Origin of the sequence: Streptomyces armeniacus (assembly GCF_003355155.1) — a bacterium.
Classification (GTDB): Bacteria; Actinomycetota; Actinomycetes; order Streptomycetales; family Streptomycetaceae; genus Streptomyces; species Streptomyces armeniacus.
The window spans coordinates 6,234,854-6,292,524 of the sequence record NZ_CP031320.1 but is presented as its reverse complement, the minus strand read 5'-3'; the positions used below and the strand labels follow the sequence as shown (position 1 = coordinate 6,292,524).

Here is a 57,671-nt window from a genome sequence, read left to right as displayed (position 1 = left end):
CTGCCGTGGCTGGCCGCGCAGGACGGCGCGGAGATCCTGTTCGTGCCGACCAACAGTGCGGCCGGGATGGCGCCGGGCGCCATCGACACCGCCGTGTACTGGCAGGACCTGCTGCTCAACATCGCGCGGCTGCAGCAGTGCTGGGTGGTGTTCGTGAACCGGGTCGGGGAGGAGGGCAAGGCGTCGTTCTGGGGCGGTTCACGCGTACTCGACCCCTGGGGCACGGTCGTCGCGGAGGCGCCGCGCGACGCGGAGGCGCTGACCGTCGTGGACGTCGACGTGAGCGCGGTGCGGCGCCGGCGCCGGGAGATGCCGCTGCTGGAGGAGCCGCGCTTCGGGCTGGTGAGCCGGGAGGTGGGGCGGTTGATGCAGGAGGGCGTGGACTGAGAGCAGGCCGTACGGTGGTTGCTCCCCCGGCAACTACCGTTGCCCTCCGCGTCTCCCCCGGCGCAGCCTGGGCCCGTGTTCGACCTCCATGTGCACGCCGCACCCGATGTCACCCCGCGCCGGGCCGACGACCACGACGTGGTCGCGGCCTACGCGCGCGCGGGCTTCACCGGGTGCGTGCTCAAGGCCCACTACGAGTCCACTGTCGGACGCGCGGCCGCCGCCTCCCGCGCGCACCACCCGCTGCGCGTCCACGGCGGCATCGCCCTCAACCAGCACACCGGCGGCGTGAATCCGGCCGCCGTCGCCGCCTGCCTCGGCGCGGGCGGGCGCGTCGTCTGGATGCCCACCGCCGACGCGCACACCCAGCGTGACGCGGGGCTGCCCAGCCTGTGCGGGGCGCGTACGGACCTGTCCCGGCACGCGTACGCCGTGCCGCCGGTCGCCACCGGAACGGAGACGGGACCGTACGACGGGCGGGACGCGGGACCGTACGACGGGCCGGACGCGGGACCGTACGACCGGCCGGGCATCGCCGAGGACGTACGTGCCGTCTGCCGCATGGTCGCCGAGGCGGATGCCGTGCTCGCCACCGGGCACCTCAGCACGCCCGAGGTGCGCTGGCTGCTGGAGACCGCGCGCGGACTCGGCGTACGCAGGCTGCTGCTGACCCACCCCGGCTACACCGTCCCCGCCATGCCCGCCGCCGAGGCGGCCGAACTGGCCGGGCGCGGCGCGCTGGCCGAGATCACCACCTTCCAACTGCTGCACCAGCCCGGCATGACGGCGGCGCGGCTCGCGGCGTACGCCGCCCGGGTCGGCCTGGACCGGGTCGTCCTCTCCTCGGACGCCGGGCAGCCCGACTCCCCCAGCCCGCCCGAGGCGCTGGAACTCCTCGTCGACACGCTCGCCCGCGAGGGCCTGGACCGCGGCGCGTTGCGGGCGTGCGCGTCCGAACTGCCGGAGGCGCTGGTCACCCCGCGGTGAGCCGCGCGCCCCCGCGCCGTACGCGGCCCGCGCGCCTCGCCGCACCCGCCGTACGCCTCCCTGCCCCGGCACGCCCGCGCGTCCCCGGTCCCGCGCGCCCGCACCCCATTCCGTACGCACCGAAAGGCGGCCCCGCCGTGAGCAGCGCCCGCACCACCCCAGAGCCGTCCGAGCCGTACGAGACGGCCGCGGCGTACAAACCGGCCGCGTCGGCCGCGTACGAACCGGCCGCGTCGGCCGCCGTCGAGGCGGAGCTGCGCCGGACCGTACGCGGCCGGGTCTCGTTCGACGCCGGCACCCGCGCCCTCTACACCACCGACGCCTCCAACTACCGCCGCGCGCCCGGCGGTGTCGTCCTGCCGCGCGACACCGACGACGTCCTCGCGACCGTGGCCGCCTGCCACGCGCACGGCGTGCCGCTGGTGACGCGGGGCGGCGGCACCAGCGTGGCGGGGAACGCGTTCGGCGGCGGCATCCTGCTCGACACCTCCCGGCATCTGACGGACGTCGGGCCGGTGGACGCGGAACAGCGCACCGTACGGGTGTCGCCGGGGGCGGTATTGGACACCGTACGGAGCGCGGCCGCGCCGTACGGGCTCACATTCGGGCCCGACCCCTCGACCCACGCCCGCTGCACCGTGGGCGGCATGATCGGGAACAACGCGTGCGGCTCGCACTCCGTCGCCTGGGGCACCACCGCCGACAACGTCGAGTCGCTGGACGTGCTCCTCCCCGACGGCACCCGCATGACGGTCGGCGCGACGCCGCGCGACGAGCTGGCGCGGCTGGCGGCGCGCCCCGACCGTACGGGCCAGGTGTACGCCGGGCTGCGCGCGCTCACCGAACGGCATCTGGCGGAACTGCGTACCGGCATGCCCGAGTTGGCCCGCCGCGTCTCCGGCTACGCGCTGGACCGGCTGCTCCCGGAGAACGGCTGCCACGTGGCCCGCGCGCTGACCGGTTCCGAGGGCAGCTGCGTGGTGGTGCTCGGTGCGACGCTGCGGCTGGTCGAGGCACCGCCCGCCCGCGCGCTCACCGTGCTCGGCTACCCGGACCCGGCGACGGCCGCCGACGCCGTACCGGCGCTGCTCGCGCACGCCCCTCTGACGCTCGAAGGGCTGGACGCGACACTCGTACGGATGTGGCAGGCGCGGCAGCCGTCGGGCGCCGCCGTCGGGCTCCCGGAGGGAGCGGCCTGGCTGCTGGCGGAGACGGGCGGCGCGGACGACGCCGAAGCGGCGGCGCGCGGGCGGGCGTTGGCGGCGGCCGCCACGGGCGGGGACGGGCCGCGGCCCGCCGGTACGCGCGTGGTCACCGACCCGGCGGCGCGGCGGCGGCTGTGGCGCATCCGCGAGGAGGGCGCCGGGCTCGCGACCCGCCTGCCGGACGGCGCGGAGGCGTGGCCCGGGCTGGAGGACGCCGCGGTGCCGCCGGAACGGCTCGGCGCGTACCTGCGGGACTTCGAGCGGCTGATGGCCGCGCACGGCCGCCGGGGCGTGGTGTACGGGCATTTCGGCGAGGGCTGTCTGCACGTACGGATCGACTTCGGGCTGGCGGAAGGAGGCGCGGGCGGGGAGGGCGTCGCGGCGTTCCGCGCGTTCATGGAGGAGGCCGCCGGGATCGTCGCCGCGCACGGCGGTTCGCTGTCCGGGGAGCACGGCGACGGGCAGTCCCGCTCGGAGCTGCTGCCGCGCATGTTCCCGCCCGGACTGCTGGACGCCTTCGGCGAGTTCAAGTCGCTGTGGGACCCGGGCGGGCTGCTGAACCCCGGCGTCATCGTGCGCCCCTCGCCCCTGGATGCGGACCTGCGGCCCGCAACGGTCACGGGCTCCCGTACGGGCGCGGGCCCCCGTACGGACACGGGTCTCCGTACGGACACGGGTCTCCGTACGGGTGGGGTGCTGCCGGTGTTCGCCTATGCGGAGGACGACGGGAGCTTCCCGCGCGCCGTACGGCGCTGCGTGGGCGTCGGCAAGTGCCGCCAGACGGAGAGCACGGGCGTGATGTGCCCCAGCTACATGGTCACCAAGGAGGAACAGCACTCCACCCGCGGCCGCGCCCACCTGCTGTCCGAGATGCTCACCGGCGAACTCGTCACGGACGGCTGGCGCTCCACGGAGGTACGCGACGCGCTCGACCTGTGCCTGTCCTGCAAAGGCTGCAAGAGCGACTGCCCGGTGGGCGTGGACATGGCCACGTACAAGGCGGAGTTCCTGCACCACCACTACGCCCGCCGGCTGCGCCCCGCCTCGCACTACTCCATGGGCTGGCTCCCCCTCTGGTCCCGCGCCGCCGCCCTCGCGCCTCGCCTCGTGAACGCGGCCACGCGCGGCGGGCCGCTGGCCGCGCTCCTGAAGCGGGCGGGCGGGATCGCACCGGAACGGGCGCTGCCGGAGTTCGCGGAGGAACCGTTCACGCGGTGGTTCCGGCGCCGCGGGGGCGTGCGTTCGGGCCCTGCGGGCCCGGCGCGCCAGGCGGGCCCTGCGCGCCAGGCCGAGCGGCCGCCAGTGCTCCTGTGGCCGGACACCTTCGGCAACTTCCTCAGCCCGCGGGTGCCGCGTGCGGCGGTGGAGGTGCTGGAGGACGCGGGCTTCCGCGTCGTCCTGCCGCGCGGGCCCGTGTGCTGCGGCCTGACCTGGGTGTCCACCGGCCAACTGGGCGTCGCCCGCCGGGTGATGACCCGTACGCTCGCCGCGCTCGCCCCGGCCGTCGCGTCCGGTACGCCCGTGGTCGGCCTGGAACCCAGCTGCACGGCGGCGCTGCGCGGCGACCTGCCGCAGCTGCTGCCGGGCGCGCAGGCGGAACGTACGGCGGGCGCGGTGCACACGCTCGCCGAGTTCCTCGGCACGCACGCCCCGCCCGACTGGGAGCCGCCCCGCGTCAACCGCCGCGCGATCACCCAGGTCCACTGCCACCAGCACGCGGAACTGGGCTTCACCCCGGACGCGGACCTGCTGCGCCGCGCGGGCGTCGACCAGGAGCGACTGGAGTCCGGCTGCTGCGGGCTGGCAGGCAACTTCGGCTTCGAACGCGGCCACTACGAGGTGTCCCGGGCGGCCGGGGAACGCGTACTGCTGCCCGCCGTACGGGACGCGGCCCCGGACACGGTGGTCCTGGCGGACGGCTTCTCGTGCCGCACGCAGATAGAACAGTCCACGGCCCGCCACGCCCTCCACTTGGCGGAACTCCTCCGCCCTGCGCCACGCCCAAGCCCGTCCGACACGTGAAGCGGCCCTCAGCCACGCAATCAAGCCCGTCCGGCGATTGAGGACGGCCATCAGCCACAACGTGGCTGCGGCGTGCGGACAAATCCCCGCCCTTTCCAGCCCGTCCGGCGATTGAGGACGGACCCAAGCGGCCACCGGCCCGCCGGTGAACCAACGGCCCGCGGCCAAACGCACGCACATCGTGGCCAAGGCCGTCCTCAAACGCCGGACGGGCTGGGTTGGCCGTGGCTGAGGCCGCAGGCATCGGCCAGGGCCGAGGCCGGTTGCTCTGGTGGCAACGGGGGTTGTCCCCCGGCACAAACCCACGGCATGCTCCCCGCATGGCAACGGACAGTTCGTCGAGCCTTCACCGCACGCTCGCCATCCTGACGGCCCTAGGGTCCGACGAGGCGGCCGAGCGCGGTGGGCTCGGGGTGGTCGAGATCGCGCGGCGCGTGGGCCGGGAGAAGACCCAGGTCTCCCGCGCGCTGAAGGCGCTCGATCAGGTCGGCCTCGTCGAGCGGGACCGCGACTCGCTCGTGTACCGGCTGGGCTGGCGCGTGTTCACGATGGCAGTGAACGCCGGACGGCCGCGGCTGCTCGCCGAGGCACCCCCCGTACTGCGGAGCCTCGTCAACGTGCTCAAGGAGCGGGTGCATCTCACCGTGCTCACCGAGGACGGCGCGCTGACCGTGCTGTCGGAGAGCCCGATGCGCGCCGTTCAGGCGACGGGCTGGGTGGGCAGGGTGACCCCGCTGCACACCACGTCCTCCGGCAGGGCGCTGCTGTTCGACCACAGCGACGACGAGGTGAGGGCCCTCCTCGCGGACACCCCTTTCGGCGCCGGTGAGCCCGCCGCGCCGCGCGACGCGGAGGACTTCCTGGCCCGCCTCCAGCGGGCGCGGGAGCGGGGGTACGTCCTGGTGCAGGAGGAGTTCGAGGCGGGGCTGGTCGCCGCGGCGGCTCCCGTACGGGACTTCCGCGGGCGTGTCGTCGCCGCGCTCAACGTGTCGGGGCCCACGTACCGGATGGGCTCCGAGCTGGACCGGGCGGGCCGCGTGGTCTGTTCGGCGGCCCGGCAGGTCTCCCGCGCTATGGCGGGCCAGCAGCAGGCCACCGCGTAGCACCGCACGTAACCCCGCAACACGCGAAACCGCAACGCAACGCAACGCAACGCAACGCAACGCACCGCACCGCAAGGCACCGCACCGCACCACACACCCGTACAACCCAACGCGTAACCCATACCGCACACGACGCACCCCCGGAGGAACCACACCGTGCACACCCATGCCTTTCCCTTCTTCAGCAGCGGGCTGCGCCTCGACGCCGACCTGCACCTCCCGGACGACAACGGGGCGGGCGCGCCGTATCCGGTGGTGATTCCCGCCTCCGGCTACCAGGGCCTCAAGGTGATCCACCCCGAGCGTTTCGCCCGCGCGCTGACGGCCCGCGGCTATGCCGTCGTCGCCTTCGACTACCGCGGTTTCGGTACGAGCGAGGGCGAGCGCGGCCGGCTGGTGCCGCAGGAGTGGGCGGAGGATCTGCGGGCCGCCGTGGACCGGGCCGCCGCGGCGGAGCTGCTCGACGCGGGCCGTATCGCGCTGCTCGGCTGGGGCATGGGCGGCGGCGTGGTCGTCGCGGAGGCGGCGGATGATCTGCGCGTACGGGCGGTGGCGTCCGTCAACTGCATCAGTGACGGCACCCGTTCGACCCGGAACATGCACGACGAGGCCACCTGGAACAGCCTGCTGGAGCGGATCGCGGGAGACCGCGGGCGGCGGGCGGAGCGGGGCCGTTCGGAGATCACGTCGCCGTGGGACATCGTGCGGCTGGACCGCGACGGCCGGACGGACGGCTACGTGGGCGAGGAGCTGTACAAGGCGCCGGGCTTCGGTTCGGGCGTCTCGCTGGAGTCCGCGGAGATGCTTCTCCGTTTCTCGCCACAGAGCGTCGTGCACCGGATCGCACCGCGCCCGCTGCTCGTCGTGCACGGTGCCGAGAACGGGCTGCACCTCCCTGAGGAGGCGCGGGCGCTGTACGAGCACGCGCGGGAGCCGAAGCGGCTGCACCTCATCGAGGGGGCCGGGCACACGGAGTGGATGTTCGACGAACACCCCACGTTCCGCGCGCTGGTGGAGGAGCTGGACGCGTTCTACGCGGAGGCGTTCGCGCACGGCCCGGCTGCCCAGCCCGTACCCGCGCCCGCCGCGGCGCCGCACGCAAGCGCACCCGCATCCGCGCCCGCGCCCGCGCCCGCGCCCGCGACGGCCAACGCCTAGCCGCCGGACCGGCCGCCATGAACTTCTTCGAATTCCTCCAGGGGAACTGGACGGACGTCCTGGACGCCACGGTCGCGCACGCGCTCCTGGTGCTCCAGGGGCTCGGGCTGGCCGTGCTGATCGGGGTGCCGGTGTCGGTGCTGACGTACCGTACAGGCGCGCCCCGCGCCGCCGTGCTGGCCGTGGCCGGGCTGCTGCTGACGATCCCGTCGTACGCGCTGTTCGGGCTGCTCATCACGCCGCTCGGGCTGGGCAGCGGCCCGTCCGTGGTCGCGCTCACGCTGTACGCGCTGCTGCCCGTCGTACGGAACACGATCGTGGGACTGCGGGAGCTGGATCCGGCCGTCGTCGAGTCGGCCCGCGCGATGGGCATGGGCCGGGCGCGGGTGCTGGCGACGGTCGAACTGCCCCTGGCCTGGCCGGTGCTGCTCACCGGGTTGCGCGTGGCCACCCAGCTGCTGCTGGGCATCGCCGCCATCGCGGCGGCGGTGAACGGGCCCGGGCTCGGCAATCTCATTCTGGACGGCCTGGCCACCGCGGGCACGCCGTTCGCGATCTATCTGACCATCGAGGGCGCGGCGGGCATCGTGCTGCTGGCCGTGCTGTTCGATCTGGCTTACGCCGTCGTGAACCGACTCACCACACCCAAGGGACTCGGTGCCTGATCATGACCGAAAAGACTCCTGACGCGAACGCGAACGCCCACGTGGACCCCATGATCCGCCTCGACCGGCTGACGAAGCGCTACCCCGGCCAGTCCGAGGCGGCGGTGGACGAGCTGACGCTCGACATCCCCGAGGGGCGGATCGTGACGTTCGTCGGCCCGTCCGGTTGCGGCAAGACGACCACGATGAAACTCATCAACCGGCTGATCGAGCCCACTTCGGGCCGCATCCACCTGGACGGCAAGGACGTCACCGAGGTGCCCGCGCACCTGCTGCGCCGCCGTATCGGCTACACGATCCAGCAGGGCGGCCTGTTCCCGCACCGTACGGTGGCGGACAACATCGCCACCGTCCCGCGGCTGCTCGGCTGGGACAAGCAGCGCGTCACCGCACGCGTCGACGAGCTGCTGCGGCTCGTCGGCCTCGACCCGGACACGTACCGCCGCCGCTACCCCAAGCAGCTCTCCGGCGGCCAGCAGCAGCGGGTGGGCGTCGCGCGGGCGCTGGGCGGCGATCCGCAGGTGATGCTGATGGACGAGCCGTTCGGTGCGATCGACCCGTTGAACAGGGAGTCGCTGCAGAACGAGTTCCTGCGCATCCAGGCGGAGGTGCGGAAGACGATCGTCTTCGTCACGCACGACATCGACGAGGCCGTCCGTATGGGCGATCTGATCGCGATCTTCGCCGACAACGGCAAGGTGCTGCAGTACGACACCCCCGAACGCATCCTGGCCGACCCCGCCGACGGTTTCGTCTCCGACTTCATCGGTGCGGGCGCCTCCGTACGGAGGCTGTCGCTGACCCGGATGGACAGCCTGGAGCTGCCGGCGTGGCCGACCGTCGCGGAGTCCGCGGACGGCGAGCAGCGCCGTACGGCAGCCGCCCGTACGGAGCGCGATCACCTGCTCGTCCTGGACGACGACGACCGGCCGACGAGCTGGCTGCCGGTCACCGGCGCCGGGCGGGAGGTCGGCGGGGCGCTGCCGCTGCTGCGGGCGCTCGGTCCGGGCGACAGCCTCTTCGACGCGCTGGACCACATGCTGGCGGCCAACTCGTCGGTGCTGGCGGTGGTGGACGGCGACGGCCGGTACCGGGGCGTGGTGGAGATGGACTCCCTGCGCGCGCTGATCAACACGGTGCACGGGCGCGGCCGTACGGACGGCTCCGACCAGTTGCAGGAGGCGTAGCCGCGATGCCCGCATCCACGTCCACCGCACCGGCGCCGGCGCCCACACCCGCGCCCGTATCGGCGCCGACACGCGCGCCCGCGCGCCCGAGGCGCGCCGCGCTGCTGCGCTACGCCCTCACCCCGCTCGGGCTCGGTGTCGTACTGCTCGTGCTCGCCCTGCACGTCTCCTCGCAGCAGCGGGACCTGATCGAGGAGCGCAGCCTCAACTCCGAGTACCTGGTGAGCCGTACGGTCAAGCACCTGGAGCTCACCGCCGTCGTCACCGTCCTGATCCTGGTGATCGCCATTCCGCTCGGTGTGCTGCTGACGCGGCGCTGGGCGCGCCGTATCGCCGGGCCGGTGCTCGCCGTCGCGAGCATCGGGCAGGCGCTGCCGTCGCTGGGGCTCATCGTGCTGCTGGCGGTCGCCTTCGTCAGCCTCGGCGTGAACCAGATCGCGGTCATCGCGTTCGTCGCGTACGGCATCCTGCCTGTCCTCCGCAACACCATCGCAGGGCTCCAGCAGGTGGACCGCTCGGTGATCGAGGCGGCCGAGGGCATGGGGATGACGCGCGGGGCGGTGCTGTGGCGGATCGAACTGCCGCTGGCCGTACCGGTGATGCTCGCGGGCGTCCGTACGGCGCTGGTGATCACCGTGGGAACGGTCGCGCTCGCCACGTTCATCGGGGCGGGCGGGCTCGGCGACGTCATCTCGAACGGGATCAGCTCCAGCCGCAACCTCGTCCTCGTCACCGGCAGCGTGCTCGTCGCCGTACTCGCCCTGTTCATCGACTGGCTGGCGGGCATGGCCGAGGACTTCCTGCGGCCGCGCGGCCTGTGACGCATCCGGACACGGAAAGGAAGGTGGTGCACGCCGTGCGCACCCCAAGGACAACCCCACGGCGGCTCGCGGTGCTGCTCGCCCTGGCCGCCGCACTGGCCGTGCCCGCGCTGAGCGGCTGCTCCGGCGCGGCGGGCGACACCGGTTCGGTCGGCGCGCGCGAGCTGCGCGGCGGGTCGCTGGCGAAGGACTTCGACCTGGACGGCGCGGAGTTCACGGTGGGCTCGAAGGAGTTCACGGAGCAGAAGATCCTCGGCAAGATCATGATCTACGCACTCCGCGCGGCGGGCGCCCGTACGGCCGACCAGACCGGCCTGAACGGCTCCGCCATCGTGCGCGGCGCGCTCAAGAGCGGCGACGTGGACATGTACTGGGAGTACAGCGGCACCGGCTGGACCCAGTTCCTCGGCCACGACCGGCCGGTGCAGGGGTCGAAGCGGCAGTACGAGGCGACGGCACGCGAGGACGCCGAGAAGCACGGCATCGAGTGGCTCGGGCCCGCCCGGTTCGGCAACCAGTACGCCATCGCGCGTGCGGGCGACGCGGACGGGCCCGTGGGCGAGGTGGAGAAGCTCAGCGACCTGAAGCGGCTCGGCGAGGAGCACCCGGACGAGCTGACGCTGTGCGGTGCCTCGGAGTTCCTGGACCGCGAGATCCGGGCGCTCCAGAAGACGTACGGCGTCTCGTTCCCGTCGCCGCAGGTCTACCAGAACGCGCTCGCCCTCAACTACGTCAACGTGGCGAAGGGCAGCCCCTGCCGGCTCGCCGAGGTGTTCACGACGGACGCCCGCCTGGAGTCCCTGGACCTGAAGGTACTGACGGACGACAAGGGCCACTTCACGACGGAGCTCGCGGCCCTCACTCTCCGCGAGGACACCCTGCGGAAGCACCCTGAGCTGCGGGAGCTGGCGGAGCGCCTGGGCCGCGAGCTCACCAAGGAGACGGTCATCGACCTCAACGCGATGGTCGACCTGGACGGCAGGACACCGGACGAGGCGGCGCTGCGCTTCCTCCGCGAGAACGGGTTCATCGCGAAGGGGTAGTCGGCGGGCGGGGCTGTTCAGCCGGGCGGGGCGAAGGCGACGTCGGCGGCGTGTGCGGCGATCTCGGCCCCGTCGCCGAGCGCCCACTCGGCCACCCGCGACACCATGGCGGCCGGGACGGGCCCACTGATGCCGGGCGCCGCCGGGATGTTCTGCGTGGCGTGCGCGTCGTGCGGTACGACGACGCGGTGGCCGCGCGCCAGCGCCGTACGGGCCGTCGCGCTGACGCACATCTCGGACATCACACCGCACACGGCCAGGTCCCGTACGCCTGCCGCGTCGAGGAGTCCGCCGAGCGGCGTGCCCGCGAAGCCGTCGTCCTCCGTCTTGCGCAGCGCCGTCTCGCGCGGGCTTTCGGCCACCGGCAGGTACAACTCCCAGCCGGGCGTGTCCGGTTCGTCGTCCGCGCCCGGCGGGCCGTCGTTCTGGAGGTGGACGACCAGCGAGCCTGCCGTACGCGCCCGCGCCACCAGGTCCTCGACCCGCGGCAGCAGCCGGGCCGCGCCGGGCACGGCGGCCGTGCCGGTGACGAACGCCGTCTGCACGTCCACGACGATCAGGGCCTGAACGGGTGCGGGCGGTAGGGGTGGCGCGAGCGCGGCGGTCATGCGGTGAGTGTTGCGTACGGGTGTCCCGTACGGCACGGGGTTTTCCCGCGCCCGTGAACGCCGTCCGGTCAGCCGGTGAGGTCGGGCGGGGTGGTGCCGAGCAGCCGCGGGTCGGGCTTGCCGCCGGACTTCGACATGGCGCCCTTGAGCACTCGGGCGAGCTTGAGCAGGCCCGTGGGCTTGCGCTTGTCGAGGCCGCCGACGAGCTGTCCGAGGATGGTGAGCTGGTCGAAGTAGATCCGCTCGGTGACGAGGTTCTCGTGCTCGTCGAAGACGAAGTACGCCGTCATCCGGGTGCGGTGCGTGCTGCCGGTCGGCGGGATCGCGCCGAGTGGACCGTTGTGGGTGCCCAGCAGCCAGAACTCCACGATCACCGCGTCCGCGCTGTGCCGGAGCGCGATCAGCTCGTGGTGCTGGTCGGGGAACGCGACGCGGGTGTCGTGGTAGTACGCCCGGACCTCGCCGTCGCCGTCGTGGACCTGCATCGGGGCGATCAGCTCGTAGCGCGGGTGCGGGAACGTCGAGAGCGTGGCGTCCCAGTCCTGGCGCACCTCGTCGCGGAAGTGGTCCAGAACCAGCTTCTCCCGGGCGCGCAGGACGTCTTCGGGCGGCAGGGTGAAGCGCGGGGGAAGGGACATGGCGAGGCTCCTCAGCGACTCGGATCAGCGGCTCGGACCGGGGGCGGCAGCGCATCGGCCCCAGTATTTTACCCACGCCGTGGGTTAATGCCAGGGACGGGACGTCCCCGCCGTCTGCACCATGCCGTCTGCACGCTGCCGCCTGCACAATGTCGCCATGACCCGCGCGCAAGCCCCGGCCAACGCCGCCCGTCGAGGCCGCCCGCCGAAGGGCGCCACCCGGCTCTCCCGGGAGTCGATCGTCGACGCGACCCTCCGCGTCATCGACGCCGAAGGCGTCGGCGCCGTCGGCATGCGATCCGTCGCGAGGCTCCTGGGCGTGGACGCCAAGAGCCTCTACAACCACGTGCACGGCAAGGACGGGCTCCTGGACGCCGTCGCCGAACATCTCCTGAGCGGGATGGAGATCCCGGCCCGCACCGGTGACGTACGACTCGACCTGCGCGCCATCGCCGACGCCTTCCGGGACAGGGCACTCCGCCACCCCGAGGCCGCGGCGCTCACCCTCACGCGCCAACTGGCCTCGCTCGAAGGGCTTGCGCCCACCGAAGCGCTGCTCTCCGTGCTGCGCGACGCCGGCTGCCCGCTCGAGGAGTCCGTACACCTGCTGCGCGTGTTCGTCGCCACCCTCGTCGGCACGCTCCTCCGGGAGGTCCACGCCGGCCAGGCCTTCGGCGTCGGCGACAGCGCCGTCGCGGCGCGCCGGCAGACCCTGGAGCGGTCCGGACTTCCGAGGACGGCCGAGGCCGCTCCCCATCTGGCGAGGTTCGACAGGTACGCGGAGTACGAGTACACGGTCGGCACGGCCATTGAGCTCATGCTGTCGCGGGCTTCGCGGCCTGGGTAACGCCCTCCGGCGGGCGGCGCGCCCGGAGGATCAGCGCGCCGGCGCCGCCCGTTGGGGCTGACCGGCCCCGACCCCGGCCTTCGGTCCCGCGCCGTCCGTCCCCGCGGCCTCAGTCGTTGCGCCCGGTCGCCGCCACGCTCACGCCCAGCCCGATCATCGTCAGCCCGCCGGCGCCCCCGATCACCGCGAGGCGGCGCGGTGAGCGCGCGAACCAGTTGCGCGCGGTGGCCGCCGCCAGCCCCCACACGCTGTCGGAGGCCAGCGCGATCGCGTTGAAGACCAGGCCGAGCACCAGCATCTGCGCCGCCACGTGCCCGGCGCCGCGGTCCACGAACTGCGGCAGCACGGCGGCGAAGAACACGATCGTCTTCGGGTTGGCGACGCCGACCGCGAACCCCTCCCAGAACGTACGCAGTCCCCCCTGCGCCGCCGGACCCTCCCCCGCGAACGCCGCCTGCAGCGAACCCCGCTGGCGTACGGCCCTGACCCCCAGGAACACCAGGTACGCGCCGCCCGCCAGCTTCAGCGCGGTGAAGACGAGCGCCGAGCGCTCCACCACGGAGCCCACGCCGAGGGCGACGGCCGCCACGAGGACGTACGCGCCGACCGTGTTCCCCACGACGGTCGTGAGCGCGGCACGGCGCCCCTGCGCGAGCGCCCGCCCGACCACGAACAGCACGCTCGGTCCGGGGACGACGATGAGCAGGAACGACGCCACGGCGAAGGCGAGGAGACGGTCGGTGGGCACCATGCGGTCACGTAAGCACGTACGCGCGGCACGCCGGTAGCGGTTTTCCGCGCCTCGCCGCATCACACGCGTCCCCGGCGTGACTTTTGATCAGGCCCCGTCCCGGGTGTCCCGTACCGACCGCGACTGTGTCATCACTCCGTAACCGCCCTTCCCCCGGCGCGGTGATGTTGACCAGAGTGGTGCTCAGACCAAGAAAGCGCAGCGGCCGGGGAGTTGGGCGGCTGGCACCGAGCACCTCATCTGGGGGGAACCACACCATGCTTCGCACTCACGCTCGCAAGACCGTCCTCACCACCGTCGCCCTCGTCGCGACCACCGCCATGATGACCGCCTGCCAGGACAGCAGCAGCGACTCGGACAGCAAGAAGTCGAAGGGCTCCTCGTCGTCGGAGCAGGAGACCGGGGGCGGCGACAGCGCGAGTGACAACGATGGCACCCAGGCGAACTCGGCCGAAAAGCCGGGCAAGAAGGGCGGCAAGGGCGTCAGCGGCACCTGGTTCGGGACGGTCTCCTACCTCGCCCCCGGCAAGTACACCGTGACGGACATGAAGGACCAGAAGCAGCAGTTCTTCACCTCCACGACCACCAACATCCAGGGCGCGGGCGACATCTGCGGCGACGAGAACGGCCAGGCCGCCACCAAGTGCACCGAGGCCCAGCTCGAAGCGGCCGCCAAGAAGGGCGTCTCCGCCAAGGTCCAGATCAAGAACGGCACCGCGGTCAGCATCATCGACGACCGCTCGGGCGGCGGCGACAACTCCGGCGGGGACAAGGGCGTCAGCGGCACCTGGTTCGGGACGGTCTCCTACCTCGCCCCCGGCAAGTACACGGTCAGCGACATGAAGGGCAAGGAGCAGGCCTTCTTCACGTCCACGACCACCAACATCCAGGGCGCGGGCGAGATCTGCGGCGACGAGAACGGCCAGGCCGCCACCAAGTGCAGCGAGACGGAGCTCGAGGCCGCCGCGAAGAAGGGCGTCTCCGCCAAGGTCCAGATCAAGGACGGTACCGCGGTCAGCGTCATCGAGGACCGCTGAACCGGCCACTGAACCGGCCACTGAACCGGCCGCTGCCGGATCACTGACCGTCGCACCGGCCTGCCGGCCCCGGCGGCTCCGCGGAGCCGCCGGGGCCTCGATGTCAGTACGTGGTCCTGAAGCAGGTGATGACGCTGGCCCATGCGCAGCAGCCGTCGTCCATCACGGTCGCGGTGTCCTCGGTCTCCGGAAGCTCCTGGAGAAGTTCGACGTCGTTGGCCATGGCCTGGTCCTTTCCTGGTGGCGAGTGGACTGACGGCCGTGCCGTCAGCCCGTGTTGACGTACGTGTTGCTGTTGCTGTTGCTGTTGCTGTGCGGTCTCTCGCACCCCCTCCCCGTACTCGACGTGGGTACGGGCTCCACCCGCGCGCGGCCGGAGCTCGCACCGTGGTCGGGAGAGGGTTCTGGGGCCCGCCCGGCGGGGCGTGGCCCGCCGCTCACCGGAGGCCCTCCGGCGCCAGGGCGAAGTCGTCCACCATCCACCAGCGTTCGCCGCCGTGGCGCAGCCGGTGCAGGAATCCCAGCGAACCGGCCAGCCCGAGGCCGTAGCTGTAGGTGGTCCTCAGGGACGCTTCGTCGACGGGAACGAGGCGGCCGTCGCGCAGCACGCACAGCCGAGCCAGGCAGGTGGCGTACTCCTCGGCCCAGTCGCGGTACACCCGTTCACCCGTGGCGGCCGCCATGTCGAGCAGGAACTCGGCGTTGCCGGCGATGCCGTGACAGTGGTTCGCGGACAGGAACCACTTCTCGGCACGGGTGGCCACCGCCGCACGGTGTGCGGCCTCGCGGTACCTGGCCTCTCCGGTGGCGCGCCACAGCCGGATCAGGAAGGTGCCGATGCCGGAGGCGCCACTGCACCACCAGCACACCCCCTCCTGTGGCTCCTCGTCGCCCGGCTGCGGCGGCGAGACCGGCCAGGTAGCGCCGTCCCCCTGCTCCCGGGCGACGCACAGCAGGTAGTCGCCTCCCTCGGCGGCCGTCGTCAGCAGCTCGGGCCGGTCCAGCTCACGAGCGGCGGCCATCAGGAACGTGCAGATGCCCGCGACCCCGTGTGCGTACCCCAGGTGTGTCGGACCGCCCGCCGAGCGGCCACCGGGCGAATCGGCCAGCCGCCACTGCGTCGACCCACCCGACGGGCGGGCGGCCTGCGCGGACTCGGCGCAGATCGCCACCCGGCGGGCCAGCTCGTCGTCGCCGGTACGACGCCACAGGTGGAGCTGGGCAAGGCCCGAACCGGCCACGCCGTGGGTGACATCCGGGTTGGCCCACGCGACCGGCAGCCGCTTCGCCCGCTCGACCGCGCGCCGCATGGCGTCCTCGTCCCCCAGCGCCTCGGCCGCCTCGTACAGCGCCCAGCAGGTGCCGGCGCGGCCGAAGAAGAGGCCGGGCAGGAGCCGTTGGTCCTGGCGCAGCCGGGCCTCCAGCCATGTCACCGAGGTCCGCAGGGCACCCCGTACGGCGTCGGCCCCGGCGGCCCCGGCGGCCCCGTCGGTCCCGTTGCTCCCAGGCCCGTCAGTCCCGGCGCATTCGCCGGTGGCGCCGAGGGCCAGCGTGCGCCGCAGCGCGTCGATCGAGCCGGCGCAACCCGCCTGCAGGCTCAGCGGGTCGGACTGCCGGCCGCCGTACGGAAAGGCCGGCCACAGGGTCCGTTCGTCGTCGGGCGTCATCGCCGCCACGAGTTCCCGTACGGAGTCGTCCAGCAGCCGCTGCTGCTCGCCCGCCGGCAGCCGTACGGGTGCCGCCGAGCCGTCGTCGTGCTCCCGTGCCGCCGTCGAGGCGAGCAGTTCCCGCACCCGCGTCAGCCCGATGCGCTGCCGCGGGTCCTGCCGCAGCAGGCCCAGCACCAGCGGCGCCAACGCGCGCAGGGTGGGGCTGGTGCCCGCGACGGCCTCCACCAGGGACGCCACGCGGCCGTCGAGCGGGCGCGGCTCGGGGGAGGAGTCCTCGGCCAGCAGCGGGTGGATGCCGGTGCTGAGGTGGAAGAGCGACGCACCCAGGCTGTACAGGTCGGTCTCCTGGCCGGGCGCCGGGTGGCGCGCCGGGCCCGACATCTCCTCCGGCGCCACGTACCCCATCGTCATCACCCGCGTCACCTGCTCGCCGGGGCGGGTCACGAACTCGGTGTCGATCAGCACCAGTTCGCCGTCGGGGGTGACCATGACGTTGTTCGGCGTCAGATCGCGGAAGACGAGGCCCTTGCCGTGGACGGTGGCGACCAGGTCGACCAGCCGGCGTGCCACCGGCAGCACCGCGTCCAGGGAGACGAGGCGGCCGGGGTCGTCGCGTACGTGGCGGTCCACCCACGCCCGCAGCGTCACGCCGGGTATCTCCTCCTCCGCGAGGAAGACGTGGTCCTGGTACTCGAAGAGCGACACCGGGCGGGGCGCGATGCCCATCCCCTCGAAGAGGCGCAGGATCTCGTGCTCGTTGCGCAGGTAGTCGCGGGCGTCGGTGCCGTCGGACTCGGCCGCGACGTACGGGCGGGCCTCCTTGATGACGACCGTACGGGCGGTGCGTTCGTCCTTGGCACGGTAGACACCGCCGCGGTTGGAGTGCCTGATCGCTTCGAAGACGGCGAACCGGGAGTCGAGCAGCACCCGCTGTTTGCCGCGTTCCCCGTCGCCCCGAGCCGGGGCGGGGGCCTCGTCGGGAAGGGGCGGCGCGGACCAGGGCACCGGCGCGTACCACGCCTCGCGCTCGTCCTGGTACCAGCTGCCGTCCGGTGCGACCAGCATCGGTACGTACGAGCCGTCGGTGCCGAGGACCTGCTGGCGGCTGGTGAAGCCGCCGTAGCGGTAGTGCACCAGGCTGCCGGGCCGGTACCGGCGGTCGGAGAGGATCTTCGGGCCGGGCATGCCGTCGGTGGCCTGGTGGAGTTCCTCGACGAGCTCGGCGAACTGCCGGTCGCTCTCCGGGTAGACGGTGAGGAACTTGCCGCTGCTGCCGCGATGGCAGCGCACCGACAGCAGCTGCCGCAGCTGGGCGGCGCCCTTGGCGAACTTGAAGGCGACGCCGCGTTCGAGCAGCACACGGGCGGCGCCCTGCAGTACGGGCACCGCGGAGCGTGGCGTCGCCGAAAGGTGGATCTTCCAGCCCTGCGGCCGTGAGCAGTGCCCGGGGGGCAGCACGTGGCACCACATGTCGTCCGCGGAGTGGTGCCACCCGTGGAGCGCGACCGTCTCGTCCCTGACAGCGAGGAAGTCGTCGACGTAGAGATGGCCGGGCTGCTGGGTCTCGCTGGTCACGGGTGACTCCAGGCGGAGGGGACGTACGCGCCGGGTGATCGGCGCGGCTCTCACGCTAGGGAGTCCCGTGTCCCGGACTCCCGGGGCAGCTGTCTCGAAAATGTCCCCGCATGGAGGTCCCGGTTCCGGTTACCGCCCCGTTTTCGGGGTGTTCGCCCCGGCGTCGCCCGTGCCCGGCCACACGGCGGTGGCCTGGCACGGCGGTGGCCACACGGCGGTGGCCTGGCACGCCAAAACGGTTCGGCATGCACCGGCCACGCCCGTGGTCAGGAAAGGACCCCCAGTCCGGCTTCGCGTGCCCGTACCACCGCCTCCGCCCTGTGGTGCACGTCCAGCTTGACGAGGATCTGCGAGACGTAGTTGCGCACCGTCTTCTCCGTCAGCACCAGGTCCTTGGCGATACGGCCGTTGCTCCAGCCGCGCGCGAGCAGGTCCAGTACCTGCGTCTCACGCCCCGTCAACTGCGGGAACATCGACCGGCACGACGCCGTGTGGGGCGTCGAGAAGTATTCGTTCAGCCGCTTCGCGATCACGGGGCTGAACACGGCACCGCCCTCGGCAACGATCTCGATGGCGCGCAGCAGCTCACGTTCGGAGGTCTGCTTGGTGATGTAGCCGCTGGCCCCGGCCCGCAGGGCCGCCATCACCGAGTCGTCGTCGTCCTGGACGGAGACGGCCAGCGCACGCGGGGCCCTGCCGCCGCGGACCCCGTTCGCTCCGTTGGCCCCGTTCCCCCCGTCCGCCCCGTTCACCGCGCCGTCCGGCGGGGCCGGTTCGGACCGCAGAGCCCGGATGGCGACGGTGCCCGCGCCTGCCTCCGACCGGGGGTCGATCAGTACGACGTCGGGCGCCGGAGACAGCTCCTGCAGCAGGTGGAGGGCCCTTTCGGCCGACTCCGCCTCACCCGCCAGTTCAAAGCCCTCCGCGTCGGACAAGAGGTGGCGGATGCCGGCGCGGAACAGCGCCTGCTCGTCAACCACAAAGACACGCACCGCCACCCCGCACCCCCTCGACGCGCCGGTCCGGGCACGTTCGCGCGGCGGCAGCGCGGGCGAGGGCCCGCCGTCTTCGGTGCGGCGATTCCGGTTCCGTATCCCCGACGGCATGCATGCCGTACCTCCCCGTTGATGTCCCTTGGACGGTCCCCGACCCCAGGAGGTCAACCCGGGGCCACGCGATTTTCGGGCAGTGTAGTGGAGCGTCCGGAGAACGCGATCTCGCAGACGATCAAGGGGACTTGACCGACGGCACAGGCGGCGCCGACGCCCGCCGGGCCCCAGGTCGCGGCGAGCACCGACCTTGACTTTCCCAGCAGGAAAGTGAAACGCTCACTTTCCTACCAGGAAACAGAGGTCTCATCATGGACGCCATCGCTTCGGAACAGGCCCGCGCCTCGCTCGACGCTGCCGAACACGCCCGCCGCCAGGTCACCGAGGAGATCGGCCTGCCACCCGGCTACTGGTGGGCCATGGCCGCCGGCTGGCTGGTACTGGGCGCATGCGGCGCGGTGCTGCCGTGGCTGGCAGGCATCGCGGCGGGCCTCTTCGGCGCGGGCCACGCGGTGTTCGCCTCGCGACTGCTCACCGGACGGCGGCGCACGCGGCAGATCCAGGTGAGCGCCTCCGTCGCCGGCCGCCGCATCCCCGTCGTCGTGGTCGGCATGCTGCTCGGTCTCGTCGCGGTCACCGTCCTGGCGGCGCTCGCGCTGGACGCCGACGGCGCCGGCCACGCGAGCATCTGGGCGGGGGGCCTGATGGCGGTCGTCATCGGGTTCGGCGGACCGGACATCCTGCGCGTGCTGCGTGGTTGGGCGCGGGCATGACCGCGGCGAAGTTCGACGAGTTGATCCACCCCAGCACCCGCCTGTCGCTGGTGGCGACGCTGGCCGCCGCGGACTGGGCCGAGTTCGCCTTCCTCAGGGACCGGCTGGGGCTCTCGGACTCGGCGCTGTCCAAGCAGCTCGCGACCCTCGAAGAGGCCGGTTACGTCGCCACGGAACGCCGGATCAGCGGCAGCCGCCGAAAGGTACGGGCCCGGCTGACCCCCGCCGGCCGCGAGGCCTTCGACGGCCACATCGCGGCACTCCAGGCGATCGTCGACGCCGCACACCCGGCCGACGGGCTTTAACACCGTGTACCCGGTACCGGGCGGCTGCGGGCCGATCGGCCCCAATCCGGGGCCCGGGCGCACAGTCTCTGTCCAGAGCCGAGCGGAAGGCGGGCATCCGATGGGACCAGATGAGGCCAGGCGCGTTGACGCGGTGCTGCGCGCCCTCGCGATCGGAGGGGTCGTGGCACCGGCTGACGCCGGCGATCCCGGCGGGGCATGGCGGGTGTACGACGCGCGGACCCGGCCGTACGGCGGGACGTCACCGCGGACGTACTGGCCGCCGTCGTCGGGCACTTCAGTGGCCAGCCGCCCGCTCCCCTTCAGGGGGAGGCAGGGCCGACGCGGAGCGCGCAGAGGGGCGGCGGCCCGCAGAGGGGATTTGTCATCACACCCGAGGACTGGGACTCCACCTGACCGACGCGGGGCGCCGCGATCACCCGCGAAGCCGGGAACGGTACTCGCCCGGCGGCATGCCCCGGGCACGCCGGAAGGCGCGGCTGAACGCGTGCGGAGAGGCGTAGCCGACCGCGCCGGAGATCGACTCGACCGGCTCGTCGGTGTCGCGGAGCCGGACGGACGCCAGGTCCATGCGCCACTGCGTCACGTACGCGCCCGGCGTCTGTCCGAGAGCGGACCGGAAGTGCCTGGACAGCGTCGTACGGGAGACCGCCGTCGCGGCTGCCAGGGACTCGGTGGTCCAGGGGTGTTCGGGTCGGGCGTGGACACATGCCAGGGCGTCGCGCACGACCGGGTCACGCGTCGCGCCCAGCCACGAGCCTGACCGCATCTCCGGGTGGCGGGCCAGCCAGACGCGTACGAACTGGATGAGCAGCAGGTCGACGATGCTGTTGACGGCGGCGGCGGTGGTGCCGGTCTGCGGGTGCGCGAGCTCCGCCGTGAGGAGCTCGACGGTCTTGCCGAGCTGCGCGTTCTCCCGGCTCGTGATGTGCATGGGCCGGGCCAGGGAGGTGAGCACCGGCGTACTCACCTCCGGGTCCTGCTCGTAGTGCAGGACGAGCACTTCCGTCTGCGCCGGCGCCGAGCCCAGGTGCAGGGCGCTGCCCTCGGTGAGGGCCCGGTCCGTCGCCTCCCGGTCGCAGGAACCCATCGTCGTACTGGCCCCGCTCGCTATCCCGTGGGCGGTGCCCGGCGACACCATGACGGCCTCTCCTGCCCGCACCTCCACCGGTTTCCCGCCCGGGACGTGGAGCCACACCGTGCCCCGGGACACCACGTGCAGTGCCCCTCCCGGATAGGAGTCCAGCCAGAGGCCCCAGGCTCCTCCGGCCTTCAGCACGACCCCGAGCGCTCCTCGCGCACCCGATACACGCAAGGCCTCCGCGAGTACGTCCACCGTTCCATTCTCGCCGACGGAAGATCAGACCACGTCGAGAACTATCTTTCCGTGCACCTTCCGCGCGAACAGCGCCTGGACGGCATCGTCCACGTCCCGCCAGTGGCCGCGCAGTCCGACGGGTGCCGAGAGCCTCCCGGCGGCCATGAGGTCCAGCAGGTCCGTCAACTCCCCGCCGGTCGGCGTCATGTCGCCGTAGGTGGCGATGCTGCGGGGTTCGCCGAAGCCAAAGAGAGCCCCCGACGGGAACGTGGTGTCCTGCCCCGACGAGTATCCGACCAGGTGGATGGTGCCGCCCTCGGCGAGGGAATCCCACGCCTGGGCCAGCAGCGGTCCGCCGACCGTGTCCAGGACGAGGTCGAACCGGCGCTCGGTCTCGGCCGGGCCGGTCAGGCCGGTCAAGTCCGCCGGGTCGGTCAGGACCCGGTCGGCCCCGAGTTCGCGGAGTCCGGCGGCCCGGTCCGGCGAACCCACGAGTGCCGTCACCCGGGCGCCCGCCAGCGCCGCCAGCTGAACGGCGAAGTGCCCCACGCCCCCGCTGGCGCCCGTGACCAGGACGTCGCGCGCCAGCAGGGAACGCTTGCGCAGCACCCGCAGCGCGGTGACTCCGGCGATCCCGAGCGCGGCACCGTCGGCCAGGTCCACGCCCTCGGGAACGGTGCCGAGCGAGGCGGGTCTGACGGCCACCCGCTCCGCCCACGCGTGGGGCGACATCCCCACCGCGACGCGCGTACCCTCGGGTGGCCCCGAGCCGTCGGACGCGGCGCGCACCACGACGCCGGCCGCGTCGTGACCGTGCACGGTGCCGGCCGGCCACTGGTGCACGTAATTCAGCTCTCCGAAGTTGAGACCGATGTGCCGTATCTCGACCAGCGCCTCGTCGCTGGACGGCTCGGGCTCATCGGCATCGGCGAACCGTACGGGTCCGGCCTCGCCGTGATCGACCACAAGGGCGCGCATGGGTGGGATTCCTTCTCTCGCGGATACGCCTGAACACTCGGCGCGGCAGGGCAGGGGACGGAGTGCGCGAATGCCGCACAGCCGCCTCCTTGAACCCTTACGCAGGGCCGGTACGGCGACCAGTCCCGTGAGAGCCGATCAGTTGACGATCTGTGTCAGTGCGGCTCGCGCGCGGCGCCGGGTTCCGCACGCCGCATCGTTTGCGGCAACACGTCAGTCCTGGGGCGGAGTCCGGCGGGCCGAGGCCGTGAGCCGTTCGGCCAGGGCCTCGACGAGGCCGCGCAGTTCGTCCGGCCGGTCGATGACGAACGGCCGGTCGAGCGAGGCGAGGACGGCGGGCAGCCAGTCGAGCCGGTCCACGCGCAGTCCGACGCGTGACCAGCGCTCGGTCTGCGCGTCCGCGCCTCCCGGGGACGGCAGTTCGTGGACGACGGCGACGCTGGGCGGAAGCCGCGTGTGGATGTGCTCGGCCGTGGCCTGGACGCGCAAGGACACCTCGTACCGGTACGGAGCCGTGGCGAGCGCCGTCAGCACGCGCTCCGCCGGATCGGCGGCGGGCGGCGGTTCGAAGGAGCCCGGCAGGGTCCGTACGTCGGTGATGCGGTCCAGCCGGAACGTACGGTCCTGGCCGGACGTGAGATCCGCAGCCGTCGTGTACCACTTCCCGGAGTGAACGACGAGGCCGTGCGGATGCAGTGTCCGCTCGCTGTGGCGGCCGTCCGCGGAGGTGTAGCGGATCGTGACCGGCCGGTGGTGGTTCACCGCGTCGGCGATCGGAAGGAGCACTTCGGTCGCCGGGGCCGCGGCCGGAGTGCGGGGCGGGGCCGTGAAGGCGAGGCTGCCGAGCACGGCGTCGAGCCTGAGGCGCAGCCGTCCGGGCAGGACCCGCCGGATCTTGGCCGCCGCCGTCTCGCTCGCGGTGCCCGTGCCCGTGTTCGTGCTCGCGCCCGCGCCCGTGCTCGTGCCCGCGCCCGTGCCCGTGCCCGTGCTCGTGGAGGGCGTCAGTCCGGCCCGCTCGCCCGCGACCAGGCCGAGCGCCACGGCGAGTGCCTCGTCGTCGTTCAGCATGAGCGGCGGCATGCGGTGGCCGGGGGCGAGCCGGTAGCCGCCGTGGCGGCCGCGTACCGACTCGACGGGTATGTCGAGGTCGATGAGGTGGCCGATGTAGTGCCGCACCGTACGTTCGTCCACGCCGAGCCGGTCGGCGAGTTCGGCCGCCGTACGGATGCCGCCCGACTGCAAGAGCTCCAGCAGGGCGAGGACGCGGGCGATGGGGCGGGGCATGTCCGGAAGTCTCCCTCGTATACCGGGCGGGTTTCGCCCGGTATACCTCCTAGATGAATGAGTCCGATGTTCTTAGTGGTCGTAGGCGATGAGAGATCGTTTGCTTCGGGCTCCGGTGGTCCAGTTGTGCCAGATGGCCGTGGCCAGGGCGAGGAGGCGTTGACCGGTGCGGGCGGTAGGGTAAGTTTTCTGTGCAAGCAGAAAACGGTAAACGGGGTAGGAGTCCGTCCTGTGGGCTCGGAGAGGTGTAAAAGAGACATGGCTACCTCCTGGGCCGCGGCCGACCCCGCCGCATCGGCCGCGGCCCAGGAGGTAGCCAGCCATGACGCAGTCGATACGGATCCCCGCCGACGTGGACCGCGAGGACACCGTCCTGGCGAACCTGACGGCACGACAGCTGACGATCCTCGCGGTCACCGGCATCGTGCTCTACGGCATCTGGTCCGCCACCCGGTCGCTGGTGCCGCTGCCCGTCTTCGCCGTCGCCGCCCTCCCCGTGGGCGCGGGTGCGGCGCTGCTGGCCCTGGGCCGCCGCGATGGTCTGTCCCTGGACCGCCTGATGACGTCCGCGCTGCGACAGCGCCTGGCGCCCCGCTTCCAGGTCGCCGCCCCCGAAGGCCTCCACCCCGCCCCCGCCTGGCTCACCGGGAAGGCCACACCCGCACACGGGGAGGACTATCCCGGTGGCGACGTCCACCCCGCTCCCGTACGAATGCCGGCAGAGCAGGTCACCGAGACCGCCGCGGTGGATCTGGGCGGCGACGGGCTCGCGGCGGTCGCGGTGTGCAGCACCGTCAACTTCGCCCTGCGCACCCCCACCGAACAGCAGGCGCTGACCGGCGCGTTCGGACGCTACCTGCACTCCCTGACCGCCCCCGTCCAAGTCCTGGTGCGCACCGAACGACTCGATCTGTCCGCGCAGATCAACGAACTGCGCGCCAACGCGTCACAGCTGCCGCACTCGGCGCTCGAGGCCGCTGCGCGCGAGCACGCCGACTACCTTGTCCAACTGGGCCAGCAGACCGATCTGCTGCGCCGTCAAGTCCTCCTCGTACTGCGTGAACCCCTGCACACGGCCGTTCCGGTGGACGGGCTCGGCGGCACCTCGCTGCTCTCCGCCCTCACTCCGTGCAAGCGCACGCGGCGGAGCGCGCAGCCGGATGACGCCACTCTCCACGCGGCGCAGACTCGCCTGGCACGCCGTCTCGGCGAAGCCGTCGAACTCCTGGGCCCCAGCGGGATCACCGTCACCCCGCTGGATCCCGGGCAGGCCACCGCCGTGTTGGCAGCGGCCTGCAACCCCGACAGCCTGCTGCCGCCCTCCCCGTCCCTCGCCGCCGCCGATGACGTGATCACCACCCCGCCCCCGGTCGAGTACGGGAGCCGGGACGGCGGCGCTGAAGAGAGCTGGCTCTCCGGCATGCCAGAAGGGAGGTCTGCGTCATGAAGCGTGCACGTGCCCGCCGGTCAGCACCGCCTGCGCGCCGCCACCCCGCGGCGGAGGCGGTGCAGCCGGACAACAGCCCTGCGCTGACCCCGGACACGTTGGCCGTGGGTGCCCGGCACCTGGAGGTCGGGGGCGAGCTGGTGGCCTCGTTCGCCGTCACCGGCTTTCCCCGCGAGGTCCATCCCGGGTGGCTGCAGCCGCTGCTGACCTACCCCGGACGCGTCGACGTCTCCTTGCACGTCGAGCCGATCGACCCGGTCACCGCAGCCCGGCGCCTCAAGCGGCAACTGGCCAAGCTGGAGTCCGGGCGCCGCTACCGCGAGGAGAGAGGGCGGCTCCTCGACCAGTACGTGGAGGCCGCCACCGAGGACGCCTACGACCTCTCAGCCCGCGTCGCCCGCGGCGAAGGCAAGCTCTTCCGTCTCGGCCTGTACCTGACCGTGCACGCGGCCAGCCGTCAGGAGTTGGAGACCGAGGTCGCCGCCGTCCGCGCGCTTGCCGCCAGCCTCCTGCTCGATGCGAAACCGACCAGCTACCGCAGCCTGCAAGGCTGGGTCACCTGCCTGCCGCTGGGCCTGGACCAGGTACGGATGCGCCGCACCTTCGACACCAGCGCGCTGGCCGCGGCCTTCCCCTTCACCAGCCCCGACCTTCCCCCCGCCGACCCCACCACGGTGGCCGCTGCCCCGGCCGGGGTGCTCTACGGCTACAACACCGCCTCCCAGGGCCTGGTCCACTGGGACCGCTTCGCCCTGGACAACCACAACAGCGTCATCCTCGGCCACTCCGGCGCCGGCAAGTCCTACCTCCTCAAGCTGGAACTGCTGCGCTCCCTGTACCGGGGGATCGAAATCCACGTCATCGACCCTGAAGACGAGTACGCCCGCCTCACCCACGCGGTGGGCGGCACCTACCTCCACCTCGGCGCCGACGGTGTACGCCTCAACCCCTTCGACCTGCCCCTGTACACCCGTGAGGACGGGCGCCGCACCGCGCCCAAGGACGCCCTGGTGCGCCGTGCCCTGTTCCTGCACACCGTCATCTCGGTCCTGCTGGGCACCGGGCTCACCCCCGCCGAGCGGGCCGTACTGGACCGGGCTATCACTCTCACCTACCAGCAAGCGGGCATCACCTCCGACCCGCGCACCTGGACCCGCCCCGCCCCGCTGCTCGCCGACCTCGCCTCGGTCCTGGAAGAGTCCAAGACCCGCGCGGCCAACGACCTCGCCGCACGCTTGGACCCCTACGTTCGCGGCGCGTTCTCCGGCCTCTTCAACGGCCCCACCACCACCCGCCCCGAGGGCCACCTGGTCGCCTACTCCCTGAGGGATCTCGCCGAGGAACTGAAGCCGATCGGCACCCTGCTGACCCTGGACACGGTCTGGCGGCAGGTCTCCAACCCCGCCCTGCGGCGGCCCCGCTTGGTCGCAGTCGACGAGGCCTGGCTGTTGATGAAGGAGCCCGCAGGTGCCGACTTTCTCTTCCGCATGGCCAAAGGTTTCCGGAAACGCTGGGCCGGACTTACCGTCGCCACCCAGGACACCGCCGACGTCCTCGGCTCCGAGCTCGGGAAAGCCGTCGTGGCCAACGCGGCCACACAGATCCTGCTGCGCCAGGCCCCGCAGGCCATCGACGAGATCACCGCCACGTTCAACCTGTCCGAGGGAGAGCGGGAGTTCCTGCTGGCCGCCGACCGCGGCCAAGGGCTGCTGGCGGCCGGAACCCAGCGCGTCTCCTTCGAAGCGATCGCCTCACCGGCAGAACACCACCTGATCACCACCGATCCCGCTGAACTCGCCGCCTACGCCGAACACGGCGCCACCGCGGCCGGTACCGAGTCATATCTGGATCTTGATTCCGGCAGTGACGTGCACACCTTCGACGCCGACCCCGATGACTCCGTCGATCTCGACGCCCGCTGAGCCCTCCGAACTCGGGGCCACAGCTCACCAGGGGACGGCTCCACGGCAACACGCCGTCCGCGTGCGCGTCTTCGAACCCCACGACAGGCAATGGACCGCCGCTCGCACCGCTTGAAGGGCACCCTCATGTCCTCCACTCCATCCGGGTCCACCCCATCGCCGCGACCAACCCGCCTGCTGACCCAGAACCGTGAGATGCGCGCCATCGGTGTCTGGAACTGGTCGCTGCCCGCCTGGGCCGGCCGCCTGCCTGATGGCCGCAGCTACAACACCTGCCCCTCGGCCGGGGTCTGCCGCCAGGTCTGCTACGCCCGGCACGGCACCTACACCTGGCCCGTCGTTCGGGCCAAACACCAAGCCAACCTCGCCTTCGTCCTGGACGACCTGCCCGGCTGGGAAGACGCAATGACCACCGAACTGGGCGCCGCGAAGTTCCGCGGCGCCTGGATACGGATCCATGACTCGGGCGACTTCTTCTCCGACGCCTACACCTTCGCCTGGCTCCGGATCATCTGCGCCCGCCCCGAGGTGAACTTCTACGCCTACACCAAGGAAGTCGCCCGCTTCCGCGCCCTGGTGGAACCACAAGCCCCGGAGAACCTCCTATGGGTGTACAGCTACGGCGGCATCCATGACAGCGCGCTGGATCCCGAACACGACCGGGTCGCCGACGTCTTCCCCGACGAAGAGGCCATCACCGAAGCGGGGTGGCACAGCCAGGAAGCAAACGACCTCCTCGCCGTACTCGGGCCCCGGCTGGTCGGTATCCCCGCCAACCGCATCCCGCACTACCTCAAACGCCTCGATGGACGCACGTTCCGTTCCTGGCAGGCCGAAGTCGACGCCGAACGCCACGAACGGCTGCACGGGCGCCGCCCCCCGCTGCGGCTGCTCACCAACGACCGTCCGCAGGTCACGGAAGAAGACCAGGACCGGTCCGTCGCCGAGCAGCGCGACCGTGCTGCCTGACATCCCGCTGCCCGCCCGCTGTTCGCCGTTGGAAGGTCACCGCCGCCATGTCCACTATTCCCGCCCCGCTCCCGCGGCTCCCGGCACAAGGCGCTACGTCCAGCTCTTCAGCGGCCAACTCGCCGCTGACGGAGTATCTGCGCGACCCCGCAGGCGCACTGCACGCCCTACTCGCGCACTTCCAGCACTGGGCCCTCACCTGGGGGCTCCTCGTCGGTCCGGCCGTTGCCGCCCTTGCTGCCGGGCTGGTGTGGGCCCGCTGGTGGTGGCGCCGCCGCTGCCGCCACCAGTTGGCCGAGGACGCGCGGTTGGTCCAGATCCTGCCGCCGCCCACGGTCGATGCCGAGGGTGCCGCCGCGCTGTGGGCGAACCTGGTGGGCCTGCTGCGGCCGGCGTGGCGCCGTATGGTGACCGGCCAGCCCCACCTGGCCTTCGAGTACGTCTTCGACCGGGAGACCGTTCACCTCCAGGTCTGGGTGCCCGGCGTCATCCCGCCGGGGATGATCGAGCGGGCCGTCGAGTCGGCCTGGCCCGGGGCGCACACCCGCACCACGCCCGCCACCGCGCCCCTTCCCTGCACGGCTCCGAACGGTCAGCAACTGCTCGCGGCTGGAGGCGAGTTGCGGCTGGGGAGGCCCGAGGCGCTGCCGCTGCGCACCGAGTTTCCCGCCGACCCGATCCGCGCTCTGCTGGGCGCGCCGGTCGGTCTGGGGCCACGCGAGCAGGCGGTGGTGCAGGTGCTGGCCCGGCCGGTGGCCGGGCGGCGGGTGACAAGGGCCCGCCGCGCGGCCCGGCGACTGCGGGCCGGGCAGTCGCCCCGCCTGGTCAGCGGCCTGCTGGACCTGGCCACCCCCGGCCACCACCCCCGCTCGCGCTCCCGTTCCCGCACCGGCGGGCCGGTGCTGGACCGGCAGACCACATTGGCGATCTCGGCCGAGGACCGGGTGATCGTCGCCAAGCAGCGCGGCGCCCCGTACGACACCCGGGTCCGCTACGGCATCACCGCCACCGTGCCCGCCACCGCTTCCCAGGCGGAGTGCACGCGGGCTTCAGAGCAGCTGCGCGGTCGGGGACATGCGATCGCCTCCGCCTTCGCCGCGTTCACCGAGCACAACTACTACCGCCGCGCCCGCACACGCTCCCGGCGCCTGGTGCCACTCCTGGCCGAACGCCGCCTGGATGACGGGGACTTGCTCTCCGTCGCGGAGCTGGCCGCACTGGCGCACCTGCCGTGGGACGAAACGGTGCCCGGCTTGCAACGCGCAGGCGCCCGCGCCGTACCGCCCCCACCCGGCGTCCCGGCCTCCGGGGCCGGGGTGCGGCCGATCGGCCGCACCAGCGGCGGCCACCCGCGCCCGGTCGCCCTGCGCGTTCCCGACGCCCGGCAGCACCTGCACATCCTGGGCGCCACCGGATCCGGCAAGTCGGAGCTGATGGCGCGGATGATCCTCGCGGACGCCGAGGCCGGACGCGGGGCGGTCGTTGTCGACCCCAAGGGCGATCTGGTCACCGACGTGCTGATGCGGCTCCCGGAAGAGCTCGGCGAGAAGGTGGTGCTCTTCGACGCGGACAGCAAGAGCCGCCCGCCCATCCTCAACCCCCTGGAGGGCACCGACCCGGCACGCAGCGTGGACCAACTCACCTCGATCTTCTCCCGGATCTACGCCGCGAGCTGGGGTCCGCGCACCGATGACATCCTGCGCGCTGGACTGCTGACCCTGCGGGCCCAGCCCGGCACCCCACTGCTGAGTGACCTGCCCCGTCTGCTGACCGACGCCGCCTTCCGGCACCGGGCCACCAGCCGCCTCGGGCCCGAAGACGACATCCTCAAGGGCTTCTGGAGCTGGTACGGCGACCTCTCGGATGCCGCCCGCGCCCAGGTGACCGCCCCGCTGATGAACAAACTCCGCGGGGTACTGCTGCGCCCCTTCGTCCGCGCCGCGCTCGCCGACGGGCCCTCCACTGTGGAGATGGGGCAGGTGCTGGACGGCGGGATCTGCCTGGTACGCATCGCCCAGGACGCGCTCGGCGCAGAGACCGCGCACCTGATCGGATCCATCATCGTGGCCCGCACGTGGCAGGCCGCCACCGCCCGCGCCCGCACCCCACAAGACCGTCGCCGGGACTGCGGGCTATACATCGACGAAGCACACAACTTCCTCCACCTGCCCTACCCGTTGGGCGACATGCTCGCCGAAGCCCGCGCCTACCGGCTCTCCTTGACGCTGGCGCACCAGTACCTACGGCAGTTGCCCAAGGAACTCGAAGAGGGCATCAGCACCAATGCCCGCACCAAGATCCTTTTCAACGCCTCACCCGAGGACGCCCGCCACCTGGCCCGGCACACCGAACCCCGGCTGACCGCACACGACCTCTCCCACCTCGACGCCTTCCACGCCGCCGTACGCCCGGTCCTGCACGGCGCCGAAGCCCCAGCGTTCACCGCCGTCACCGAGAAACTCCCCCCACCCATCCCCGGGCGGGCCAAAGCCATCCGGGCCGCGGCAGCACGCAACGCCCGGCACCGGCCTGGCCGGGTGCCGCTGAGCAAGAACCGCGATCGGTCGGCTCATGCCGATCCGCGGCGTACGCGGTGAACAACGTGCAGCGCCCGGGCCACAGGCGCATCTGCCCCGCGCCGTCGGCTCCGATCGCCCCGTCCTGTCATCCGTCTCATGGAGGTGAAACCTCGTGATCACCAACCACACCCCGCAACGACAGCTGCGCGGGCACATGCCCCAGCGCCCTACCCCCCGCGCGGCAACTACCAGCGACCACATGGCGAAACTCGCGAAGTACCTCACCCCGCGCGATCGTTGGCTGGCCCGGATGCTCTTCGAGCACTCCGTGTTCACCAGCCACCAGATCGCCTCGCTGGCCTGGCCCACCCACCGAGCCGCCAACCTGCGTCTCCTTCAGCTGTTCAAGTGGCGCGTCCTCGACCGCTTCCAGCCCTTCATCACCGCCGGCACCGCCCCCATGCACTACGTCCTCGACACGGCCGGAGCCACGCTGCTGGCCCGCGAAGACGGTCTGGAGCTTCGGGAGCTGGGCTACCGGCACGACCGTGCTATCGGCATCGCCCACTCCCTCCAACTCGCGCACACCACCGGCATCAACGGCCTCTTCACCGCTCTCTCCGCTCGTACGCGAAAAGGCCACAGTGGCGGCGAGTTGACCGCGTGGTGGTCCAAGGCCCGCTGCCAGCGGCACTTCGGTGACGTCGTACGCCCTGACGCCTACGGCCGCTGGTACGAGCCTCGCGCTGGCGCCATCGAGTGGTTCCTCGAATACGACTGCGGCACCGAAGCACTCGGCGTCCTAGCGGCAAAGATCGACCGCTACGCCCGCCTGGCCGCGACCACCGGCATCACCACCCCGGTACTGATCTGGCTGCCCAGCTCTCGCCGCGAAGCGGGCGCCCGCCGCGTCCTGGCTGAGGCTCTCGCCGCACTGGATGACCCGTTGCTGGTACCGGTGGCCACCACCAGCGGCGATCTCCTCGGCCCCGAGAGGCACGGTGATCCCGCTCTGGGCCGCTGGCTTCCCCTAGCGCCCGCCCGACCTCCCGGGCCCCGCCTGTGGCTCGCCGAGCTCGCCGGAGCCTGGCCGCACCTGGCCCCGCTCTCCACCCACGACGCCTCTATGCCTGCCTCCGGAGATCTCCAGGCACCGCCACCCGTCGCCCCGCTGATGCGGAGGTGAAGCAGGTGGGCAAGATCCTCCTCACGGTGCTGGGCGGCCTCGTCCTCTTGACGGCCTTGGCTGCCGCCGCGGCCGGAAGCGCCCTGTCCATCGTCCTCGGCGGAGGCCCCGGCGGGTCCGGCGGGCCGGGAGGTGCGCGTCCGGCCGGGCTGGCCAAGGGCACCGTGCCGGCGGCCTACCAGGATCTCGTACGCACGTGGGGGCAGCTGTGCCCGCAGATCAGCCCCGCGCTGTTGGCCGCCCAGCTCTACCAGGAAAGCGGCTTCCGCCCGGACGCCCAGAGCCCGGCGCAGGCGCAGGGCATCGCACAGTTCATCCCCGGCACCTGGGCGACCCATGGCATCGACGGCGACCGTGACGGCGACAAGGACGTCTGGGACCCCAAGGACGCCATCCCCTCCGCCGCTTCCTACGACTGCGAGCTGGCGGGCTACGTCAAGGACGTGCCCGGCGACCCGACACAGAACATGCTGGCGGCCTACAACGCGGGCGCGGGCCGCGTCACCCAGTACGGCGGCGTGCCGCCGTATACAGAGACTCGCAATTACGTGAAGGTCATCCGGGACCTGGAGCAGAAGTTCGCCGCGCACAAGGGGCGCCGCCTCGACCGAGATGGATAGGTCGCCTGAGGTAGGCGCACGGTGGCGCCAGCGCCGCCGCCTCGCTGGTTGTTGCGCGCTGCCCGAGGAAGCCGGGTGGGCAGCCCTTCGGGGCGCGGACGCGCGGAGTTCTCACCCTGGGGCTCCGCCCGTCCGCGAGGTGACTTTGCGCAGGGCGATCGTGGCCAGTGCCGTAACGACAACCATCGCGCGGGGAGAGTCAGCGGCCGGCCGGAGCGCCGCCACGACATCCCCCATGGGTGGCGCAGCCTGCAACGCGGTATCGATCAGCACGCGGGCGCGACGGACGTGGGCAGGTGGCCGGTTGGTCCGGGTGAGGTCGTCGATCGCGACTTCCGGTTGGCCGCTGTCGCGGTTGATCGGTTGCAGGCCGTCCAGGACGAGCCGTGCTTCTTCTCGCCGACAGTGGGTGAGAGCCACGGCGTCGGGGCGACCGTCTGGACGACGGAAGGGGACGGCTGGGCAGTGCTGGGCGGTGAGCATCACCAGCACGGCAGCGAAGTCCAGCAAGCTGACGAACCCGTATCGGGTGCGCAGCATCGTGATCACGGCCCTGGCGGTTGGCCGGTCTTCTTGGTGGACGATGCTGTCGATATACACGATGACGGCACCCCCGATGGTCGGCCAGTAGTCATCGGTGCGGCTCAACTGTTCGCTCCTTTCTGCGAGTGGGTCAGGTGCCCAGCACCGCGCCGCACAGGAGAGTCGGGCGGCTGCTGTGCGCGGTCGTCGGAAGCTGTGTGTGTCGCGTCATCCAACGGCCGTGTCAGTGCCCGAACCCGGGATGAAGGGCCCGGGGCAGGTGCACGAGGGTGGCCGGCGTGCGCAAGCACCGGACTCGGCCCGATGTGGCGGAGGTGACGAGGAGTTCCGCGGTGGTTCAGCGCTGACTGGCGGGTCCGTCCAAGCGGCGGTAGCGGGCGGCCAGGAGGCGGTCGGCCAGGTCTCCCGGCGGCTCGGTGAAGGCCAACAGCTCTTCGCCGTCTCCCGAGGCGGCCAGCCGGACGCCCCGGCCCGTCGGCCCGACTTCGACCTGTTCCAGGGCCGTACGCAGGGCGCGCCGGTCGGCCAGCAGCAACCGCCCGGGGCCGACCGGGTCGGTGTGCAACCGGCCCAGGGCAATGGCGCCGGGGGCACGCACGTCTTGAAGCTGGGCGTACTGCAAGCAGGCGTAGGCGAGGATCGCGCGTGGGCAGCAGGAAGTGCCGCGGTGACGGTTCACCCGCAGGTCCCTATCGGAGGGCCGCGTCGTCCGGGGCTGTTCGCCGAAGTGAGCCTCAGCGGCGGCGAGTTCGAGAAGGCCGAGCTGGCGGAAGGGGTTGCTCACGTACTCTTCCACCGCGTGCGCGCTGGGCCGGTCTGGCTGGCCGGTAGTGCCGTACATGGAGACCAGCGCGGTGATATCGCGTTGGATGCGGCGATCAGCCGGTCGTGACCAGCCGGTGGCGACCGCGGCGTCCTGCACGGCAGCCTGCAACTCCGCTCGGGCGAAGCGCGACCTGCCCCAGATGCCGAAGAGGTAGCGGAAGGTGGGCACGTGGCACGGCTGCGCGCTCAGCAGCCACCAGTGGAGCAGCCACAAGGTGGCCGCCTCTTCCAGGTAAGGATCGGCTCCCTCCTCCTCCTCCAGAAGCCAATGCCCGCGGCCGGTGGCACAGACCGGCCGGGGCCCACCGCAGGCGCGCTCGTCCTGACGGATGAGGCCGAAGGCGAGCGACCAAAACCGCATCGGAGCGACTATCGAGGAGCCCACCCCCAGCGTGCCCGGTGCCTTGGCACGGGCGAAGGCCTGGGTGTCCTCGCGCAGCGCTGCATGCACCTTCACTGGCCATCCCCAGCGCGGCGGGTAACCGTTGTGCCGAGCGAAGGCGGGCACGCAGCCGCTCAGCAGCGTCTGGTCACGAGCCATCACAGAACCACTCCCTTCGCCGTCATCGATGGGTGCCGCTGGGGGTTCGGGCGCTGTTCCGGCCGGACCGCCAGCGCGGCAGCCGTTCGCTCCGCAGCAGGCGGGACTGCCGTCGGAGCACTCGGCGCTTGAGCGCCGGTCTTCGAGGGAGGTGTCTCCGAGGGGGTCAGCGGCCTGCGCCGGGGACGGACCGCCGATCGCCGTCGATGCCAGCCCGCTGCGAGAGAGAAGATCGCCCTGTAGGTCACGTGCCGCCGCACAGCGCGCTCGGGCAGCGGCCATTCAACGGGCGGTGCGGAGCTGCTGTTTTAAGCGCGCAGTAGGTAGCGCCTGGCTTTGTGTACGAGAACGGGATCTGGCACAGATCTTGGGACCGGTCGCAGAGGGTGAAGTGTTGTTCAATTGAAACGGTGGTCACGAGCGCGGCTGTCCGGCTCGAATGGACGGCACGGCGGCGACGGGGACCGGATCTCTGGTGGGGCCGGGTGGTCGGGCGCCCGGTCGCCTGTCCCCGGATGGTCAGGTCAGGTCAGGTCGAGGAAGCTCCACCGGGCGTCCGGCTGGGCACCGCTCATCCACCTGCCGCAGTTCTGGAGCACGACCGGGCTCGACGTGATGTGCTGCGCGCCCGTCCCGAGGTCGCGCAGGAAGCGGTCGACCGGGCCGCGGCGGATCGCCGCCGAACCGGCCCAGCGGTGTACGGCGCTGCCCACCTCGTACACGGTCGAGGTCGTGTGGTTCAGGACGAGACGGATCAGCGTGTCCTGCTCCGTGCTCGGCGACTCACCCTGGTCCAGGCTCTGTTCGACCTCCTGCCAGATGTCGTACACCCAAGCCCGGGCCGCCCGGAACCTGGCCTCCGCCATCGCGTACTCGGCGTGGAACTGGGAGGTGTCGACCGCGGCACCCCGTGAACCGGCGCGCGCCGCGGCGACCCGCTTCAGCTCGTCCAGGAGCCGCCGGCCGACGCCGAGGGCCCAGCCCGTGTGTCCGATCGCTGACATGTTGACCAGGCCGAGGCGGTAGACGGCGCCGCCGTTGACCGGGGTGTCCGTGGTCGCGAGGTAGGTGTACTCGTGCGGTACGTACACGTCGGTGCAGTGGTAGTCGATGCTGTGTGTCGCGCGCAGCCCGAGCACGTCCCAGTTGCCGTCCAGGGTCACCTGAGACTTCGGCATCGCGAGGACCCGCAGCTCATCGGTGCCCTCGACCTGGATCGCGCTGTGGATGTGGGTGGCGTGCGCCATTCCGGAGGCGAACTGCCACTGGCCGCTGACCTGGAAGCCGCCTTCCACGGGGACGGCACGGCCGGGGCGTGTGCCGTGCCCGGCCAGCAGCGCGTACCGTCCGCTGGGCACGTCGGGGAACAGTTCGGCCGCCGCGTCCCGGGCGAGGTACGCCGCGGTGGTCCCGGTCACCATCTGAAGCGCGAAGAGGGTCCACCCGGCGGATGCGTCGTGGTAGCTCGTACGCTCCGCCGTCTCGATCAGCTGCCGCGGCGCGAACTCGTATCCGCCCAGGCTCAGCGGCAGTTCGGCCCGTACGATCCCGGTGTCCAGCAGCGCCCGCGCCGTGTCCTCCGGCAACCTCCCCAACTCCTCGGCGGCATCGGCCCGTTCATCGAGCATCCCGCCGAGCGCGTCGATCCGCTCTAACACCCCCGCCAGTTCCGCACTGACATGCAGCTGACCCTTGCCCCCCATGAAATCCCTCTCCTTGTGGTTGGTTTCCCGATCGTCCCACGCGCGTTTCACGCACCGGCCCGGCGGCCCGGTCCGAATGCTCCAACCAGTCGGATCCGCCCGGCTGTTGAAGTCGGCGTCGTCGGCCCGGCTCATCTCGTCGAGCAGTTGGGGCACCTGCCGTTCGGCACCGGCGAAGGACAGGCTGACCGTCATCCGTGCCGGGGTCTTTCGCGCTGAACAGCAAAGGAAACACCGGACCGTCAGATGGATCACAACACTCTGTTCAGCGAGCGGTAGATCCCTCAGTCTGCGCTGATAGGAATCGTGCACTCGGTTCGAGGAGCGGCCGCAGTCCGGAGAAGCCGCACCAACTGCCCGGTCTCTGGCCACGACGTCGACCGTACCGAAAGTGGCGATCACTGCTTCGACGTCCACGTCGACGATTCGTCGAACACGAGCGAGTCCCAGAACGTTGACGTTCCGTAACCCGGGTCACGGAACGTGTGCCAGACCCGTTCTCGTACACAGAGCCAGTAGCGCCTAAGCGGCTCGACGGTTCTCGTAGGCCTCCAGCACCCGCGTTTCCCGCCCGCAGAGGTGGTGGAGGGGCAACCGTGGCTATCAGGTGCTGCTCGCGGCACAAAGCGCGCTTCAGCGCGCTGGTGGCCGGATCAGCTAGGGCTGCTGGAGCCCTCGTCGTCCACGTCCATCAGGGCGGTCAGCAACGTGAAGCCGGGCATCTCCGGGCGAGGCCGGACGGGTTCGGTAAACACCTTCACCGCGTCGAAGACCGGTTCCCGGTTGGGGCGGCGGGTGTAGGGGACATAGCCGTAGTCGACACCGTCGTCGGCATCGCAGCTCATCCAGGTGATGACCTCTTGTTCGCCTGGGCGTAGAGGATGGTTGGAGACCGCCCGGGCGGCCACCCCGCCCTCGACTTCCTGCCACACCTGCGGTACGGCAAGAACCCAGCGGGTGGCTTCGATCTCCCGGGCCTTGGCCGCGGCGCGGTGTTCGAAGCTGCGGGCGGTGGCCTCATCCCGGAGATAGTCGTAGTCGGACATCATCAAGGTGCGATGGCCGCACAAGGCGACCACGGCCGGACAGTCCCGGGCCAGGATGGCCTTCTGCAGCCGGGCGGCGACATCGCGCAGCAGGGACTCAGTGGTGTCGTTCACCCATGATCACCCCTGGAGGAGTCGTCTTCACGCTTGAAGCGGTAGTAGGTGTCCATGACTTCTACCGACGCGCGTTGACTGAGATGAGAGAGGTACTGCAGGGTCGAGCGTGTGTGAACACGATGACGTCGGCTGGCACGAGTCGGCGCTTCGTCGACCTCCGTGTCATGCATTTCTCGCAGCTCATCGAGCAGGTTCTCTACCGTTGCGATGGCGTTGCTCAAATCGATGCGCACCGTACCTCCAGGGCGTTGCCGGTAGTCTCCCGCAATTGTGGAGGCGAACGCCCTCCGGGGTCGTTGACCATCAGCTGTTCTGGTTGCCTCGCGGTGCGCGTCTCCACCACATTCGTCGATGACGTCCGTGATCATGCCACGCCGCTGGCGCGAGAACCCCTCATGGACCCGGAATTGATACTGACTGCCGCAGGAGCACTCGGGACCGCATCACATCTGTGCGTCCCGCTTGTCGGTGAGCCAGCAGATGTTGCGGCCCACCAGGAAGCGGATCGACCCGGCGGTGTGGACAGCTGCCAGCCTGGGAGCGACGTTGAGGTCGATGGCCGGCACGGCTTGACTCCAGCCGCCCACCGGCAGAACTGGGTGCTGCGCAGATACAGCAGGAACTCGTACTCGGCCTCATACGCGCGGGCAGCGCGACGGCGGGGCCGACGACTCCCGGCGTGCGAATCGCTACCGTGATATCCGGCCAACAGGTCCGCTACGCCGTCCAACGAGACTCGTTCAGGGCGAGCTGCACGCGACGCGCATCCGGCACACTGCAGCCGTCGGCGGTGAAGTAGGCGACATACCACCACTGCCCGCCCGCGCCGAACCCGTCGTGCGGGAACGAGCCGCTGAGCAAGTGCACGGCATGTCTCCACCCGTCGTGGGGCAGATTCAGCAGGCGTCGCAGCATGTCCTCATCTGGCGATGGAGCCCGGCCGTCTCCTCACGCGGCGCCGGGAGTTTTGGCGCCGCTGAAGAGGCGGACCGCGTACTCTTGATGCTCGTCGAGCAGGACAACGGGAAGCTCCGAGATGCCCTCGTGCTGCGCCCGCCTTTCCCTACACGGAATCTGTCTTCCTCTCTCTGCCCGGGAACCCTGCGGAGAGAAGTGCCTGCGACATCACAAAGTGCCTGCGACAGGATTCGAACCTGCGACATGCGATTTATAAGATCGCTGCTCTTAACCCCTGAGCTACGCAGGCGGGGATGGCTGCACCCCAGTCGGGGCGGCCCGAGAAGCGGTTTGCCGAGGCCGTGGCGGTAGCGCCAGCGGGCTCAGGTGCGCGGAGGGCGCGTGCCGGTGCCCGCGATGCGGTCGGTGTGGACGACCCAGGTGACCGCCTGCACCGTGCTGGGCAGCTCCCCGAGCCGCTGCGCGGCCTCGCGGTAGGCGGCGGCCAGCAGTTCGTATCGCTGGCCGGAGAGGCCTCTGTCGCGACGTCCGTAGATGTCGCCGACCGCGATGTCGTGGGCGTGACGGTCGATTACGACGGCATCCGTGTCGCCGGGGTCGGCGATGCAGCGGAAGAAGTGCCCAGTCTTGCGGTCCATCGGCAGCACCTTGGCCGGGTCCGTCCCGGCCGCGATCACGGTCGCTTTGGCCAGGGCGTCCCCGAAGTGTCCGGAGGTGAGCCCGGTTTCGCATGCTTGGCGGGCCAGGCGGCAGGTCTGCGGCCACGATTTGTTCGCGGACAGCGCCGCGAGGACGCCAGCGCCAGCTCGTGCGTCACCACCGGTGATCACGCGCGCCAGCTCGTTCGCGATGCGGTACCAGCTGCGGCCCCGCTGCTCCTGCTCGGACGTGGCGCACTGCCACACGGTGAGGATGTTGTCGACGTACTGCTCGCGTTGTTTCTCGGATGCGCTCCAGGGGACCATCCCCTCCTCCTCCCTCCGGTGGCGGGCGAACGTCAGGAAGCCGGGCGCTCAGGACGCATCAGCGCAACCCGGCGAGGGGGAGCGCACGGCGGCGGTGAGCACGGCGGCGGCCGGAACCCGAGGGGGGTCTGGCCGCCGCCGTGGAGTGGTGGCTCTCAGCGCTGGCGCAGCGCCATCAGGCGCCGGTGCGCGGTGGACTTGACCTCGTCGTCGGTGCCCTCCAGTAGCCGCTGGCCGCGCGCACCGAGGGTGTTGTCTTTCAGCGCGCCGCTGGGCCGGATCGATGCGTAGTGGTCGAGGTACTCGGTCACCGCGCGCTCGCCCGCGTACGCGGTGCGTCCGGTGCGCTGCGCCTCGTTCTCGAAGAGGGCGGTGACCTTCTCACGGCGAGTGTCGGCGTTCCGCTTCCTGCGGGCCGTGGCATCGTCCTCGATGGGCCACAGCTCGGAAATGAGGTTCTGGAACTCATCGATCGCCAGATCGGTGCGGGCCAGCGCGGTCTCCTCCTGCGCCCAGTGGTCGAAATAGCGAACGGACAGCCCCAGGGTGCGGCGCGCTTCGCGCACCCGGTCCCGGGCCGACTTGGTGTGCCGGATCGTCCAGCGGCTGTAGGCGTCCCGTACGGCGAACCGTTCGGTGTTCGCGCACACCGGCCGCCAGGGAGTGACGCAGACGGTGAACGGGGACCATCCGTCATGGGAGTTGACGGCCGTGAGGAACGGCACGATCTCGTCGTTGATGCCCTCGGCATCGACGCGCACGCGCTCGGGCAGGCGCATCGAGAGGAACACCTTCTTACCCTCGCGCAGGGCACCAGCTGATTCCCAGATCACCTGGGAGTCGTTGACCAGCTCCTGCAGGAACGCGAACCCGTCGCGGTTCTGGATCACCTCATACCCCCTGCCGACGACGCCGAGCGCAGCGCCGGTGTCGGTGCGCACGGTGTGGAAGCGGCCGGGGTGCGTGCGGTTCGCGCCGTCCCACCGGTAGAGGGCGGGGACCAGCTCGACCTGATAGGCGATGCCCGCCAGGTCCAGGACCTTGTCGACGTCGGTGATGCCACCGGGGATGATGTTGCCCAGCCCGTGCCATGCCGGGACGGACGAGTACAACGCGGCGGAGCCGAGCGTGGTGTCCAGGCCGTGCTGCGGAACCCCTCTGGCGCTGAGGATCTCCCCAGCGTCCCAACCGGTCATGACCCGGTAGCGACCATCAGGCAGCCGTTCCACCGTTCCCTGGTTGATGCGAGCTTGGAGATCTTCCTCCCACCGGCGCGCGGCGGACAGCTGCTCCGCACGTTCGGTGGCGAACCCTTCGTTGACGTCAGTGGATATCACGATGACCTTCCTTCTTTTGGGGTGCATGAATCGCCTAATAGCGGCCTGTTCCTTCATCCGCTGAAAGGGCCGTCTCTCGCGTGGCTTTCGACGCGGCTTCTTGGTCCGCTGACCTCTGCCGGGAGGGAGGAGGGCGGGGCGGCGGGTGGGCGATTCATGACTGATCTTGCTGCTGTATGGCTTCCTGTTTGAGGGCAGCGGTCAGTTCTTCGGTCATGGCGGCAAGGCTGGCGGCGTGGAGGAGCCGGACGGTGTCCCGGGCTGTTTCGTCGGTCTGGTCGTCGCTTTGCAGGTCGAGGCCGGGGTCGAATTGGTCGATGGCTTCGCCGACGGCGCGGCGCATTGCGGGAAGTCCGCCGGTCCTGTGCAGGTAGGACAGCAGGTCGCAGATGATTTCTCCGGCGAGCAGGGGCGCATGGCCGGTGTCGAAGCGTATCCATCCGTCGTCGGCCTCATAGTCGCCTGCCTCACCGATGCGTTCGAGTACGAGGAGGAGATGGCAGAGTCCCCGTTCGTCTGCCGTCGATTTCAGTACATTGCTCGCGGTGACCAAGGGGAATTTTGGGAGGGGGCCGGTGTGTGTCACGGGCTTCTCCTTTCCGGATTGTGGACGTGCACGGCGGCTGGGGCCGGACTAAGGGAATCCGCCAGCAGGGCGAGCGCGGTCCTTCTTGGAGAGGTGCCGGGGGGGGGAAGGGCCCAAGGAATTCAGGGAGTGTACGCGAAGCCCTCGCCTGTGGACGTTCTGGGCGGGCGCGTTCCGTTGCGGGAGCGCGTCCTATTCTGGGTCTTCGGTCCCGGACACCACGGTGCCGTCGGCGAAGTGCACGTCGCCCAACGGCAGAAGGTAGCCGTGTTCACGGTGGTGCCGGACCAGGAGCCGCTGGAAGGCTTTGGCGATGTCCTGCCGGATGTCCCGCTGGGGGTCCTTGCACTCGGCACAGACAAGCGATATATATTCCTCCCCGATACCGTCGATCGTGAGCGTATTCGCGTCGCTCTCGTCGCCCAGATCAATGGTGAGAAATGCGGCCGACATGATCTCGAAGCAAGTACCGGAACACTCCGGGCTCTCGCACTCCATGGCACTAACCTTGTTCCTTTCCGTGAGCTCGGGCGTGCGGCAACAGGTCGAAGACCGCTCGATTCCCCACGCAGTCGCCGCAGAAAAGAGGGCCGGGGCCGCTCGCGTTCGCCGACCCCGGCTGTGAACGGCTTACTGGCTCAGTTCCGCCACCATGCGCTCCAGGTCCTCCAGCGTGTGGTGAGGGTCGAACAGCACGCCGTTGCCGTCGAGTTCCAGCGCGCGCTGCGCGAAGCCCTCGATGGTGATGCGCTCGCCCTCGCTGAATCCCAGGGCGCGGGCAGCCTCGTTACAGCGGAGCGTGGTGCTTCCCGAATCTTCCGGGTCCTTGATCTCCGCGCCTGCGAGCAGGGCTGCATGGAAAGCGAAGCACCCGGCGGTGCCATCGCGGTAGACCCACTGATCCCAGTCGTCGGGGTGTGTGCAGATGTGGTCCAAAGTCGCGTTCAACAGGGCTGTATTGGGCATGTGCTTGTATCTCCTCTCGTAGGTGTGGGGGTGAGGCCCGTAGGGCCGCAGACCCGTACGCCCGCCCCTGGGTGGGAGGGAAGTGAGAGGCAGGCGTACGGGCGTGCGGTGCTGCGGGCCGCTACTCCATGGCCGTCGCCGATGCAGCGAGAACGGCACAGACCCGTCGGCGCGCGGGTCGGCCGGGTTCTCTCCCGGGCTGGAACTGCCCGGGAGAGAACCGGCATGCCGCTCCTGAAGGCCAGAAGCGGACCGGCAGCGTGGAATGCAGACGAACTCGCTGCCGGAGGCGAAGAGGCTCGGGTTTCGCCACACCGGATTGTGCCGCTGTGAGGTAACCGCCCTTGTTGCATGACGCAGATGCGCTGCGGTCTGGTGCGGAAGCATCCCAGATCTCGCGCTCACTGCCGGTTGCCGTGATGGCGAAGGGGATCGGACTTCCGGCGAGGTGCTGTTCGCTTCGACTTCGATCACATAGTGGCGCTTCCACTGCAGGAAGAAGAGGCCACTTCAATACGGCCTCAGAACCGTCCCGTTTACCGATCTTGGGGAAATCTTCCTGGATCGTCGAAGGGACGAGGGTGGTCCGCTAAGGTGGTCCGGGCCGATGGGTGCCTAGGCGCTGATTTCTGCCACGATGCGTTCGAGATCGGTTAGCGTGCGGTGTGGATGAAACAGCTCCAAGCGTTCGTCCAGCGTGAGTTCCAGCGCGCACTGGGCGAAGTCCCCGATGGTGATGCGTTCGCCGTTGCTGAAGCCGTGGGCGCGGGCCGCCTCGTTGCAGCGGAGAGTGTCGTCCCCGGGGTCTTCTGGGGCGTTGATTTCCGCGCCTGCGAGCAGGGCTGCGTGGAAAGCGAAGCACCCGGCATTTCCATCGCGGTAGACCTGCTGGTCCCAGGTCTCGGGGTGCGTGCGGATCTGCTGCAGTGTCGCGTTCAGACGCTCGGTGTGGGCCATTTCCGGTGATCTCCTTTCGGGAACGGGTGGTGTTTTCCGTAGGGCCGCAGACCCGTACGCCCGCCTCCGGCCAGGGGAGCAAGGCGGGGCGGGCGTACGGGCGTGCGGTACTGCGGAGGTGGCTGCCTGTCCTGCGGCCGTGCGGGCCCGCAGGACGGGCAGGCGTGAACGGGCAGGTCAGGTGCGCTCGGCGCGCCGCCGGGCGCGTTCCGTGCGTGCGACCTCTCGCAGCGGCTCCAGGGGAAGCCGGTTGCGCAGCGCGCAGGACAGGAGCTGGGCCATGGTGTACTCGGCGTCCGCGTCCAGCGCGTGGTCGAGGGCGACGCGCGCGGTGGACCGGTCGCCAGCGCACAGCGCCGTCCAGCCCAGCAGCGTCAACGCCGGGGCGGCGCAACTGGCGTAGGAAGGTACGCATCGCCGGGCGAGGCAGCGCCATAGCCGCTGAGAGGCGGCGAGTTCGCCCGGTTCGCAGTGCTCGAAGCCCCGGTCGCGTACCTCGACGTTCAGCAGGCCGATCAGTAACCGGGCCGCCACTTCGGCGTCGAGATCCTCTGCGCCGCGCTGGAAGTCCTTCAGCGCGTTCTCCACCAGATGCTCGATCTCCTCCCAGACGGCTTCGCGGCCCTCGGCGGCAAGCTGGGTCGCCAGGTCCCTTTGGGCCTCGTCCAGGGCCCGGCGCTGCTCGGCGGCGCGCTCGCCGGTGACCGGTGTGAAGGTGGCGGCTATGTCCTCCGAGCGCGGTGCGGGCGCAATGCCCGCGTACACCGCGGTGGCGACTGCCGGTGGCGGATCCTCACCGCGCAACGGCGTCCCTTCCTCGGCGGCGGAGTACGAGCCGGTGTAGGACCACCAGCATCCCGCCGAGAGGCACAGTGATTCGAACAGCGGCAGGTCGTGGTGCGTGCAGGCGTCCTCGATGACGGTGTGCAGCGGCGCCAGGAAGCACGTGACCGTGGCACCGGTCTCTCCCTCACCCGGCTCCCGGCACAGGCAGGCCAGGACACCGGTCAGCTCGGGGCCGGCTGCCCGGACAAGATCCTCCAGTCCGCACTCAGCGACTGCGGGCCAGGCTCCGGGGTCCTCGGGGACGGGAGCCGTCATCACCTTCCCCAACCGCCCGGAGTGCCCGGTGACAGCGATGAGGACGATGCCGTTGCTCGGATAGGTTTCCACCAGGTACGGCAGGAGCGCGGCAAGGTCGGCGGGTCCTTCCGAGACCGCCCTGAGACGCTCGTGGTCAGCCGTCATGTCCTTCTCCCTTCGTGTGTTTCGCTGTTACTCGGTGCCTGTACGCGACGAGCAGCAGAAGGTGTCTGGGGCCGCAGCGCGCGGCACTGGTACGCGACCCGGTGCCGCCGTAGGCGCATAGGGCGCGGCCATGCGCTCTCGCTCCCGGACGCGAGTGATCGTCCGGGGCTCAGGCGAGCTGGCAGTCGGCGACTTCGCGGGCTGCGGCGGCGCCGACCATCGTGCGACCGTTGCGCAGCTTCCGGAGCTTCGCCGTGATCACTCACTCCCGCCGTAGCACTCCTCGACGGGAACCCCTTGCTCGGCCGCGTGCTTGATGCAGCTCTCCGCCGCCTCGATGAAGAACGCCAGCGCCTTGCGGGCGCCTTCGGCGTTCGTTGCTGCATACGCGTAGTCAGCGTGCTGGACGGGCACCAGGTCACCGCGAGGGCCGAAGACCCCGTACATGTGCCCATCGATGCACAGCAGCGACGACGCCTTGCGCGGGCGACTCTGTACCTCTCGGTACGCCGTCCCGATGATCCCGTCGACCGCCCGGAAACAGATGGTCAAGCCATCCGAGAGCGTGTGACGGTTCTTCGGCGTGATCACTCGCCACACTCGAACGTCATGGTGAGGATGATCGCCCTATCGCCCGCGTAAGCGTGGTACGGCTTGAAGATCCGCAGCGTGTTGCCGGATACCTGGAAGTCGTCCCCCTCCAGCGGCCACTGGTACCGGAACTCTCGGCGCGCTCCGCCGATCTCGCGACTCTCGAACGTCGGCCCGCCCGTGCGCACGACGTGCGTCCTGCCCTCGTGGCGGTACGTCTGATCCGGGGTGACGTACGTCCGGGTGACCTCCCGCGTCCCACCGTCCGCGCTGTAGTCATGGTTGATGACATGCAGTCGCGTGCCTGGCTGGACGCGATCTTGCAGCTCCATCAAGGCTGCGACGTTTTCTGCGGTGGTGTGCTTGCTAGCCTCGGTCATGGTCCTACCTCTCCACGATGAGGACCGATTGCGGGGCCCCGGACTGCCATCCGGGGCCCGTGCCTCATTTCCGGTAGAGGCAAGGGAACGCATCCCGCTGGGAACGGGATGCGCTCGGCTTGCACCGGCCGGTCAAATGCGGTCGCTCCAGCCCTCGTTCGGCTCGATGAATCGCCGCTTGATCTCCCGTGTTCCGTCAGCCCCCGCCCGAACACGCCGCAGGGCTCCGACTCGCCGTGCGAACTGCCGAGTGGCCAGGTTTCTGTCCGTGAGATCGAATGCGCGCTGGCATGCTGCATCTCTGGAAGCGGCGCGCACCTGCCATTCCACGAGATAGGCCGGGGCTAATGGGGGGTACGCGGCGACTAGGACGCGGTACGTACGCACGGCCATGATCACTCGCCCCTCTCATCCGGGCCCGCGTAGGCCGGATTCCGGGGAGTGGCGCGCACCTCGGTCTCCCAGATCACAGCGCCTTTCGGCGCCATGCCAGACGCGTCAGGCTCGTACCGCGCAGCGCTGTACCCGTCGTTGTAGTGCGTCTCGCCGTCCTCACCCTCGAACACCACGCGCCCGTACCAACGAGCGTGCTGCGGGGTGGACTTCCAACCTCTCATGATCGCCTCTCCCGTCGATCACGCATCCTGTGCTGCCACACAGGGGTTCCGCTGCGGAACCAAGAGGACGGCCGTACGAGACGGCCGTCCGATGGCTCTTACAGGGCGTCAGTTCGCGGCGTGGCCTCGCAGTTCAGCCAAGATCACTACAGCCCCTGCGGTGTCGGCCCGTAGTCGACCACTCGGCCGGTGAAGCGGTGGATCAGGTGACAGGTGAGCCGGGCCATGCGTTCCGGCACCCGCACCAGATACGAGGACAAATTGGGGTCGTGGACGTCGAAGACGTACACCAACTTCGTGATCATTCCCTTCCCTCATCTGTGTGCCGACCGTTCATCGACCGCTGTAGGCCAGGTCCGGAACCCCGGCGAGGGACGGCGGCCCCTCGAACACCAGCGGCTCGGGGGCTACTTCTTCCGCCCGTCGCAGTTCCTCTTCGATGCGGGCCAGTACCGCGTTCTCCTCGCGTGCAGGTGTCGGCTGCGCTTCAGCTGCTTGGGCGATCGGCGCGCAGGCCGGGCCACCGCAGTCCATCCCGACACACAGGTCCGTCATGCGGGCAGGGGTCATCGGTGAGCCGACGTCGCGGTACCGGGTCGCGGGGTAGTCACGCTCGAATCCGTCCCGCCCCCGGTACACGGCCAGCGCGGTACGAATTCTGGCGTCCGGATGAGCCACGAACAGCCCCGCGAGCACATCGCGGTGCGCATGCCAGCAGGCGTACGGCCCGCGCCGCCCCGACGGCGCTGTGCGGGCTCCCACACCTCGGCTGTCGCTCACACGCAGCCGCGCGACGACGGAATTTCCTCGCGTCCAGTGCGCATCCGGGGAAACGATGACATTCCCCTCGTACCTGCGCCACGACACGTCATCCGTGATTGCGAAGAAGTCTCCCAGGGAGACTCCGGAAATTCTCATGACCTCCTCCCTCCCGGGAAGATCACAGTTTCTTATCGCGCGAAGTGATCTGCTTTTCGCGCGAACGAGCCTGCGCATCAGGCGCCGCTCTGGCGTCAATGCATGCTCACTTGAATACGGGCGCGCAGCGACCCCGGTTACCGATCACGGAAGAATTCATTCAAGATTCTTTCCGTTCGCTTGGCTTGGAGGTCCCCCGCGCACCCGCGCACCGTTCTTTCACGCTCTCACTTCAATACGGCGTCCGGAGACTCCCAATTACCGATCACCCGGAGAATTACAGCATCTTTCGGCGGTAGGTGATCGCGCAGCGATCGAGGGGCGGTATCCGCTGATTCACTCGGCGGGAACCATCTGCCGTCGTAGATCGCGCCGCAGAGTGGCGCACCGCGCCGGTGTTCACGCCGGTGTGCTCTACTCCAATACGGCGACCGAAGGTTCCGAATTACCGATCATGGGGAAACCATCACTGGATTTTCCGGCACTGGATATGCGGCAGGGTCCCGAGTACGAGACTCGGGACCCTGCAAGCGGCGTGCCCTTTAGCGGGACTGGTCGGGGCGCGTGGACCGGTACACCATGTCTTCACGCACGGTGTCCAGATCACCTTTCAGCTTGCGCCATTCCTTGCGGGCGGCATCCCGCGTTTGCTGCACCTTCCACGACGAATTCCGGGGCCCACCGTAGAGGGACTGTGCGGCTTTCCCGAACACGCCGCCGCGCCCGAGATCATCCACTGTGTTCGCGATGTCGATGATCTGTTTGATTGTCGGGAAGTCGCTTCCGTCGCCCCAGGCGGAACGGAAAATCTCGCGGCTGTAGTCCGCGAGATAGGGAGTCACCGCCAGCGCGGGCAGTGTCGAGACGTGAGGCATTCCGCGCATCACCTGTGCGCCCGGAACGGAGTCGACTTCTTCCGGCTGGACGTCTAGCCGGTACCCGTTGCGCGCGGCAGCGTCGCGCACCGCCCAGCGCTGCACGGTTTTCCGGCTGACGATGATCACCCCGCCGTCCCGGCGCACGTACTGCCATGCGCACGGTTCGCACGTCTCCACCCAGACGGCGGAAACGTCGCAGGAGGTGACAATTTCCCCGAGCCGCTTTGCGAAGATCAAAACGGCGTCCTGTGTCACGTCGTCGCTGACGTCGTCTGTCCCGTAGGGAGCGTGTCCGCTCTTGACGATGGTGGCGCACCGGTTCGCGCGCTTGCGTGAGCGCGTGGAATCCACCACTCGGCAGTATCGCCGTGCCAGCTCGCCCATTTCCGTGAAGTCGGTTTCTGTCACGCGCGACATGTCCTCAGCGGTGACGTGTCCGCGCGCCCGTCCCGCCTTTTCGTGTCCTAATGCCTGGTCTGCCACGATCGTACTCCGATCGTCGGTGACGCGCGCCGGTTGCGCTGCGTCCTTTCCCTTTCATTCTCCCGAAAATACGCGAGAATTCAAGGGGTGAAAGGCGGTATTTCCATGATTGTTTCTCTGCTCAGTATTCGCGGAAACCGCGCGCGAGCAGCGCATTCGAGTGTTGGTCGAGGAATGAGAAATAGTCAACAAGTAAATCGAACCAATCTTCTCAAAAACAACGCATTCAATATCTCACAATTCCAGTATTCGAAGCGCCCAAACTTTCTTCACCCCCTCCCGCAACCTGACTGTTCACCGGCCTAGCGGCCATCATTAGTCGCGGTGAGCACGGGTACGGGCTCTCTGGGCTCTGACCTGCAACAAGGCCGACTTGGGGGCGACTCCCCTAGGAGGGCCCCCCAGAGGGGGTCCCATGGGGGGTGGGACAGGGGGTCCCGCGGGCTATGACTCAGCGTGTTCCGCCAGAGGTGGCGGGGCAGGAGGATGTGCCTGGGGATGCGCCTGGCGCGTCCCCTCAACGTGCGGTGCGTCATGTGCGTAGCTGGATGGGCTCTGATCAGGGGTCATTCCTGGAACGGCTTACGCGCTTGCCTGGGAGGCTGCGCGTATGCGTTTGGCAGTTGAGGAAAACCGGGTGCGCGGCTGGATTTGGCCACCGTAGCGCTGGGTGCGCGCAGCGTGCGCGACACAGGGGGAAGTAATGTCTGACGGCGAAGACCATCGACCACGGCGGGCAAGGTTACGCGCCCGGGGGCTGTTTACGAAAGCGAGCAGGCGCGGCTCTGAGAAAGAACCGCCACCGCAGTCATATGCGATTCGCAAGGAGGCATCTCCGCTCGGCAGGTCCATGATATCACCCATTTACTGAACGGGGAATGGATGCCGGATATTCTGATGCCGTTGTCGAAGGGGACGGAGCAGTATTCGAATCTTCTGACTTCTATTCGGGCCAATGCCGGTGGCGCGGACTGGTCAGGTCACCGGCGCCGGTATCTGCAACAGACCGTACTGAACCGCACTCTGCGGCGCTGGAGCAGGAGAAGCTGGTCGACCGCCACCGCGACGACGGCTTCCCCTATCGCGTCTCGTACCAGTTGACGCCCGCCGCCGAGGAACTGCTCGTAGCCTTGGTGCCGTTGGCAGCATGGGCCGAACACCATCCGGGCCTGATAAAGGACGCTCGACGCCGAAGGCGCGAAGAGTAGGCAGTCGGCCCGCACACTGGATCAGCCGTCGGCCTGACCGCGGGAGTCGGCGGGCCGGGCGCGGTGCAGGGATTCGCACAGCGTGACGGTCTGCGGGCTGGGCTGTTCGTCGAGTTCCGCGAGGGTGGTGGTCAGCAGCGCGAGGGTGCGGGGGATGGCGTCGTGCCGACCCAGGCGGGCCTGGAGGCGGGCGATGTCCTGATAGAGGGCCTCGTTGTAGGGGTCGAGTTCGCGGGCGCGCTCCAGCATCCGGAGGGCTTCTTCGGGATCCGTGTCGGCCACGGTGTGGGCTAGCGTGCTGAGGGCGTCGAGGACGTCGCGGCGCAGAGCTTCGCGAGGTGCTTCGATCCACTCGGCACTCAGATCGTTGGCGAGGTCGCCGTGGTAGAGATCGTCGATGCGGCGTACGGCCTCGAGCCGGTGTGCGTACCGGTTCTCGGGGCGGGCCGCGTGCAGGGCGTCGCGAAGCTGCCACAGGTCGACGCAGCCCTGATCGCGGTTGAGTGCGTAGTGCCCGTCGTGATGCACGATGAGGTCGTCGATCCGGCTGTCGGTGGCGGTGCGCAGGGCGCGGCGCAGTTGGCTGAGCGTGGCATGGAGCGCGTTGTAAGGGCGGTCGGCGGGTGCATCGGGCCACAGAGTCACGGCGAGGGTCTCCCGCCGTACGCCCTCGGGGTGCAGCGCGAGGAAGGTGAGGACGTCGCGTTGCCGTGGTGCCAGGGCGGCGGTGACGTTCTGGTGATGGTCGCCGTGGTGATGGACCACGTGGAGGTTGCCGAGCACATCGATGGTCACCGCGTTGTCGGGTCCACTCGTGGCAGCGTCGTAGGAGGCGTGCTCCTCGCCACTGCCGGAGGTCCTTTCCGCCCTGCGTGCCGACTCGGTGGAGCTTGAACCGCGTACACCAGGTGTATTCGCTGGTTCCTCGGCCTGGCGGACTGACGCCGGAGGGGCTTCGGGTTCGGACTGCGCCAGTTCGAGTTCGCTCTGCCCAGCGGCGGGGAGCGGATACACGCGGCCGGAGTCGGACGTTCGCACGCTCTGGGCCGGATGCGCGGGCGGTGCAAAATCTGGTACGGGCCCGCTGCCGGGCACTGCGGCGAGTTGGGGTTCGGGCTGCGGCACGGCTGCGTCGTCGGCTTCGGTGAGCAGGTCCAGCAGGACCTGGCAGTCGAGGGCTGGCAGGGTGAAGAGGCGGCTGCCTGCGAGCGTGCCGGCGAGGGAGTCGCTGGTGGCCGAGACAGTGCCGTCGGCGCGGACATGGGCAGTTGCCCCGGGGCGCCACTGCCCGAGCAGGACGCCGGTGATGCCGAGCGTGGAGCCGTTGTCCAGGAGTGCCTGGAGCCGTCGTTGCGCGTGCGGGGCGGGAGAGGCGATGAGTACCAGCTCCCGCTCGTGCCCCGCGTCGGAGGCGGGTTCGGTCCCGTCACCGGCTGCGGTGCGCGTACGGGTAAGGAGTTCGGCTTCCATCGTGTCAAGGGTGGCATCGAGGGTGTCGACGAGGCGCAGCCGGGCGAGCGTGGGCGGAACGGTCGCGTCCTGGTCGGGGCTGAGGAGCAGTTGAGCGTCGGTGGCGGGTACGAGAAGTTCGGCGTCTCTCGCACGGGGGTGGCGACGTTCGGTGAGGAGGGAGACGGCGAGCGCGCGGAGGGCGTCGGGGGCTCCGGGGCCGACCAGGCCCAGGCCGCGGGTGCGGGCCAGATCCAGGGCGACGGCGCGGCCGTCCGTGACCGCGACGACGCGGCCACCTTGCGGCGGCGCCACCGAGCCGTGGTGGGAGGGGAGGAGGCGGCCGGTGAAGTGATCGTGGGACTCCGGCAGCGCGCTTGTGGTATCGCCGTTGCCGTCTGCTGGGGGGTGTGCGTGGTCGTGGGCGAGGCGGAGGGCGCGGACGACGGGGGCGATGGTCACATCGTCGCGCGTTCCGCTGCCGGGGCGGTAGCGGATGCGTCGTCGCCGTCGTACGGACAGCCAGACGGCGGTGATGGCGGCGGCCAGGCCCAGGGAGACGAACGCCCCGCTGGGCAGGGAGATGCCGGGGCCCGGCAGCGGCTCGTGCTGGTCGTCCCCGCTGCGGTCCTCATCTCGGTCGTGCGGGGCGGGGGCTGGCTCTTATACACCGGCGGGGCGGCGGGCGCTCTCGGAGGTGGACAGCCCGGCGGTTCCCGGAGACCGAGCAGTGCGACACGATTTCCTGTGTCTCCTTCGTTTTTGTACAGATCCCGCGCCAACCGCTACCTACACCTACGCCTCCGTCGGCATCGTCCGCTGTATACAAGGGACAGGACCCCCTGCCAAGCGACCCGGTCCGCGCCCGCGCCCGCGCAGACGAGCGAGCCCGCGCAGGCGGCCCCGCCCGTACCGCTCCGCCCCCGGCGGGCCGGTCTGCCCCGGCGGTCTTCGGCCGCGTGGGCGCCGCTGTCGCGCTGACGCTCGTGGTGCGCGCGGCCTGCGCGTGGCCCGGCGCGGCCGCTCCGTGGGCGGGAGACGCAGCCGGACGGCGGGCGTCAGGGGTCCGCGAGGTGCCAGTCAGCCCGTCTCACGGTGGCCCCCGCCTCGTGCCGGTCCGCCCCCGGTGGGCCGGTCTGCCCCGGCGGTCTTCGGCCGCGTGGGCGCCGCTGTCGCGCTGACGCTCGTGGTGCGCGCGGCCTGCGCGTGGCCCGGCGCGGCCGCCCCGTGGTGGGCGGGAGACTCAGCCGGACGGCGGGCGTCAGAGGGACCGCGACGCGGTCACTCCGACTGGGACTCCGGGGTCGGGACGCGGCCCGGTTCCGGGCCCGCCGTGCGGGCCGCGACCACGTGGCCCACGAACGCGTCGTAGACCAGTGCCCCGATCACCCCGCCGATCAGCGGGCCCACGATCGGGATCCACCAGTAGTTGCTGAACCAGTCGAACGTGCCCGGCAGCGCGATCTCCCCCCAGCCCGCGAAGTACGCGAACAGCCGCGGGCCGAAGTCGCGCGCCGGGTTGATGGCGTACCCGGCGTTCGGGCCGAAGGTCAGGCCGATGACGAGGACGATCAGGCCGATCAGGTACGGGCCGAGGTTCGCCGCCGGTCCCGTGTTCCGCAGGTCGGTGATCGCGCAGACCAGCAGCACCAGCACCGCCGTGCCCACGATCTGGTCCAGCAGCGGCCCCCAGTTCGAGCCGCCGAAGTACTCGGCCGGGAAGGTGGCGAAGATCGAGTACGTGTCGAGGGACGCCTCGCGCTTCACGCCCGCGCCGTGGTTGATCGCGTCGATGGCCCAGCGGTAGACGGCGCAGGTGAGCATGGCCGCGACGAAGGCGCCGGCCAGCTGTGCCAGCCAGTACGGGGCGACCTTGCTCCAGGCGAAACCGCGGCGCACGGCGAGGGCCAGGGTCACGGCCGGGTTGATGTGGGCGCCGCTGACGCCGCCCGCGACGTACACGCCGAACACCACCGCGAGGCCCCAGCCGAACGAGATGATCAGCCAGCTCGCGGGCCCGAACGGGCCCTCCTGGCGCCCCGACCCCGGCAGGCCGACGACCGCGACGGCGACCGAGGCGGTGCCCAGCAGGATCAGTACGAACGTGCCCAGGAACTCGGCGAGCATCTCGCCGCCGAGACCCTCGCGATATCCACGACGGCGTTCACCACTCTTGACCATCGGCCCTCACCTCGTAGCAGAGACAGCGAAGAGAATCGCCCGTAGGGCACGTTATGGATGAAACTGCGACAAATTGCGCCCGCCGCGCGCGGGAGCCCCCGAACGCGCCACCCGGCCGGACGGCTGACCGGTCGGCCGATCCTCGGTAAATGTCGCGAATGTTGTCATTAGTGCGCCGACTCGTGGGCACCCGTAAGTGCCGGCGCCGTACACCACCCGAGGAGGCACCCGTGAAAGCCGTCGTCTACCAGGAGCCCTTCAGGGTCACGGTCGAGACCGTCGAGGACCCCCGGATCGAGCAGCCCACCGATGTCGTCATCAAGATCACGACGTCCGCGATCTGCGGCTCCGATCTGCACATGTACGAGGGGCGTACGGGCGCGGAGCCCGGCATCGTCTTCGGTCACGAGAACATGGGCATCGTGCAGGAGGTCGGCTCGGGCGTCGCCCGGGTGCGCAAGGGGGACCGGGTGGTGCTGCCGTTCAACGTGGCCTGCGGCTTCTGCCGCAACTGCCTGGCCGGGAACACCGGCTTCTGCCTCACCGTGAACGAGGGCTTCGCGGGCGGCGCGTACGGCTACGTGTCGATGGGCCCCTACCGCGGCGGCCAGGCCGAGTACCTGCGCGTCCCGTTCGCCGACTTCAACTGCCTGCGGCTGCCGCCGGGCGACGAGCACGAGGACGACTTCGCCCTGCTCGCCGACATCTTCCCCACCGGCTACCACGCGACCGAGCTGGCCCGCGTCTCGCCGGGGGAGACCGTGAGCGTCTTCGGTGCCGGGCCGGTCGGGCTGATGGCCGCGTACTCCGCGCTGATCCGCGGCGCCTCCCGGGTCTTCGTCGTGGACAAGCAGCCGGACCGGCTGCGGCTCGCGGAGCAGATCGGCGCGACCCCGATCGACTTCAGCCAGGGCGACGCCGCCGAGCAGATCAAGGACCGGCTGGGCGGCGAGGGCACCGACAAGGGCATTGACGCCGTCGGCTACCAGGCGACCGTGCCCGAGGGCGACGAGCAGCCCGCGATGGTGCTCAACACGCTGGTCGAGACCGTACGCCCGACGGGTGCGCTCGGTGTCGTCGGGCTGTACGTGCCGTCCGACCCGGGCGGGCCCACCGAGTCCGCGAAGATCGGCGAACTCCTCTTCAAGACGGGCCGGTTCTTCGAGAAGGGCCTGCGGATGGGCACCGGGCAGGCGAACGTGAAGGCGTACAACCGGCAGCTGCGCGACCTGATCATCGCGGACCGCGCCACCCCGAGCTTCGTCGTCTCGCAGCACCTGCCGCTCGACTCGGCCCCGGAGGCGTACCAGCGCTTCGACCAGCGGGAGAACGGCTGGACGAAGGTGCTGCTGCAGCCCGCCTGAGCCCCTGCCGGGACACGGCCCGTACGGCCCGCCCGTACGGGCCCCCGCGCGCATCTCGTCACGGCCATTGACACCGTCCGGCCCCGACCCTACGGTCCCGTCCGCAATCGATTCGACGGACCTCGTCGAATCGTTTCGATTCGATCGGCTCGGCGGGAGTGTTCGTTGGTCAAGATCACTGACGTGGCGCGGCACGCGGGCGTCTCGCCGAGCACGGTGTCGTACGCGCTGAGCGGCAACAGGTCCATCTCGCAGGCGACTCGGCAGCGCATCGAGGAGAGCATCAAGGCGCTCGGCTACCGGCCGCACGCCGGCGCGCGAGCGCTGGCGAGCAGCCGGTCCAACGTGGTGGCGCTGATGATGCCGCTGCGCAGCGGCATCCACATGCCCGTGCAGATGCAGTTCGCGGCGTCCGTGGTCACCATGGCGCGGACGCACGACCACGACGTCCTCCTGCTGACCCAGGAGGAAGGCGAGGACGGGCTGCGTCGGGTGGCCGGCACGGCGCTCGTGGACGGGCTCATCGTCATGGACGTGCAGCTGGACGACGCGCGTACGCCGCTGCTGCGCACGCTGGGCCTGCCCTCCGTGCTCATCGGCTTCCCCGCCGAGGCCGACGGGCTGACCTGCATCGACCTCGACTTCACGGCGACGGGCGAGGCGTGCGTCCGGCACCTCGCCCAGCTCGGGCACCGCTGCGTGGCACTGCTGGGCTCGCCGCCCGAGGTGTACGCGCGGGGCACCGGCTTCGCGCGGCGTACGGCGGCCGGGTTCACCGCCGCCGCCCACCGCTACGGCATGTCCTCCACGGTGCTGCCGTGCGAGCCCGGCCGGGCCGCGGCACGCGAGACCGCCGACCGGCTGCTGCGCGAACTGCCCGGTCTGACCGGGGTGGTGGTGCACAACGAGCCGGCGCTCGGGCCGCTGCTGGAGGCGTTCCAGCACAGCGGGATGCGCATTCCGGACGACCTGTCGGTCGTCGCCGTGTGCCCGGACGAACTCGCCGAGAACGCGGCCGTGCCGCTCTCGTCCGTCGCCATCCCGGCGGCCGAGGTGGGCGAACGGGCCGTGGAACTGCTGATGGCCAAGCTCAACGACGGCGAGGTGCCGGACGCCACCCTGCTGCCACCGCGGCTGACCCGCCGCGCGAGCACAGCGCCCCGCGACGCGAGCGAGTGAACCAAAGGGTGCGCCGGTGCCGAAAGCGATGAGACCAAGTGAGCGAGGAACGAGCGAGTGCCGGTCGAAGAGCGTCGGCACCGGGTCCAGCGCCCGGAGGTGAACCGAGCGCGTAAATAGGCGGGACGGAGCGCGATCCGCACCCGTACCGCACACGCACCACCCACGTACGCCCACCCGCGTACGCGCACCACCGCACCCCGTAGCCGTACGTCCCCACGCGCAAGAACCGCACCCGCACGCGCAAGAACCGCCCGCACGCCGTTCCCGGGCGGCCGTCATCGAAGCGCTTCGACTCTAGGAGAGTCCCGTGCAGGAACAGGGCACCCCACGACGTCAACTGCTCGCCCTCGGCCTCGCCGCCCCGCTCGCGGCCGGCACCGTGCTGGCCGCCGGCGACGGCGCCACCGCCGCCGCTCGGCCCGCCGCGAGCAGTGCCCCGGCGGCCCGACTCCCGTTCCGCGACCCGCGGCTGACGTTCGAGCAGCGCGTCGGAGATCTGCTCGGGAGACTGACGCGGGACGAGAAGATCTCGCTGCTGCACCAGTACCAGCCCGCGATTCCCCGGCTCGGCCTCCGCGCGTTCCGCACCGGCGGCGAGGCGCTGCACGGCCTCGCCTGGCTCGGCGAGGCCACGGTCTTCCCGCAGGCGGTCGGCCTGGCAGCCACGTGGGACCCGGCGCTGCTGCGGCGGGTCGGCGCGGCCGTCGGCGACGAGGCGCGCGGCTTCCAGCACGAGCGGCCCGAGGGCTGGAGCCTCAATCTGTGGGCGCCCGTGGTGAACCTGCTGCGCGACCCGCGCTGGGGCCGGAACGAGGAGGGGTACTCCGAGGACCCCTGCCTGAGCGGCGTCCTGTCCACCGCGTACGGGCACGGCCTCCAGGGCGACGACCCGCGGTATCTGAAGACGGCGCCCACCATCAAGCACTACCTCGCCAACAACACCGAGAAGGACCGCGTCACCTCCGACTCGGTGCTGCGCCCGCGGGTGCGCAGGGAGTACGACGAGGCGGCGTTCCGGCCCGCGCTCGAGGCCGACGCGGTCACCGGCGTGATGTCCTCGTACAACCTCGTCAACGGGCGTCCCGCCACGGTCAATCCGGACCTGAACGACGTCGTGCGGAAGTGGGCCCGCAAGCCGCTGCTCCACGTCACCGACGCCGACGGCCCCAACAACCTCACCGGCGCGCAGGGTTACTACGCGACGCGCCCCGAGGCGGACGCCGCCGCGCTCAAGGCGGGAATCGACAGCTTCACCGCCGACAGCGCCGAACCGGCGAAGACCGTGCGGTCCCTCACCACGGCCCTGGAGAAGGGCCTGATCACGGAGTCCGAGCTGGACACCGCCGTACGGCACATCCTCCACATCCGCTGCCGGCTCGGGGAGTTCGACCCGGACGGCGGCCCGTACGCGGAGATCACCAAGGCGGCCGTGGACAGCCCGGCGCACCGCGCCCTCGCCCGTACGGCGGCCGAGGAGGCGGTCGTACTCCTCAAGAACCACGCTGAGGCCCTGCCGCTGGACCCCGGCAGGGTGCGGAAGCTCGCCGTCGTCGGCCCGCTCGCCGACACCCTGTACACCGACTGGTACTCGGGCACGATGCCGTACGAGGTCACTCCCCGCGAGGGCATCGTGCGGCGGCTCGGCGGCGCCGGGAAGGTCACCGGCGGCGAGGGCGTCGACCGCGTCGCGCTGCGCGGCGCCGGCGGCGCGTACCTCAGCGCGGGCGGCGGCGAGGACGGCGCGGTGCTCACGGAGAGCGGGGACGGCGCGGGCAGCGCCGAGCAGTTCGACGTCTTCGACTGGGGCCGCGGCATCGTCACGCTGCGCAGTGCCGCCAACGGGAAGTACGTCGGCTGGGACGGGAAGGTCTTCCGCAACGACCAGAAGCAGCCGGGCGGCTGGTTCGTACAGCAGCAGTTCGTGCTGGAGGAGCAGGACGACGGCACCCGCCTGGTGCGGTACGCCGGGTACGAGACGCTCGCGGACTCGTTCGGGCCGAAGCGGTATCTCGCGGCGGGCGCCGACGGCACGGTGACGCTGGCCGCGAAGGAGGACGCCGGGCGGTACGAGCTGCGGACCGTACGGGACGGGGTGGCCGAGGCCGTGGAGGCGGCGCGTGCGGCGGACGCCGCCGTCGTGGTCGTCGGCAGCATGCCCGCGATCAACGGCCGCGAGGACCACGACCGCCCCGACATGGCGCTCGCCGCGGGGCAGGCCGCACTGGTCAAGGCCGTGCACCGGGCCAACCCGCGGACGGTGGTCGTGCTGGAGACCAGCTACCCGGACACCGTCAACTGGGAGCAGGAGCACATACCGGCGCTCGTGTGGACCACGCACGCCGGGCAGGAGACGGGGAACGCCCTCGCCCGCGTGCTGTTCGGCGACGTCAACCCGGCCGGGCGGCTCACCCAGACCTGGTACCGCTCCGAGGACGACCTGCCCGGCCTCCTCGACTACGACATCATCGCCTCCCGCCGCACCTACCTCTACTTCCGCGGCGACCCGCTCTACCCGTTCGGGCACGGCCTGTCGTACACCTCGTTCCGCTACGGCACTCCCGAACCGTCCGCGTCTGCCCTGCGGGAGGACGAGA

General features: G+C 70.8%; 51 protein-coding genes, 1 tRNA gene and 2 pseudogenes (2 of these 54 running past the window's edge). 23 read left to right on the top strand and 31 right to left on the bottom strand.

What is annotated here, in order from left to right:
• From DVA86_RS27300 to DVA86_RS27260, 9 genes are all read left to right on the top strand, one after another.
• Positions 1-387 carry the 3' end of a nitrilase-related carbon-nitrogen hydrolase gene (locus DVA86_RS27300; RefSeq protein ID WP_208885234.1) on the top strand. The gene continues 444 nt to the left of window position 1, outside the view, so only the last 387 of its 831 coding nucleotides appear in the window; the start codon falls outside the window, past its left edge; the stop codon is at positions 385-387.
• A 75-nt stretch (positions 388-462) separates the two neighbouring features.
• Complete coding sequence (locus DVA86_RS27295) at positions 463-1,374, top strand: DUF6282 family protein (RefSeq protein WP_208882279.1); 912 nt, start codon at positions 463-465, stop codon at positions 1,372-1,374.
• A 254-nt stretch (positions 1,375-1,628) separates the two neighbouring features.
• Positions 1,629-4,601, top strand: coding sequence for an FAD-binding and (Fe-S)-binding domain-containing protein (locus DVA86_RS27290; RefSeq protein WP_245997757.1), 2,973 nt, complete (start codon positions 1,629-1,631; stop codon positions 4,599-4,601).
• 320 nt (positions 4,602-4,921) lie between these two features.
• Positions 4,922-5,704, top strand: coding sequence for an IclR family transcriptional regulator (locus DVA86_RS27285; RefSeq protein WP_208882275.1), 783 nt, complete (start codon positions 4,922-4,924; stop codon positions 5,702-5,704).
• Between the two features lie 156 nt (positions 5,705-5,860).
• The gene (locus tag DVA86_RS27280; protein ID WP_208882274.1) at positions 5,861-6,862 is read left to right on the top strand and encodes an alpha/beta hydrolase; all 1,002 of its coding nucleotides are present in this window, start codon (positions 5,861-5,863) and stop codon (positions 6,860-6,862) included.
• A gap of 17 nt (positions 6,863-6,879) precedes the next feature.
• Positions 6,880-7,527, top strand: a complete 648-nt coding sequence (locus DVA86_RS27275) for an ABC transporter permease (protein WP_208882272.1) — start codon at positions 6,880-6,882, stop codon at positions 7,525-7,527.
• 2 nt (positions 7,528-7,529) lie between these two features.
• Positions 7,530-8,714, top strand: coding sequence for an ABC transporter ATP-binding protein (locus DVA86_RS27270; protein ID WP_208882270.1), 1,185 nt, complete (start codon positions 7,530-7,532; stop codon positions 8,712-8,714).
• 5 nt (positions 8,715-8,719) lie between these two features.
• Positions 8,720-9,535, top strand: a complete 816-nt coding sequence (locus DVA86_RS27265; protein WP_208882268.1) for an ABC transporter permease — start codon at positions 8,720-8,722, stop codon at positions 9,533-9,535.
• 35 nt (positions 9,536-9,570) lie between these two features.
• Positions 9,571-10,578, top strand: a complete 1,008-nt coding sequence (locus DVA86_RS27260; protein WP_222623373.1) for a glycine betaine ABC transporter substrate-binding protein — start codon at positions 9,571-9,573, stop codon at positions 10,576-10,578.
• Positions 10,579-10,595: 17 nt separating this feature from the next.
• On the opposite strand, the gene DVA86_RS27255 is transcribed toward DVA86_RS27260, so the two are convergent.
• Together DVA86_RS27255 and DVA86_RS27250 are read right to left on the bottom strand one after the other, a co-directional pair.
• On the bottom strand, positions 10,596-11,186 hold the full coding sequence (locus tag DVA86_RS27255; protein WP_208882266.1) for an isochorismatase family protein: 591 nt from the start codon (positions 11,184-11,186) through the stop codon (positions 10,596-10,598).
• A gap of 68 nt (positions 11,187-11,254) precedes the next feature.
• On the bottom strand, positions 11,255-11,824 hold the full coding sequence (locus DVA86_RS27250; RefSeq protein ID WP_208882264.1) for an ester cyclase: 570 nt from the start codon (positions 11,822-11,824) through the stop codon (positions 11,255-11,257).
• A gap of 157 nt (positions 11,825-11,981) precedes the next feature.
• Here DVA86_RS27250 and DVA86_RS27245 point away from each other — a divergent pair, with 157 nt between their 5' ends.
• Positions 11,982-12,671 carry a TetR/AcrR family transcriptional regulator gene (locus tag DVA86_RS27245; RefSeq protein ID WP_208882262.1) on the top strand — a complete coding sequence of 230 codons (690 nt, stop codon included), beginning with the start codon at positions 11,982-11,984 and terminating at the stop codon, positions 12,669-12,671.
• Between the two features lie 109 nt (positions 12,672-12,780).
• Here DVA86_RS27245 and DVA86_RS27240 read toward each other — a convergent pair whose 3' ends face one another.
• Positions 12,781-13,422 (bottom strand): LysE family translocator, encoded by a 642-nt coding sequence (locus DVA86_RS27240; protein WP_208882260.1) that lies wholly within the window; start codon positions 13,420-13,422, stop codon positions 12,781-12,783.
• Between the two features lie 257 nt (positions 13,423-13,679).
• Between DVA86_RS27240 and DVA86_RS27235 the strand changes: the two genes are divergently transcribed.
• Positions 13,680-14,459 (top strand): hypothetical protein, encoded by a 780-nt coding sequence (locus tag DVA86_RS27235; RefSeq protein WP_208882249.1) that lies wholly within the window; start codon positions 13,680-13,682, stop codon positions 14,457-14,459.
• 437 nt (positions 14,460-14,896) lie between these two features.
• Here the strand turns inward: DVA86_RS27235 and lanL are convergent, their stop codons facing one another.
• Positions 14,897-17,704 (bottom strand): class IV lanthionine synthetase LanL, encoded by a 2,808-nt coding sequence (gene lanL / locus DVA86_RS27230; RefSeq protein WP_208882247.1) that lies wholly within the window; start codon positions 17,702-17,704, stop codon positions 14,897-14,899.
• A gap of 266 nt (positions 17,705-17,970) precedes the next feature.
• On the bottom strand, positions 17,971-18,684 hold the full coding sequence (locus tag DVA86_RS27225) for a LuxR C-terminal-related transcriptional regulator (RefSeq protein ID WP_245997234.1): 714 nt from the start codon (positions 18,682-18,684) through the stop codon (positions 17,971-17,973).
• Between the two features lie 380 nt (positions 18,685-19,064).
• Between DVA86_RS27225 and DVA86_RS27220 the strand changes: the two genes are divergently transcribed.
• Positions 19,065-19,526: a hypothetical protein gene (locus DVA86_RS27220; protein ID WP_208882243.1), complete on the top strand. Its 462-nt coding sequence runs from the start codon at positions 19,065-19,067 to the stop codon at positions 19,524-19,526.
• Positions 19,523-19,831, top strand: coding sequence for a winged helix-turn-helix domain-containing protein (locus DVA86_RS27215; RefSeq protein WP_208882241.1), 309 nt, complete (start codon positions 19,523-19,525; stop codon positions 19,829-19,831). The genes DVA86_RS27220 and DVA86_RS27215 overlap by 4 nt, the downstream gene beginning before the upstream one ends.
• Before the next feature lie 415 nt (positions 19,832-20,246).
• Here the strand turns inward: DVA86_RS27215 and DVA86_RS27210 are convergent, their stop codons facing one another.
• The 4 genes and pseudogenes from DVA86_RS27210 to DVA86_RS36325 all read right to left on the bottom strand — a co-directional run.
• Entirely contained in the window at positions 20,247-21,167 is a 921-nt protein-coding gene (locus tag DVA86_RS27210) for an AraC family transcriptional regulator (RefSeq protein WP_208882239.1), read from the bottom strand.
• 24 nt (positions 21,168-21,191) lie between these two features.
• The gene (locus tag DVA86_RS27205; protein WP_208882237.1) at positions 21,192-22,127 is read right to left on the bottom strand and encodes a zinc-binding dehydrogenase; all 936 of its coding nucleotides are present in this window, start codon (positions 22,125-22,127) and stop codon (positions 21,192-21,194) included.
• Positions 22,128-22,340: 213 nt separating this feature from the next.
• On the bottom strand, positions 22,341-23,411 hold the full coding sequence (locus tag DVA86_RS27200; protein ID WP_208882235.1) for a helix-turn-helix transcriptional regulator: 1,071 nt from the start codon (positions 23,409-23,411) through the stop codon (positions 22,341-22,343).
• A 72-nt stretch (positions 23,412-23,483) separates the two neighbouring features.
• A pseudogene (locus DVA86_RS36325) lies at positions 23,484-23,585 on the bottom strand (IS982 family transposase); the annotation flags it as partial.
• A gap of 148 nt (positions 23,586-23,733) precedes the next feature.
• Between DVA86_RS36325 and DVA86_RS27195 the strand changes: the two are divergent.
• The 6 genes and pseudogenes from DVA86_RS27195 to DVA86_RS27170 all read left to right on the top strand — a co-directional run.
• Positions 23,734-24,858, top strand: coding sequence for a PrgI family protein (locus DVA86_RS27195; RefSeq protein ID WP_208882233.1), 1,125 nt, complete (start codon positions 23,734-23,736; stop codon positions 24,856-24,858).
• A complete protein-coding gene (locus DVA86_RS27190) occupies positions 24,855-26,780 on the top strand; it encodes a VirB4 family type IV secretion system protein (RefSeq protein WP_208882231.1) in 1,926 nt (641 codons plus the stop codon). The genes DVA86_RS27195 and DVA86_RS27190 overlap by 4 nt, the downstream gene beginning before the upstream one ends.
• Positions 26,781-26,906: 126 nt before the next feature.
• Positions 26,907-27,749, top strand: a complete 843-nt coding sequence (locus DVA86_RS27185) for a GP88 family protein (protein ID WP_208882229.1) — start codon at positions 26,907-26,909, stop codon at positions 27,747-27,749.
• 47 nt (positions 27,750-27,796) lie between these two features.
• The gene (locus tag DVA86_RS27180) at positions 27,797-30,346 is read left to right on the top strand and encodes a DUF8128 domain-containing protein (RefSeq protein WP_208882227.1); all 2,550 of its coding nucleotides are present in this window, start codon (positions 27,797-27,799) and stop codon (positions 30,344-30,346) included.
• Between the two features lie 181 nt (positions 30,347-30,527).
• The gene (locus DVA86_RS27175) at positions 30,528-31,454 is read left to right on the top strand and encodes a replication-relaxation family protein (RefSeq protein WP_222623372.1); all 927 of its coding nucleotides are present in this window, start codon (positions 30,528-30,530) and stop codon (positions 31,452-31,454) included.
• 83 nt (positions 31,455-31,537) lie between these two features.
• Positions 31,538-32,053: pseudogene (locus DVA86_RS27170) on the top strand (lytic transglycosylase domain-containing protein); the annotation flags it as partial.
• Between the two features lie 132 nt (positions 32,054-32,185).
• On the opposite strand, the gene DVA86_RS27165 reads toward DVA86_RS27170, so the two are convergent.
• The 20 genes from DVA86_RS27165 to DVA86_RS27075 form a co-directional block, all read right to left on the bottom strand.
• The gene (locus tag DVA86_RS27165) at positions 32,186-32,722 is read right to left on the bottom strand and encodes a hypothetical protein (protein WP_208882223.1); all 537 of its coding nucleotides are present in this window, start codon (positions 32,720-32,722) and stop codon (positions 32,186-32,188) included.
• A 232-nt stretch (positions 32,723-32,954) separates the two neighbouring features.
• Positions 32,955-33,983, bottom strand: coding sequence for a DUF4007 family protein (locus DVA86_RS27160; RefSeq protein WP_208882221.1), 1,029 nt, complete (start codon positions 33,981-33,983; stop codon positions 32,955-32,957).
• Between the two features lie 524 nt (positions 33,984-34,507).
• Positions 34,508-35,686 carry an acyl-CoA dehydrogenase family protein gene (locus tag DVA86_RS27155; protein WP_208882219.1) on the bottom strand — a complete coding sequence of 393 codons (1,179 nt, stop codon included), beginning with the start codon at positions 35,684-35,686 and terminating at the stop codon, positions 34,508-34,510.
• Between the two features lie 653 nt (positions 35,687-36,339).
• The gene (locus tag DVA86_RS27150; RefSeq protein WP_208882217.1) at positions 36,340-36,846 is read right to left on the bottom strand and encodes a hypothetical protein; all 507 of its coding nucleotides are present in this window, start codon (positions 36,844-36,846) and stop codon (positions 36,340-36,342) included.
• A complete protein-coding gene (locus tag DVA86_RS27145; protein ID WP_208882215.1) occupies positions 36,843-37,082 on the bottom strand; it encodes a hypothetical protein in 240 nt (79 codons plus the stop codon). The genes DVA86_RS27150 and DVA86_RS27145 overlap by 4 nt, the downstream gene beginning before the upstream one ends.
• A gap of 210 nt (positions 37,083-37,292) precedes the next feature.
• Positions 37,293-37,415: a hypothetical protein gene (locus DVA86_RS35995; RefSeq protein ID WP_281279324.1), complete on the bottom strand. Its 123-nt coding sequence runs from the start codon at positions 37,413-37,415 to the stop codon at positions 37,293-37,295.
• Between the two features lie 151 nt (positions 37,416-37,566).
• A complete protein-coding gene (locus DVA86_RS27140; protein WP_208882214.1) occupies positions 37,567-37,716 on the bottom strand; it encodes a hypothetical protein in 150 nt (49 codons plus the stop codon).
• A gap of 266 nt (positions 37,717-37,982) precedes the next feature.
• A tRNA-Ile gene (locus tag DVA86_RS27135) sits at positions 37,983-38,056 on the bottom strand.
• A 73-nt stretch (positions 38,057-38,129) separates the two neighbouring features.
• The gene (locus DVA86_RS35570) at positions 38,130-38,732 is read right to left on the bottom strand and encodes a DUF7178 family protein (RefSeq protein WP_245997230.1); all 603 of its coding nucleotides are present in this window, start codon (positions 38,730-38,732) and stop codon (positions 38,130-38,132) included.
• A gap of 155 nt (positions 38,733-38,887) precedes the next feature.
• Positions 38,888-40,069: a DUF932 domain-containing protein gene (locus DVA86_RS27125; RefSeq protein ID WP_208882212.1), complete on the bottom strand. Its 1,182-nt coding sequence runs from the start codon at positions 40,067-40,069 to the stop codon at positions 38,888-38,890.
• A 154-nt stretch (positions 40,070-40,223) separates the two neighbouring features.
• Positions 40,224-40,655 (bottom strand): hypothetical protein, encoded by a 432-nt coding sequence (locus tag DVA86_RS27120; RefSeq protein WP_208882210.1) that lies wholly within the window; start codon positions 40,653-40,655, stop codon positions 40,224-40,226.
• Positions 40,656-40,847: 192 nt separating this feature from the next.
• Positions 40,848-41,153 carry a hypothetical protein gene (locus DVA86_RS27115; RefSeq protein WP_208882208.1) on the bottom strand — a complete coding sequence of 102 codons (306 nt, stop codon included), beginning with the start codon at positions 41,151-41,153 and terminating at the stop codon, positions 40,848-40,850.
• A gap of 132 nt (positions 41,154-41,285) precedes the next feature.
• The gene (locus DVA86_RS27110; protein ID WP_208882206.1) at positions 41,286-41,621 is read right to left on the bottom strand and encodes a hypothetical protein; all 336 of its coding nucleotides are present in this window, start codon (positions 41,619-41,621) and stop codon (positions 41,286-41,288) included.
• A gap of 615 nt (positions 41,622-42,236) precedes the next feature.
• Positions 42,237-42,578, bottom strand: a complete 342-nt coding sequence (locus tag DVA86_RS27105) for a hypothetical protein (protein ID WP_208882204.1) — start codon at positions 42,576-42,578, stop codon at positions 42,237-42,239.
• A 177-nt stretch (positions 42,579-42,755) separates the two neighbouring features.
• Positions 42,756-43,826 carry a DUF4192 domain-containing protein gene (locus DVA86_RS27100; protein ID WP_208882202.1) on the bottom strand — a complete coding sequence of 357 codons (1,071 nt, stop codon included), beginning with the start codon at positions 43,824-43,826 and terminating at the stop codon, positions 42,756-42,758.
• 258 nt (positions 43,827-44,084) lie between these two features.
• Positions 44,085-44,417 (bottom strand): hypothetical protein, encoded by a 333-nt coding sequence (locus DVA86_RS27095; protein WP_208882200.1) that lies wholly within the window; start codon positions 44,415-44,417, stop codon positions 44,085-44,087.
• Positions 44,414-44,797, bottom strand: coding sequence for a hypothetical protein (locus tag DVA86_RS27090; protein ID WP_208882198.1), 384 nt, complete (start codon positions 44,795-44,797; stop codon positions 44,414-44,416). Before DVA86_RS27090 ends, DVA86_RS27095 begins: the two co-directional genes overlap by 4 nt.
• A 763-nt stretch (positions 44,798-45,560) precedes the next feature.
• A complete protein-coding gene (locus DVA86_RS27085; RefSeq protein WP_208882196.1) occupies positions 45,561-45,719 on the bottom strand; it encodes a hypothetical protein in 159 nt (52 codons plus the stop codon).
• Between the two features lie 28 nt (positions 45,720-45,747).
• A complete protein-coding gene (locus DVA86_RS27080) occupies positions 45,748-46,332 on the bottom strand; it encodes a hypothetical protein (RefSeq protein WP_208882195.1) in 585 nt (194 codons plus the stop codon).
• A 542-nt stretch (positions 46,333-46,874) separates the two neighbouring features.
• Entirely contained in the window at positions 46,875-47,693 is an 819-nt protein-coding gene (locus tag DVA86_RS27075; RefSeq protein WP_222623371.1) for a hypothetical protein, read from the bottom strand.
• Positions 47,694-48,571: 878 nt separating this feature from the next.
• Between DVA86_RS27075 and DVA86_RS27070 the strand changes: the two genes are divergently transcribed.
• Positions 48,572-48,901 (top strand): winged helix-turn-helix transcriptional regulator, encoded by a 330-nt coding sequence (locus DVA86_RS27070; RefSeq protein WP_208882193.1) that lies wholly within the window; start codon positions 48,572-48,574, stop codon positions 48,899-48,901.
• Between the two features lie 21 nt (positions 48,902-48,922).
• On the opposite strand, the gene DVA86_RS27065 is transcribed toward DVA86_RS27070, so the two are convergent.
• Both DVA86_RS27065 and DVA86_RS27060 read right to left on the bottom strand, forming a co-directional pair.
• Positions 48,923-50,812, bottom strand: a complete 1,890-nt coding sequence (locus DVA86_RS27065) for an AfsR/SARP family transcriptional regulator (protein ID WP_208882191.1) — start codon at positions 50,810-50,812, stop codon at positions 48,923-48,925.
• Between the two features lie 819 nt (positions 50,813-51,631).
• Positions 51,632-52,531 (bottom strand): MIP/aquaporin family protein, encoded by a 900-nt coding sequence (locus DVA86_RS27060; RefSeq protein WP_425470936.1) that lies wholly within the window; start codon positions 52,529-52,531, stop codon positions 51,632-51,634.
• A gap of 230 nt (positions 52,532-52,761) precedes the next feature.
• Here DVA86_RS27060 and DVA86_RS27055 point away from each other — a divergent pair, with 230 nt between their 5' ends.
• From DVA86_RS27055 to DVA86_RS27045, 3 genes are all read left to right on the top strand, one after another.
• Complete coding sequence (locus DVA86_RS27055) at positions 52,762-53,895, top strand: glutathione-independent formaldehyde dehydrogenase (protein WP_208882189.1); 1,134 nt, start codon at positions 52,762-52,764, stop codon at positions 53,893-53,895.
• A 165-nt stretch (positions 53,896-54,060) separates the two neighbouring features.
• Positions 54,061-55,074 (top strand): LacI family DNA-binding transcriptional regulator, encoded by a 1,014-nt coding sequence (locus tag DVA86_RS27050; RefSeq protein WP_208882188.1) that lies wholly within the window; start codon positions 54,061-54,063, stop codon positions 55,072-55,074.
• 310 nt (positions 55,075-55,384) lie between these two features.
• A protein-coding gene (locus DVA86_RS27045; RefSeq protein WP_208882186.1) for a glycoside hydrolase family 3 protein crosses the window boundary here: on the top strand, positions 55,385-57,671 show its 5' portion. It continues 698 nt past the right edge of the window; only the first 2,287 of its 2,985 coding nucleotides appear in the window; its start codon is at positions 55,385-55,387; the stop codon falls past the right edge of the window.

What these genes read in the sequence shown, in the direction of transcription:
- DVA86_RS27285 (WP_208882275.1), top strand. Translation starts at nt 4,922, where the DNA reads ATGGCAACGGACAGTTCGTCGAGCCTTCACCGCACGCTCGCCATCCTG.
- DVA86_RS27275 (WP_208882272.1), top strand. Translation starts at nt 6,880, where the DNA reads ATGAACTTCTTCGAATTCCTCCAGGGGAACTGGACGGACGTCCTGGAC.
- DVA86_RS27270 (WP_208882270.1), top strand. Translation starts at nt 7,530, where the DNA reads ATGACCGAAAAGACTCCTGACGCGAACGCGAACGCCCACGTGGACCCC.
- DVA86_RS27265 (WP_208882268.1), top strand. Translation starts at nt 8,720, where the DNA reads ATGCCCGCATCCACGTCCACCGCACCGGCGCCGGCGCCCACACCCGCG.
- DVA86_RS27255 (WP_208882266.1), bottom strand. Translation starts at nt 11,186, where the DNA reads ATGACCGCCGCGCTCGCGCCACCCCTACCGCCCGCACCCGTTCAGGCC.
- DVA86_RS27250 (WP_208882264.1), bottom strand. Translation starts at nt 11,824, where the DNA reads ATGTCCCTTCCCCCGCGCTTCACCCTGCCGCCCGAAGACGTCCTGCGC.
- DVA86_RS27245 (WP_208882262.1), top strand. Translation starts at nt 11,982, where the DNA reads ATGACCCGCGCGCAAGCCCCGGCCAACGCCGCCCGTCGAGGCCGCCCG.
- DVA86_RS27240 (WP_208882260.1), bottom strand. Translation starts at nt 13,422, where the DNA reads ATGGTGCCCACCGACCGTCTCCTCGCCTTCGCCGTGGCGTCGTTCCTG.
- DVA86_RS27235 (WP_208882249.1), top strand. Translation starts at nt 13,680, where the DNA reads ATGCTTCGCACTCACGCTCGCAAGACCGTCCTCACCACCGTCGCCCTC.
- DVA86_RS27220 (WP_208882243.1), top strand. Translation starts at nt 19,065, where the DNA reads ATGGACGCCATCGCTTCGGAACAGGCCCGCGCCTCGCTCGACGCTGCC.
- DVA86_RS27215 (WP_208882241.1), top strand. Translation starts at nt 19,523, where the DNA reads ATGACCGCGGCGAAGTTCGACGAGTTGATCCACCCCAGCACCCGCCTG.
- DVA86_RS27205 (WP_208882237.1), bottom strand. Translation starts at nt 22,127, where the DNA reads ATGCGCGCCCTTGTGGTCGATCACGGCGAGGCCGGACCCGTACGGTTC.
- DVA86_RS27200 (WP_208882235.1), bottom strand. Translation starts at nt 23,411, where the DNA reads ATGCCCCGCCCCATCGCCCGCGTCCTCGCCCTGCTGGAGCTCTTGCAG.
- DVA86_RS27195 (WP_208882233.1), top strand. Translation starts at nt 23,734, where the DNA reads ATGACGCAGTCGATACGGATCCCCGCCGACGTGGACCGCGAGGACACC.
- DVA86_RS27190 (WP_208882231.1), top strand. Translation starts at nt 24,855, where the DNA reads ATGAAGCGTGCACGTGCCCGCCGGTCAGCACCGCCTGCGCGCCGCCAC.
- DVA86_RS27185 (WP_208882229.1), top strand. Translation starts at nt 26,907, where the DNA reads ATGTCCTCCACTCCATCCGGGTCCACCCCATCGCCGCGACCAACCCGC.
- DVA86_RS27180 (WP_208882227.1), top strand. Translation starts at nt 27,797, where the DNA reads ATGTCCACTATTCCCGCCCCGCTCCCGCGGCTCCCGGCACAAGGCGCT.
- DVA86_RS27175 (WP_222623372.1), top strand. Translation starts at nt 30,528, where the DNA reads ATGGCGAAACTCGCGAAGTACCTCACCCCGCGCGATCGTTGGCTGGCC.
- DVA86_RS27160 (WP_208882221.1), bottom strand. Translation starts at nt 33,983, where the DNA reads ATGGCTCGTGACCAGACGCTGCTGAGCGGCTGCGTGCCCGCCTTCGCT.
- DVA86_RS27155 (WP_208882219.1), bottom strand. Translation starts at nt 35,686, where the DNA reads ATGGGGGGCAAGGGTCAGCTGCATGTCAGTGCGGAACTGGCGGGGGTG.
- DVA86_RS35570 (WP_245997230.1), bottom strand. Translation starts at nt 38,732, where the DNA reads ATGGTCCCCTGGAGCGCATCCGAGAAACAACGCGAGCAGTACGTCGAC.
- DVA86_RS27115 (WP_208882208.1), bottom strand. Translation starts at nt 41,153, where the DNA reads ATGGAGTGCGAGAGCCCGGAGTGTTCCGGTACTTGCTTCGAGATCATG.
- DVA86_RS27110 (WP_208882206.1), bottom strand. Translation starts at nt 41,621, where the DNA reads ATGCCCAATACAGCCCTGTTGAACGCGACTTTGGACCACATCTGCACA.
- DVA86_RS27105 (WP_208882204.1), bottom strand. Translation starts at nt 42,578, where the DNA reads ATGGCCCACACCGAGCGTCTGAACGCGACACTGCAGCAGATCCGCACG.
- DVA86_RS27100 (WP_208882202.1), bottom strand. Translation starts at nt 43,826, where the DNA reads ATGACGGCTGACCACGAGCGTCTCAGGGCGGTCTCGGAAGGACCCGCC.
- DVA86_RS27090 (WP_208882198.1), bottom strand. Translation starts at nt 44,797, where the DNA reads ATGACCGAGGCTAGCAAGCACACCACCGCAGAAAACGTCGCAGCCTTG.
- DVA86_RS27085 (WP_208882196.1), bottom strand. Translation starts at nt 45,719, where the DNA reads ATGATCACGAAGTTGGTGTACGTCTTCGACGTCCACGACCCCAATTTG.
- DVA86_RS27080 (WP_208882195.1), bottom strand. Translation starts at nt 46,332, where the DNA reads ATGAGAATTTCCGGAGTCTCCCTGGGAGACTTCTTCGCAATCACGGAT.
- DVA86_RS27070 (WP_208882193.1), top strand. Translation starts at nt 48,572, where the DNA reads ATGGATGCCGGATATTCTGATGCCGTTGTCGAAGGGGACGGAGCAGTA.
- DVA86_RS27060 (WP_425470936.1), bottom strand. Translation starts at nt 52,531, where the DNA reads ATGGTCAAGAGTGGTGAACGCCGTCGTGGATATCGCGAGGGTCTCGGC.